This is a genomic window from Yersinia sp. IP36721 (assembly GCF_003634395.1).
In the GTDB taxonomy this organism is placed as follows: Bacteria; Pseudomonadota; Gammaproteobacteria; order Enterobacterales; family Enterobacteriaceae; genus Yersinia; species Yersinia entomophaga.
Genome location: NZ_QCZL01000022.1, coordinates 1 through 57,671 on the forward strand (window position 1 = coordinate 1; position 57,671 = coordinate 57,671).

Below are 57,671 nucleotides of genomic sequence, written 5' to 3' on the forward strand. Positions count from 1 at the left end.
TTCAGCCGCCTCAGTCAGCCTCTGGATCACCGGTTCATCACGTCGTGTATTCGGTTGATAACGAAACACCGTCCTGCTCAGCGATAACGTCCTGCATGCCTGGCGTATGCTCATCGTAAACTGCGTGGTCAGATAGTTGACGAGCTCACGCTTTATCGCTGGTTTTAAAGCTTTTTTTCGATGACGTCTTTCAGCGCACGGCATTCCAGACTCAGGTCGGCAAACATCTGCTTCAGACGGCGATAGCAGAATCACAACGGGGGCAATGAAGGTTAACGCAAGCCATGAGAAAACCTCAAAAGATCGCAATGTACATCAAATTCACACAACTGGAGTCATTATCTTTTAGAATAAAGATTCACCGTCTTCTAACGGTAATGTTTTCGGAAAGAAGCACTTTATGTTCTATCGCTGCGGCTAAAAGGAGAGTTAGCCACTTGTTTTGTTCATGATCGAAACCATCAACCCGATGCGTTTGCGGCAATTTTTCGTTGGCCGGTTGCATTTTTACACGACAGCTACTAGGCCATGCTGAAAGCATGAGGACAGTACGGCCTGATAATGTCTAAAGCGTGGGCAAGGTTGACGGAACCGTCTCAGCGTTACTCAGGGGCTTCATAGATATTGACGGTCATAGAACTGAAGATGGAGTAATGTTTATTAAATACCGAGCTCATCCAGTTTTCAAACTCAACTGTGGAGGTGAAGGATAACTCGCCGAAATTTGGATCCATAAAGCGGATATGGTCTTGCTCATCTTTTATACAGGCGACGGCATGTCCTGGTCCATCGTCTGGGGTGAGTAGATAACACATGTTGTAGCACCCCTTTTCGTCATTGCGTGCTAGGCTCATCGCTTGGGCAGCGAATTGGGGGGTAAAGTCTTCGTTGTTCACTATATAAGTACCAACGTGATTGAAGTGATCCTTCAGTTCATACTGGATTCTGGTTTGTGCTTCAGGGGGCGGTAGGGGGTGATAGTCATCGTTAAGATATTGAGATAATACCTGCCATTTGGCAGATGAATCGGCAAGCCAAGCGTAAAAACCCTCCCCCTGTGAATTCTTGACAAGATACTTTGCCGACATGGCCATGCAGACGCCGTTATCGGTCACATTGGTTTTAACACCAAACGCCTCATTGACGCTCTTGGTAATCTCCGATTGATTGTAGCTGGTTTCTATATGACCAAAGATCGTATTCTGATTGGTGACATTGTTTATCATGGCTGAATCTCTACGTCCTTAATGTGCTTTATTTCCCTGAGTTCTCTATAACAAGTGAAGGGGCTCAGGTTGGTTTTACTTAATAATATTAGAATAATGAGAGTTCCACTTTCATATTTCGTCCGGTCTTGTTGCAAGAATCGGTAATGACTCCAATTGTGTGAATTTGATGTACATTGCGATCTTTTGAGGTTTTCTCATGGCTTGCGTTAACCTTCATTGCCCCCGTTGTGATTCTGCTTTGGTTTAATTACGAACTCGCATAAAGTGTTTGGCCTGTAAGACAATCCGCTTTTCACGCTCAATTAGAACGGGAAGTGGATGAATCTGGTGTTATCACCATCCGCACTTATCACCGCGAACACCCCAACTCACCGCCATTTGCCCAGAATAAACGGGACGGCTACAGCGATGGCCAGTCGGTGGATATTCCCCATGGGCGGTGGGTAGATTTGCGGTTGGAGATGGATGAGGTTAAACTTTCGCCCGTTGGATAAAAACTGGTTAAAGCGAACGACTACGTTTATCTAACATAGATACTTATTTTTAAAAGGAATTAAACATATGGATGATGTCGAGCTAAAAAACAAACTAATTAAACTTGGTATGCTACCAATCGATGCCGATACATTAATTAGCATAGCAAAAAAAAACAACACCAGTGTAAGTAGAGTTTTCTTCATGAGTTTACGAGGGTTGTATTTTTCAAATTTATTATTAGTTGTTACTTACTTCTTTTTTACATACAAAACGGACGTTAAAAGTTTAATTTCATTCTCAGTTGCGTATATATCAATAGTTCTTATTCTTTACTTCGTTACCCCATCATTAAAAACTTTATTTTGGAGTTTGAAGGTTCTGATTAACTTAAAGGGAAGGTGAATGAGCAACTATTCAAAAAATACACTAGAAAAAAAGAAGACATTTACTGTGCAGCTATGGATGTTGCCTTTTTATACATAAATGATATACGCCTTCGCAGTGGTTTTATTTACAGTGAAAATGAAATCTAGGTATACATTAGTCATTTTCATCGACTTGTGACCGAGTAATTTTTGTGCAAACTCCTTACCGTATTCCGCTTCATACAACCGCGATGCCAGGCTGTGGATTTCATGAAAACTTGGTGGCGATGTTTCATAAACCAGATCGGTCGCCTTCAATGCTTTAACAAATGCTTTGGTGAGTGAGTCAGCATTAAGTGCACCAGGCACCCGACCGGATTTTCTACTGGTGGAGCTAATAAGCCGTTCTCGTTTAACTTGTTATGGATTTAAACACGCCCAAGCACAGATCCAATATTACTTATCCTAAATTAATTATAAAAATGGATGCTTAGGACTTTTTAAAAGTGTTTCATATCAATAGCTCAACTCAAATTAATCACATTTGGTTATTATGTTTTAGGTTAGAGTAACGCAATGCAATTGATTATTTTGTTATTTCAATCATGAACGATTAATATTTCATTACATTGGTTGATCAGGTATGGCTTGAGCTGTAAATTATGTGCAAATAAAATCTTTATAAGATAATCATGAGCAACAAACCAGCCGAGCAACAATTTTTTTGGGTTAATCACAAACAAACATTCAAAATTGCGCGTAAAGAAGGATTTATTTGGGCACCTTGTCGGGCTAAAGATGGAAAATCAAAACCAGCGTACGATACGCTCCAATTAGTCAATCCTGGTGACGTAATATTTTCCTATGCATTTACTAAAATAGGTGCTGTAGGTGTGGCTAAGTCCAATTGCTATGACGCTATGCAACCTCCTGCCTTTGATAGCTTTTGGGACGATCAAGGGTGGAAGGTTGATGTTGAATTTACAACGTTAAAGACTCCTATCTTTCCAAAGGAACATCTCGCGGAAATCGCACCGTTATTACCTGATACTCGTTCGCCAATAAAGCCGCAGAATGGCAATGGTAATGAGATGTACCTATCAAAAATCAGCCATGAACTAGGTCATTTACTGTTAAAGATTTGCAAATCAGCCAGTTTAATACAACAAAATAATGCTTCTGATTATCAAGAAATTGAAAAGGACATTACTGAAATTAAAGCTAGGAGGATTAGCGACTCTACAACCACTGAAAAATTAATCCAGGCAAGGGTGGGGCAGGGTTTATTTCGCCAAGATGTACTTAAGCACTATCCTGAATGTCCAGTGACAGGAGTGTCTATGCTCGAATTACTGCGAGCAAGTCATATTAAGCCCTGGAGACATTGTACTGATGAAGAACGTTTAGACCCATATAATGGCTTGATGCTGGCTGCGCATGTAGATGTGTTGTTCGATAAAGGATTTATCAGTTTTTCGGGTCAGGGAGAGATGCTTATCGGAGATAAACCGTTAATTAATGAGATGATAGAAAAACTCAATATAAAAACAGATGTAAAAATAAAGGTGAGCGATAAATCAATAAAGTATCTTAAGTGGCATAGGGATGTTCTATTCAATAAGAATCAATGATTATTTATTATAACAAGTGAATTTTTTTATGCTTATTATAGATAGTTAGATATTGTTGGCTTTTTGAAAAAAAAAGAGCAATGGATGGACATTGACTGCTCAAAGTGGCTCTAGTAATTGTTGCGATTCATAGTATGAACTATAAGATCAGTCTTGTGAGCTATAAAATATAGGACTGACCAATGATCACAGCAATTGAACTTATTAAAATGCAAGTTCCGCGCTGCGTCAGCATTGAATCGCTAAGTATTGGCTGAGATCGTGCAGTTCTGACCTAAGACTAGATATTTGAGGCTTCATTTCCCTGCCAACGCTATTTGTAGGCTGCCTAATCGGTAACGCAACTTTTGCCAACTTCATGTCACTAATGCGACAGAGCCCTATAAAAAGCCATTTTGCTGAAAAGTGTCTCAATAAAGTTTAGATGTGGAAAACGTAACGTCGGGATGAGACAAAACAAACTCAGTGAGACAAAAATACAGTCTCACTGAGTTGTCTATTTTAGGTTTACTCAAACAGGATAACAGCTACTCCTTCTCTGGAGTGGAGTATTTTATCTTACTAAAAATGAAACTCTCAGGGGCGGAAACATAATCCTGGTAAGCTCAATATCACTATCCTGTTATTATGACCGGGGTAACATTCTGGCTTTGATGATATATCGGTGAGATGTTCCATATTGTTCTGGGTTGTCCATATAAGACCTTCCTTCAGGAAGGTATTGTAAAGATGTTATCTTCATCCTGTTGTATAATGGAAACGTCACTTCACCCTCGGAGGCATACAATCCTTCAGAAACACCGGCGTGTCCTGGCTCAAGATCAAAGTGCCACATAATTGTTTTACCTGACACATAACCCATTTTAGGATCCTTAGCTGTAGACATTATGAGGGGAGATTTTATTTCTAAATCCATTGATTTTTGTACAGTATCGCTCTTACCTTCAGATTCATTTATAAACTCAGCAAGCCAAGAATAACTATTAGATATTACTGGCGTGTCTCCACGGAAGGTTTCGTTCACATCTGCTGAATGATACCCAGACCATTCAGCATCAATTTTGCCCAGAGTTTTCTGAACCTCTATAAACTTGTCGTGACTAATATCTCTTGCTGCCGGCTTCATGTTTCTACCAATTTCAGCCCACTTGCTTATAAAGTTGTCCATATCGATAATTGAATCATAATGACTGATATTAAGCTTCTGTAAGGCTATTGTGAATGAAGAATAGTATGGATATTCCCCCCCTTGCTGTTTATATAAAGCGGGGTCTTCCTTAATAACCCAGTTTTTCTTTGCTACATTTTGCTGCCCGGGCATCGATGGTGGCGGCGGAGGGTTTCCTCCCGCCATCGGTGGCGGCGGCGGAGGGTTTCCTCCCATCATCGGTGGTGGTGGCGGTGGATTTCCCCCCATCATCGGTGGCGGCGGTGGAATCATAGTATTGATAGGGATTCTTCCATCATTGTCCTTCCACGCCACCGGATTATTCCGCACCATCCTGTACAGATTCAGCCCGTCCACCGAGCCCGCCGGGTCTGCACTTAGCCATCTGCCCGCCCACGGTTGGTAGTACCGGTAACCGTAGTAGTACAGCCCCGTTGCGTCCCGCTCCTTGCCTGAATACCTCACGGTCTTGTAGTTTGCCTCCACCGCGCTGCGAACCGTCCATACCGCTGTCCCGCCGTACGGATAGTATTCCTCCATGCTGATAAGTTTGCCGTCGCTGTCCAGCTCCAGCACGCTACTGCCGGTCAGGTTATCGTAACTGTAACGTACCTTGTCGTCAGTGATTCCATCCGGCCTGCCGCTCTCCCAGTGCAGCATCCGCACCTGCGCACGGCTCGCCTCACCCACAGTGATAACCTGCAGGCTTTCCGTTTCCGTATCGCCATTTTTCGCGCTGCGCAGTTCCAAGCCCGGAAGGTACAGCGCCCGCTGCGTCTGCGCGCTGTTACCGGTTTTCTGTACACTGACCTTCAGAATGCGCTGACTACCGCCGTCATAGCGGTAATTCTCGCTGTCATCCGCACTGCCATCTCGCATCACCGGCGTTACCTTCAACAGCTCATTACGTGCCGTCCAGACCAGGCCCAGCCCCGGCTGTAGCTGCGTCTGCTGGCCGCCCGCAGTGAACAGTGCGTCCACGTCTGCGGCGTTTTCGGTCAAGTTGCTAAGCACAGCCCGGTTGCTGCGGTTGCTTACGGTGATGTTGGTTGTGTAACCGCTGCGTGTTGCCGGGGAATGGCGTATCTGCGTCAGGTTGCTGGCTTCGTCGTAGGTGTAGGTGCGGGTGTAACTGGTATATGCGGAGCTGTCTGTAGGAAAGGGGACGGTAGCTGACGGTAAACGGCTGCCCTGCTGTCCGACGTTTGCCATCTCGCGCCCGGTGGCACTGACCAGTTGGTACAGGCTGTCGTAGGTGTAGGTATTTTCCGGCACCACTTTCTGATTACTCCAGAAGCGGGTTGCTTCAGCATCATTGGTGATTTTCAGCACGTTGCCCACCGGGTCATACTCATAGCGCAGGTCCTGCAGCACCTTGGCACCCGAAGCGTGGCCGGCAGGTCGCTCCGTCCGGATGCCGGTCAGGCGCTGCGTCTCTGCCTCGTACGTGTACGTGATCACCACGCCGTTGCCGTGATCCTCGCGTTGCTTCTGCCCGGCGGCCGAGTACGTCAGGGACTTCACGATAACCTGTTCCGTACGGTCCCTCACCGTCAGCCAACTGCCTGACAACAGTCCCGCCACGTCGTACCTCACGCGCTGAATATTACCTTTCGCATCGGTGGTGGTCAGCACCGTCCCGGTGGCGTCAGCAGTGGTCAGGGTGACATACTCCTCGCCACTGAGCAGATCATTCCATGCAGAGGCACCTTCTCCTTGCCAGTCAGCCACGGTGTCCGGGTTATCCGCGTCCTTCAGCAGACGGCGGGTGACGGAGAGCGAGACGCCTGTCAGCGCTATGCTGTCTGTCTGCACCAGTCCTGCCGTATCGTAATGACGGACGCACAATCCCGCCAGGTTCAGAGTCTTCTCTGCGCCAGTATTGCCGGCATACACGAAGCGCTCCGTGATGCGGGCGACTTCAGTGCTGATCTGCTCCGTCACGTTTAGTGGTCGACCCGGAAGCGCCGCATCCTCATACTGCCAGGTGCGGGTCACCGCCAGGCTTCTGTCCTCAGTGCCCTCATCGGTGGCGCTGATATGACTGACCGCGATAAACGGTCGTCCGGCGACGTCGTTCAGACTGACGCTAGTACCGTTATCCGCCCCCTGTGTACGCAGAACGCCTCCGGCCAGGTCCGTCAGGTAGCTGAAATTTACGCGACCGGCGTCGTGCAGCCGCGGGTCGGCGCTCTGCGTCAGAAAGCCGCGTGCGTCGTACTGGTGGGGTGTGATGCGTTCATTTGTCACCTCAGGGGCATCAGGGTGGCGATGGTACGCGATGTCGCGCGCGGTCAGGCCGCGGTTATCAAAGACCGTGACCTTCGGGGTTCTGCTGAACAACGATGTGCTCATGGTATTCTCCTGTTTATGATATGTAGCCGGTCAGGCTGCACAAGAAATAGCTTTGTCGCAGATTTATTAATGGTCAACGACAATACCGCGCTCTGCCATCATCTCTGTTGGGTTGCGTAAACTCAGTGAGTAAGCCAGATATCCGCGGCCACACTGAACAATAATATCGATGGGATAATGCAGGCGACGGAAGACGTTTCGGATCAGAGAAATGGGCAGGTAATATTACAAAAAAAAAACAGCATGTTATATAACAATGCCTTAATGCGACAGAGTCTCCGCGAGTGCATAAAATTATAACTAAAATAGAATCTGCACCTGATATTCAACCACAGGTGCAGATGTTATTAATTAAAAATTAAAAATTAAAAATTAAAAATTAAAAATTAAAAATTAAAAATTAAGCTAGCTGTTCAAGTCGTAAATTATTAATGACCTTATACTCCTCGGCCTCGCCCGGATAAATCATGAGAATATCCATCGGTAGATCGATGCCCGGCGCTATAACATTGCCCTTTGTACTATCAAGGAAACACCAACCATTGACCGACTTATCTGTATTCAGCTCAATCCAACTGCTGTTTGCATTAAGCCAATCAACATCAACCATCGCGCCTTCTGGCAATAAGAAGGAGAGCTGCCAGCTGCGAACCTGCACCGAAGATGAAGTCAGGAGGAAATGATAGCTATACAAAAACTCTGGTTTATCCCATTGCTTACGCCAGTGAGATTTATACTCTTGTGAAACATCCAAATCGCGCTGCTCCGTCACCTGAATCACCGAGCTAGCCTGACTGTCACCGTTATTTGTGTAGCCGTTTGGCATGGTGAGTTTTGCTGTCATCGTTGCCGTCCCTGGGTTTTCGCCCATCAACGGAATATTGATATTGACAGACTTGCCGGCGGAAATATCAACGGACGGAGGGAAATATCCTACTGAGACAATCGCAGAATCGGATACCGTTACGCCAACAGAAACCCCTTTAATATCAGATGATTCAGAGTTAGAAATGTTAAGTACATTGTAATAGGTTTCGTCACTGGTCAGCACCAAATTGGATGCCACAGACATCGTCAACTCAACGTTAATGGCAGTCACGCTAACTTTCAAACTTGATAGTTGGCTAAGAGCGAAGAGCAGGTCTTAACTCTTCGCATCCGCAACATAGATTGTCATCGACTTAATCACTTTAACAGTAACCGTACCCCCAGAAATGCCATGAATCCTCCGCTTAATTTATCTATAAACTTGCGGTATCTAATGTAAGCCTGACGTGGTCGGTCGGTTGATAATAAGCATGAAACAAGTGCATACCAGAGCACATCAATAATGAACGCCATTAAAGGCAGGATAATATACATGGCAGGCTGAATATTAGTGGTAAGCGCTGCGGAAAAAATACTGGCAAATACCAGAGCGGTATGGGGGTTGCTGATTTGGGTAAATACGCCAGTAGTAAAAGCTTTTGATATGCTGACATCCTCTGTGCCTACTGAATGGGTAATTCTGCCGGAAGGACGACGAAACATTTTCAGCGCCAGCCACAAAAGATAACAACCACCGGCAATCTTCAGGCTCGTATAAAGTGACGGAACCAGAGTCAGCAGGGTATGAAGGCCCGCTAACGCAATGACCGCAAAGACAAGCGCACCAAAGCCCATCCCCACGGCCACCGCTAATGCCGCACGTCTCGAACTGGACATGGCTGTTCGCGCAACGAGCAGAAAACTGGCTCCCGGGCTCATTGCACCCAGAAGGATAGCCAAGCCAATTGCAGAAAGTGCAATCAAATCATATGTCATAATTTTACTCCAGCCATTTAATTTACCCTTCAGTTCTCTCATTGCGTGATCCGCGCACCTCATGAACCGAGCTCAATTTCAACATAACACGATGTCACCCACTTCCGCTTTCACTCAAGCGGACATCCTGGCCTATTAGCTTGAGTGATGGGCATTCCACTCATCACGAGTCATTTCCCACAACTCTGAGTCCAGAAGGCCGCTGACGAACTGTTTCTTTTCCGTTTTGATTAGGCGCATACCGCTGCTGACTGAAATGCTCTGAGAACGGAGATTTTTAGTTGCTTTTGGAGCACGCAATACTGCCCTGTTCAAAGTGTTAAACCAGTAATCTGTCGCCGCAAGACTGGCTTCGCGCATTAATCCGCGCCCCTGATATTCAGGAACCAGCCAAAAGCCACGATTATTATCTTCTTCATCATCTAGGCAGATAACACCTATTAAATTGTCAGGATTATCCCGGTGCCGTATGGTCCAAACCCAGGCGACTCCTTTTGCCATAGCTGGCAGCGCGACGTTATTAACATAGTGCGCTGCACCATCGTCAGGATAGGGCCAGGGAACCGATGCCACCATATAACGGACAATTTCCCAGCGTGGAAAGCGTTCTTGAATTTGTGATGCATCCTCAGCAACTATTGGCTTTAACAGTAAACGCTCTGTTTCCAGCGTGGGTACTTGCATGGCTCTTTTCCTTACTGGTTAATATATCCGTGACCATTTTTTACTGATTCAATATTTACTGTGATTTATAGGGATGTACAGAAGATATTCAGGTAATCGGGTGGAAGACCAGAACCCGCTACGACGAAGCGAAGTTTTTGCTGGCACTTGAAGCGCGACGCTCGCCTTTACTTAGGCCATAAAAAGCTTGTTGGATGTCTCAGGGCGTGAAGCGGACTTTTAGTCCAAGGGTATAAATGTATTTCTGACTGCTAAAAGACATTTATAAAAATTTAATGTCTTACCCTAGAGGGATAAAATTACTTGATCAAGGCATCGCGCATGTGGCCTGCCTCCTCCAAGTAAGATGGGAAAGCGCGTAATAATCATTTGGTCGATCAGATCTTCATTGAGGAAATTTTGAATTGTTCGCGCCCCGTTTCAGGGAATAACAGAAAGCGGAGCGGCCGCGACGAAGGGCACTTTATGGCTTTCCCGCAGCGTGGCTCACATTCAATGCTCAACGGTGACCGGCCTCACTATTAATTAACATACTGTGGATTTTGTCATGACCGCTTCTGGCACTTAGCAGGTGGTCAAATCTAATTAACCCAGAGTAGAAAAGGGGGCAGACTAAATACTAATCAGTAAAAATAAATGCCCTGATTCATTGCCAAAATATTTTCTGATAAGAACCAATGCCTTTCCTAGAAACCGTCCAAAAGCCATGACTCAGCCCTTCACAAGCGATAACTCATAAATTATGCTGTATGCATATACAGTTTGCTGGGCTTTCATCATGCGTTTTCACTCCCTCTCGCCGCTGCGCGAAATTGTTCCTATCCCGTTGTTTAATGCAACGATCCCGGCTGGCTTTCCCAGTCCGGCGGCGGATTACGTTGATAGGCCAATCGATCTGAATGAGCTTTGTATTGCTCATCCGGCAGCGACTTATTTTGTCCGGGTGACCGGTAATTCAATGATTGGGGCGGGGATTTTTGACGGTTCGCTGCTGGTGGTGGATCGCAGCATTTCCCCGAGCCACGGCGATATTATCATTGCCTCTGTTGCCGGTGAATTCACGGTCAAGCGGCTGTGCCTGAGGCCTGTCGTACAGTTAGAAGCGATGAATCCTGATTATCCGCCGATAGTTCTGCACGATGGCGGGGATGATTTGGAAACTTTTGGCGTTGTCCGTTTCGTTATCAATGAGGCATCCGGTGTTTGCCCTGGCTGATGTAAATTCGTTCTATGCGTCCTGCGAAGCCGTATTCCGGCCAGATTTGCGCGGGCGGCCTGTGGTGGTGCTCAGCAATAATGATGGCTGCATTATCGCCAGAAATCAGGAAGCGAAGGCTCTCGATATCAAAATGGGTGGGCCATATTTTAAGCATCGACAGCTTTTCGAGCGGCACAATGTGGCGGTATTCAGCAGTAATTACGAGCTTTACGCGGATATGTCCAACCGGGTGATGACTGTGCTGGAAGATATGGCTCCATCGGTTGAGATTTACAGTATTGATGAGGCCTTTCTGGATGTCAGCGGCGTAAGCAACTGCATGAGTCTGGAGCAGTTTGGTCGTAACGTGCGGGCACGGGTATTGTTATGGACCGGACTGACCGTGGGGGTCGGCATTGCCCAGACCAAAACGCTGGCCAAACTGGCGAACCATGCGGCCAAACAATGGAGCAAAACCGGCGGCGTGGTGGATTTATCCGATCCGCTCAGGCAACGCAAATTGCTGGCGATAACACCGGTGGAAGATGTCTGGGGAATAGGGCGGCGGATCGGTAAGAAACTCAATCTGTTAGGTATCAAAACGGCGCTGCAACTGGCCGATACCAGCCCACAGATAGCCCGCAAACATTTCAGCGTGGTACTTGAGCGAACGGTGCGCGAGCTGCGCGGCGAATCCTGCTTGGCGCTGGAAGAATTTGCACCGACCAAACAGCAAATTGTCTGTTCCCGTTCATTTGGCGAACGAATAACTGACTATCAGGATATGCGTGAGGCAATATGTGGCTACGCCGTGCGCGCAGCTGAAAAGCTACGGGGAGAACATCAGTATTGCCGAGGTATCTCCGCTTTCATCAAAACCAGCCCCTTTGCGGTGAATGAAGCCTACTATGGCAACGTGGCCAGCACCCAACTCTATACGCCCACGCAGGATAGCCGAGATATTATAACCGCCGCCACGCGTTGTCTGGACAGTATTTGGCAGGATGGTCATCGCTACCAAAAGGGGGGCGTGATGCTGGGCGATTTCTACGGTCAGGGCGTGGCACAACTCGGGTTATTCGATGAAAACTCGCCGAAAGCCAATAGTGAACAGCTCATGGCAACGCTGGACAGAATAAACCAGTCAGGCAAAGGGAAAATCTGGTTTGCTGGGCAGGGCATACAGCGCGCATGGCAGATGAAGCGAGACATGCTGTCACCGGCGTACACTACTAGGTTGCGGGATTTATTGAAGGTGAGGGCTTGATGTTGTTTGGATTCATAGGCTGTTTTTTTCTGCATATCCTGTGCCCAGTTTCCGGCTAGGTATTCCCGCTCCGAGTAATCCCACCGAGATCACGGCGATTAATCAGTCAGCCGATTACGGCGAGGATGACCCAACCGACGACGATACGCGTTTTTATGTGGAAACCTACGTCACTTTATGGTTAAGAAGGGCCGCTGGGGCCGGTATCGCAAGAGGTCACGATCACCTATCCTGGCAGTAGTGTGGGTCCGTACCCCCTGAACATCTCAGTTCCCCCATTTACTCAGAATAAAAGGGCTGGCTACAGTGATGTCCAGCCGGTGGATATTCCCCATGGGCGCTGGGTGGATTTGCGGTTGGAGAGGAGGGAGGTTAAGCTTTCGTCCGTTGGATAAAAACTGATTAAAGCGAGCGACTACGGTTATCTAACATAGATACTTATTTTTAAAAGGAATTAAATGTATGGATGAGCAAGAGCTAAAGAACACATTATTGAGTTTGGGGATGGATAATGTCGATGCCACTCTATTGATCAAGATAGCAAAAAATAAAAAAACCAGTGTAAGTCGAGTTTTCATTATGAGCCTGCTAGGTTTATATATGGGGACTGCAACTCTTATTGCCATATATTTTTTATTTACATATAAAATGGAGAAGAACGAGGTGTTGATATTTTCAGTATCTTACATACCAGTTGTGTTAATAATTTATTTCTTCACTCCATCTTTAAAAAAATTATTTTGGAGTTTGAAAGTTTTAGTTGCGTTAAAGTGGAATTAACATGAGTGGTTTTGCGATTAATACTCAAGAAAGAAAAAGAGGATACAACTCGTATTTTTCATAGGTCTGTAGCTCATGCATATTATTGACATACCCCCCAGAAGTGGTTTTATTAATAGTGAAACGGAGTTAGTTACTGATTATATAAATGAATTTAAATTAGGACACTTATCACTTGGTGAGGCTACGTCTAAGCAGCATGAACAGTACAAAATATTGGAAGAAAGATATTTTTATTTAATAGCGAAAAATGCAAAGTTACTTGCTGTAATAAAAAGAAAAAGATAAAAACTCAGTTAGCAATATTGTCTTGGCGCAGGTTGGTTTCGTTAGTGGCGAGTTACAAGTAATAGGTGGACATGGTCTCTGTGCAGCAAGTATGGGTGCCGTGTGTGCTTCATTTGGGGCACCTCTAATGGTTCATGAAGCAGAAAATCCATGGGGAAATACACATTATTTAGTCGTGTGGGAAGAGGTTATTATTACACCATTAGAAAACGCGTATATCTATGCGGTAGAAAAACCAGGTCAGACAAAAATAGCGGAAAATTGCAACTCTATCGGAGATAGAGTTCTTTCTATGGGGGCTGGATTCAGACATGTACTCAAGCCAGATGCGTGGAAATTATTTAGGTATATTAAGAATGATTCTATTATAGGATAGGAATACTATGGTTGCTCCTGTTAGCCCACAAAAATATTGCAATTCCTCCGTATCTACGGACATATTCTATCCCGACGTCAATCGAAATATTTTTTAGACAATAACTCTTTTCCTTTTTAGGTTGAACTCCATTTGTACCATCGAGATAATGTGCTAATACTCTTGTTTATTTAAAATAATACAAGCTATTTGGTGTCTTTATCGCAAGGTAAAAACCTAAAAATAGGTCAATTAAAATAGCAAAAACAACAAAACTACCGGTAGGCTCATTGGCCAGGTTAAACCAATAAGAAGCGCAGTAAAAATCCGGATTTTCCATGAGGGATCAACGCTGGTCACCAGGGTGATAACCGTGGAGAGGGCCATTCCAACCCAGTAGATCATTTTTAAAGCGATCCATGCAGATGACATTGTAATTCCAAAGCCTTGTTAACGTACGGTGACACAGCAAATAATTAACAAAGATTTTACGCCCACCGATTTTAGATCGCCAGCCTTAATCAGGACGAAAACGTACATTCGTATTTTTTTCTGTTCAAAATATGCACAATACAGATTTCCATTTCTGCACGCGTCGAAAAGTCCGTTGGGAGTCAGTCTAAGTTTTGTGATAGGAATTATTGCAATGATCGGAACAGCGTCTAAGGTGAATAGGTTATGTAAGCCGTATTCCCGATGACTTCTGACCATGGATAATCCTGTGATTACACTTTATTCTGACGCTGATTTTTTTAGTCCGTATGTAATGTCCGTTTTTGTTGCCTTAACCGAAAAACAACTTCCTTTTGAGCTGAAAAAAATCAATCTTTCGGATAATGAAAATATGCAGCAGAGTTACGCCCAACTCTCTTTCACTCGCCGTGTACCAACTTTGATTATTGATGACTTCCGAATTTCAGAATCGTCGGCTATTACTGAATATTTGGATGAAGCTTTTCCTGCCCCTGCTTATCAATCCCTATACCCGAACATGATGCAGCAAAGAGCTAAAACCAGAGAGATTCAGGCGTGGTTACGCAGTGATTTATTATCCATACGATTAGAAAGGCCCACAGAAGTGCTGTTTGGTGGGATGAAGTGCCCGCCGTTATCGACTATTGCCAGTAACGCGGCGGATAAACTATTCGCAGCCGCCAATTGGCTACTGGCTGATGGACAGGATAATTTGAACGGAGAATGGTCTATTGCCGATACTGATTTAGCTTTGATGCTTAATCGTTTAGTGATGAATGGGGATGATGTACCGGCTAATTTACAGCGTTATGTGTCCTATCAATGGCAACGCCCTTCAGTTCAGCAGTGGTTAACGCTGTCCAAATAAGCCACTACCTATTCGTGAGATCACTACCTATTCGTGAAATAGTGAAGGATGTATTTCGTGGCTGTCAGCTGCAATTATCTGATGACGAATATTGAAACTGTAGCAGCCTGCATTTAGATCTAAGGCTGTATTTCCCTGTTAATTATTCAGGATACCTGAACCCTGTAGGTTGGGTTGCCGTCTTGGGTAACTTGGTAGGCAGTGACATGCAGACATTCTTTAATGATCACACTGTTGTTTTTTAATCCGGTTCGAGAGATAAACGCCTCACCTCCAATACCGGATAAGATCAGTCTAGCCGACGGGCCGAAAAGGTTGATTTTTGCTCGATCATTTTTTGTCTGCGTCAGACAAGCTACTTTATTTTTGTTCATTTTAACTTCGATCAATGAAAGGGTGTCGTCCGAATTTACTAAAAAGAAGTCGGGCACTATCCGCTGACCCTCTGGGTTTTCAAAACGAACCTCTCGTCCCCAGCTTATAATATGTTCGTTGCGACATAAGAATAATGCTATTTCTATTTGTAACCAGTTTTCCCAACCGGTGATATCCATATCGCTAATTAGTCGTAGTTTGTGTTTAAAATCGGGATGATCAAAGAAAGTCTTAAGGGCTAGTGCGTAACTCATTGAAGCTCCATGGCGAATCGGTTAATTATTAAGTCAGAAAAAGGGCCGGGAAGCGTAGTGTAAATCGAATTTATCTGGCGTTATGCGATAATTAACGCACTGTTTATCGGTATTTTTATCTCTTACAATCGGTGATTTGCTCTTTGAGAGTGTATCTGCAATTTTATGGCGATGAGAATCAAGGCTGAAAAGTGAGAGAACAGGTCGCTAGAGCGGCTTGGAAGTACTGCGAGAGAATTCTGAACAATTAGCGCTGCCGGAGATTGTATCTTTTACCGCGTTAATTAATTTACGTTCTCAAACCGTGATGGAACGTTTAGGGTTGGAGCGGCAGAAACCCGATTTTGATCACCCCGGCGTTGCTGTAGGTTATCCATTACGTAAACATTGTTGGTATCGTGTGACGTGAGAACAGTGGATAACACGCTAAACGACTTTTCTGTCATGGTGAAAAAAGTAGTATATTGATAGATAAAGCAGGCTAGCGTGTCAGGCGGAAATTAAAATGTTCAATCGCATTAAAACGGCACGTTTTGTTAGCGTAATCTTAGCGATCGTTTTCCTGGGCGCCTGTAGCCAATTACCACGTAACCCTTTGCCGGTCGAATTAATGGACGAAGCTGAAATTCCCGGTATGCCAAATATTCGCGCGGCTGCTGGTCATATCAGCCCGATCTTCGAAGCAGATTTGTTGCAATCTTATAAAGATGAACGACCGGATCAATTCCTCCGTCCTGACGGTCAGCGAGTCTATCCGCATTTAGCGCTATCCGGCGGTGGGCCTAACGGCGCATTTGGCGCAGGTTTTTTAAATGGCTGGAGTAAGACCGGTAAGCGGCCAGTGTTTAAAGTGGTAACTGGCGTATCGACTGGCGCGTTAATTGCGCCTTTTGCATTTTTAGGCAGCGATCACGATCAGGCGTTACACGATTTTTATACCACGACGACGACGCGAGATATATTTCATCTCGATAACTTATTATTCCGTCTTTTCTTCCGTGAGGCCCTAGCGGATACCAGCCCACTGTCACAGCTAATTGATGGCCATATTACTGCGCAATTATTGCGTGAAATAGCGGTGGAATATCGTCATGGTCGTCGTTTGTATATCGGAACGGTGGATCTCGATTCTCAACGCTTTTTTGTCTGGAATATGGGGCTGCTCGCCACAAAAGGCACGCCGGAATCATTAATACTATTTCGCAAGATAATGCTGGCATCGTCCTCCGTGCCGGTGGCGTTTGCTCCGGTCTTTTTCGACGTGGTGGCCAAGGGTAAACATTATGACGAAATGCATGTTGATGGCGGCGTCGGAGCCAGAGTGTTTTATAACGGCGGCGTATTCAGCGGCAAAATTGTGCGCGCCAGAGCCGGTATTACGAATAGCAAAGAAGATATTTATATAATCCACAACGGCCAGCTCGGGCCACGTCCTGAACCTACGCCTCGATTGGTTCGGAATATTGCCATGCGTACTTTGGATTCTTCGAGTAAAGCTACGGTGGTCGGGGATTTATACCGTATTTATGCGTTCTCCCTAGCCGAGGGAGCCGATTTTCATTGGATCACTATTCCATCAAATCTTGATATCAATGGAGCCGAAATCTTTGATCCAGTGAAGATGGAGAAACTTTATCAGGCAGGCTACGCCGAGGCGCTGCGTGGCCCTGTATGGTCATTGCGACCGCCGGGAACGATCGAAATGGATGTGCTGCTCAGCGAGGCCGCGGCACAGCAGGCTAGCGAGACAAAATGACTTCACTGACCGACTGTGGCTGGATAACGGCTGAACGGGCAGATTTATTGTTGCTGAAAGGGGCTGTTAATGTACCAGAATTTCAACGGTGAACTGACTTGGGCTGAACGCCATATGCCACGTACGCTGGCCGCAGTGGCGGCATTACCGGATCTCAGCCAGGTGCGTCTGGCCTGTAACATGCACCTGGATTTGAAAATGGCACCGCTGGTGGCCGGTTTATTGAGAAAGGGGGCGCGGGTTTATCTGACAACCTGTAACCCGACGACGGTACAAAATGATGTGGTGGAATATCTGGTATCTCAAGGCGCAGAAGCTCACGCCTGGCGAGACATGAGCGCTGAAGAATGGTCCGCTTCGTTCGATCGGGCGCTGGCATGGCAACCGACACACTTATGCGAAATGGGCGCTGATTTAACAACTCGGCTGCATCAGTCTCCTGATGGGCCTAAAATTAAAGCCGGCCTGGAAGCCACGGGCTCTGGTATTAGCCGTTTACAAGGTCTGGCTCCGCGTTATCCGATTTATAACTGGGATGATTTGCCGGTGAAAGAGGGGCTGCATAACCGCCATATGGTGGGGCTGACGGCTTGGCATACATTCTTCCAAACTACGCATCTAACCTTGCATGAGAAAAAAGTTGTGGTGATCGGCTATGGTCTGGTTGGGCAGGGCGTGGCGGCATCGGCTAAAGCGTATGGTGGTCAAGTATCTGTGGCAGAAATAGATCCTGCCAGAGCCTTACAGGCGCGTTATGACGGCTGGCAGGTTGTTGATTTGGCTGACGCTGTCAAAGAAGCGGACGTGATTGCTACCGCGACCGGTGCGAAAAATGTACTTTCCGGCGCTCGTCTGGCTGATGCCAAAGATGGGGTGTTTATTCTCAACGTGGGTCACGTTGCAGAAGAGATTGATACCGCTTTCTTAAAACAGTACCCGAGCAGTGAGCCGATGCAGCACGTTTTCGCCTATTCGGTTGGAGAGAAAACTGTGTATCTGCTGGCCGATGGTTCCATGTTTAATTTGACCGCGGGTTATGGCGATAGCCTGAATGCTTTTGATGTCACACTGGCTGTGATGGCCGCGGGGATTGGGCATATTGTTGGTGCAGGGGAGTCTGCGGAGGCGGCGGTGTATTTATTACCGCAGTCAGCTTGGAAGTCGGTGCTCTAACGCACCTTGCTGATATCAACGGGGGTCGATGGATTTCGGTCGGCCGCCGGATTTATTGCAAAAAGAAAACGGTTGAGTTATCGATTGCCGCTGCCGCCACATAGACGATGAACAGCAGGTATAAAAAGAGATTATTGGTCATGTTGCACCTCCATTATCCTGAACGGATAACGTCTCTGAATACTGACTGTGACATCATATGAGCGATAAGTGAACAAAAAATGAACAGTCAGTGAAAGATTAATGACAGTGAGGCGAGTATTAGCAATATTTCTAATGAAGAAATTGCTTTGATGGAGAATTGTTTAGATTGAATTGGACTATTTATCAGACACTTGGTGTAATTTAAAAACAATTTAACCAGCATGTGATCAAGAGGGCAGTGATTGTGCTACACTATGCGGCCGATAATCAAGGATAAATCATGAAAAAAGTCTCAATTATTGCTCAGTGCTTAGTAAATGCTAAGAGTTTCAGTGAGATGTCAGAAGCTGAATCCTCGATCAAAAAAGTATTCAATGATAGCTATAGCGATCACTCATTTGACGAATGGAATACCGAAGTTTCCGCGTTGAGTGCCAAGCGAGTTATCAGCCTGGTTGCTGGGTCATCCAAGGTTCGCGTCAGAGGTTTAATTCAGGAACTGTGGAATCACTGATCCTGCTCTGATACTTAACTCCTCTCTGATTTTTCACTGCGTAGAGCATGCCTGTCATGCCACGTGGTGAAAAGTAGACCTTCCTGTTGCAGCGGTAACTCACCGCCGTTCTCTCTTCTCGGGCTGGCACGATCTCTAAACTGCTTTATAAAGCACAAATTTTAACCAATGACGGCGTTGGCACAGTTTCTTTGGCGCGGTTCACGTAACTTCATGACATAGACAACCACGAGGTAAGATTATGTCATTGATCGATAGCTTCAGAAGACTGATCAGCAAGGCTCAAACTAAAGTCACTTGCCCTGAATGCGGTAAGGCATCTCAGCAGGATACAGAAAAAGTGCAGAAAAATAAGGCGTTGGTTTGTCTAAAGTGCGGCAGCCTATTTTTGCCCAGCGATCAAAAACGTTAACCAAATACCATCGCTGCCCAGCGTAATAGCAGCAGAGCCAGGCAAATGCATAACAGTACCAGGAACATTTTCCAGTGCTTTTTATGTAATCTTTTGGTTACCATCATTTTCCTCTTATCTATCTGGTTCATTTACGTCAGTATAGTAACGAAAAACTATGCTGATGAGCAGATATACTCTGTGCGCATTGCTTGAGATAAAGTGTAATATGCGTTGTATCAATAATGTAAGAAATAGAATTCGAAATAAGGAAAATCATGGCCACTAGCCTTCCTCAAAAATATGAAAATGCTGAGCGTTGGGCATTTGGTGATACTGAAAGCGTCGCAGATGAGCTATTGGCGCTGGTATTGCAAGGCGTAAAAACGGCCACTTGTGCCTCTTTAGATGGAGATGGCGTACCGCAGGTGGGCGATGTATTTGTGGTAGTGAATGGAAAAAATGTGCCGGCCTGTGCCGTTGAACTGACGGAAGTGGATCTCAAAACCTACGATCAGGTCGATGAAGCACATGCTTTTGCCGAAGGTGAAGGAGATCGTACTCTGGCCTATTGGCGTAAAGAACATCAGCGCTTCTTTGAGGCTTATGATATGTTCTCACCTGATATGACATTGATCTGCATGAAATTTAAAGTGATTGAGACGTTTTGATTTTAGTCTGAAAACACGACTTGTTCGGCAGGAATGAATAATCTAACGATTCGATACGAATACTGCCCGATAAGGGTTAAAAATATTGAGGGAAAACCCGCCGTCTGTCACCTCGTGTTATTCGACGGACGGGTTTTCTTGCTAACCAACTATGTCATCCTCATTACCCAGGCATCCTGATGCCGATCATAATGTTTCTTATACAACAACGTTTGTTTCCCATCCAAGAGCGCCGGAACGCTGGTGTGCTCATCCCAACCGTCTAATTGCGTGCAAAGATCTGGATCTGATTTGCAGGGAATACTAAGCGTATTTTCCCCTTTGGTCTGCTGAGGGGATATTTGCGCATCATCAATCTCAAAACTGCCTATTTTTAATACTGACTTTCTCATTGAAACTCCTGGAGATTATGGTGGTAGGAGGTGTGACCAGATAAGGCCGCATTATTGAGAATAGCCGAGGTTATTAAAAGCGCCAAATGCAGACGTAGAAAAATACGGGTTTTTATTCGGCCAGTTTCTGGATGTTATATTGGTTACGCCCATTATTTTTCGAGAAATACAGTGCCTTATCCGCCGCTAACAGCAGATGAGATTGATCGATGTCGGGTGAGTGCACTAATGGATGATAAAAACTGGCACCAATGCTGATTGTCACTTTCTGGAATTCGCTGTCCGCATGTTTAATACCCATGATACGAATGGATTCCAAAATATGTTTAGCGACCAACGCTGCGCCAGCTTCGTCGGTATCGGGGAGAATTGCGGAAAACTCTTCTCCTCCATAGCGAGCGACAATATCCGTACTGCGTTTTAGTGATTTTCTTAAGGCGCGGGCAACCAATCTCAGGCAGGCATCACCAGAAACGTGGCCGTAGTGGTCATTAAAGTTTTTGAAATAATCAATATCGATCATCAATAATGCCAGTGGCGTATCTGTACGCTTGGCACGTAGAAATTCGTGAGATAAAACCTTCTTGAATTCCCGTCTATTCGGTAATTTGGTTAATGAGTCAGTGCGTGCCTGAATCTCCAGACGTCGATTGGCTTTAACCAGCTTTAGCTCCAGCAGCTTACGCTCATGAACATCTTCCGCCGTGCCATACCAGCAAATAACGTTACCGTCAGTATCCAGGCTTGGCGTGGCGCGAATTCGCATCCAGTTCCAGCCCTTTTCAACGTGGCAAAAACGGATTTCAATATCGAGAGATTCGCCGGTGCGCAGCGAATGCTCCCAACTGACCAGCGCGATATGCCGATCCTCTGTATGAATGGTTCTAACCCATTCATCTTCCAAGGCCTGTTTGCGAGTAAAACCGGTTATTTTTTCAAATCGGCTGCTGATATCGGTAATTCGGCCGTCGGGTGCCGCGGTCCAGGGAATTTGTGGGTTCAGCTCCACCATATTACGGTAATGTTCTTTGCTACTGCGCAGCGCGGCTTCCATTTGTTTCAGGCAACTGATATCTATCATGGCGACGGATAATCCGGTTACCCGGCCTTGGGTATCTCGAGCCGCTTTCATGCGAATAAAAAAAATGTGTTTCTCGCCGGGCATCTGAAATTCAGCGTCCAGAATATTTTCGTTATTATAAGCCCGCAGTAGAGCCTGACGTAGAATAGGAACAATGCTCGGCATGATCTCAACCACTTTTCGACCGTTAATTTCATTGGCGTGTTTACCTAATAAATTCGCCAAATAATCGTTAATGGTGACGTAGCTCAGAGTGGTATCAACAAAACATAATCCGGCGGGAGCGTTGGAATAGATAGATTCTAATTCAAATAAGCGCTGTGGGGCGTTGATAGGAAAATTTGTCAAGTCGCGATCTATACCTCTATAACCTTTGAATTCGCCGTGCTCATCAAATAACGGAACTCCGCTGGTTTCGAGTAAGATTTCAGAACCATCAATGCGGAGATTACGATTTTTTAAACCAGAAAAAGGGCGACGCTCGGCGCTGATTTTGCTGAAAACATCCATGAATCGCTGTGCTTCATCCTTGGGCATAAAATCATATAATGATTTACCGATAATTTCATGGGGCGCTCGGCCAAAGAACTCTAGGCATTTAGAGGATGAAAAGGTGTAGTGGGCATTAGCGTCAATTTCCCAAATCCAGTCTGAGTTATTCTCGATAATATCGCGCAACTTATTTATTTGTTGGCGTAGAGTCGTCGTCAAAGACTCATTTTTATTTTCATCATCTGGCATGATGTCACTCCTGTTTGAGCACGACTTCCTTGAGTAAGAAAAACTGTCACCATATTCTGGCTTGCTGATTGTATATCAGCCATAAAATGAATACAGCTTATTAGGAGTAATCTGAGCGGCTGGTGTTGAATTAATCCACTATTTTATAATGACAAAACATTAACCAAAGTAGAAACATAAGTAAATTTTCAGAATAATGTTTTGTCAGCTTTAAATTTATCAGCACACTCGGTAGGGAAACTAAATATTTAGGCGTTAATGGGTTAATTCATTATTACAGAATAGGCTAAATCTGTATTAATTACTGCGAACTCATCTCTGCGTTTGGACCTCGGTGGTTCATTGATTTTTATTCATTTTTTATGATGCCAGGTAAAACACCAGACTGTCCATGCTACGAATAATAGGTGACGTTATCATTTTTTGTTATATACAAAGTTAATTCTTTTGATGTGTTATCGGAAATATTGAGCGGTTTTAGGCTAAAGCTATTCATCTAATTTAAGTGTTCGTCAGGTTTTAATATGAATAATTGGTAATGGATTCTTCTATAAAAAACGAGTTTGACCGAATGTCTATGCTGACAGGGTTAGGATTTTATGCCAAAAAGAGATTGATTGTTGCAGCGTTCAGACAAGAAAATAATACTCGGTCAATATGCAGAGAAATATGGCTAGACCATAATTAGAATGCGTAATGACACCCTAGGGCTTTCATATAATCATCAAGGAGTCTGACTCGAATCTTGTTTACCTCAGGTTTCCTCTTCTTCTTTTTTAGCATATCGGATTCTTTAAAAAAACGCCGGATGGCCATAAACGACCTATCCGGCGAGCTTATTTAGAGAGGCTAGAAGCGAGGAATCGCTGTACCCCAATTGCGCCAATCTTTAGGTTCTTCAGTATTCAGCAAGAAATGCTGATTGACCGAAGCCTTCGGTGCCAATGGCGTTGTCGGTGGCGTTGCAAAGGCGATACCGCCGCGAATAAATTGCTGGAAGGTGCCGCTTTTCACTACGCCGCCGGTTAGACCAAACTGTAGGTTATAGCCGGAAGCCAGCCAGAACACGCTGTTTTGCCGAACGAGCTGTTGGTATTTCTTACTGATTCGCAGCGAAACCTGTACTCGATCTGACATCGCGCCAAGATTGAATCCGGTGACCGTACCGACCTCCATTCCGCGGAACAAGACCGGCGTGCCGATCTGTAATGAACCGGCTTCGGCAGTATCCAGCACGATGCTCAGACCGTCTAGATAGCGCGAATCAGTAATGGTAGCGGTTTGTAGTTCGAAATTACGCAATGCCTGCCCACGCCCCGGTTCCACGTTAATATACGGCTGGAGTAGGGTGTCCAGGTTATTGACGCCGGCGGCGGAAATTTCCGGTGAAACGATAGAGAAGCGGGTGCCGAAGCGAGCAAAGCTCTCCACGTATTCTGGATAAAGTACCGCTTTGGCCAGAACTTCGTTGCGCTCGGCGGACAATTTCAGCGATTCGACCTGACCAATATCGATTCCCAGATAACGAATAGGCATACCTGCCGCCAGTTTGCTGGCATCGTAAGTGCGTAGCGTAATTTGGCTCCCCACGGCGCGGGCGGCGGTTTCTGTGGCATACAGGGTGCGTTTAACGCCTTTGCCCAAGGTTACGCCGTCGAGATTATCGAAGCTAATGGCGCCTTTGAGTGCCCGGTTCAAAGGCGAAGCTTGCACGGTGAGTCCGCTGCCGTTTAACTGTACTTTTGCTCCGCCCTCAGCCCAGAAGATACTTTTACTGCTCAACAGGTTACGGTATTCCGGCTGAATATAAACATCCACCTCAAACTCATTGGCTTTTGGGCGAACATTGACTATTTCGCCGACCTGAAACTTGCGGTACAGAACTACCGAGCCAGTTTGCACGTCGGGCAAGCTGCTGGCCGTTAGAGTGAGGGTCGTCGCAGGCAGGTTACCCAGAATACCGTCTTCAGCCTTTTCGCGACTGCTGTAGAGCGGATATTGGCTTTTCGGTTCACCTTTACCCCCGGCCAGCAGCTGAATACCGCCGTCAAACCATTCTTGTGCGCTGGCACCCTGAACATTGATGCCATCAATACCGATTTTGACGTCGATACGGCTGTTAACCACGAACTTGCTATCGTTATGCACCAAATGACGATATTTGGCCTCAATGGCAGCGGTAAAGGTGATACCGGAATCATCCAGCGTGCGGGTAATAACCTGCCCGATTTTAATGCCGTGCAGCACAATAGGTTGCCCGACATCAATACCGTAGCTTTGCGGCGCGGTGAGGGTTAACTTCAGTACATCCGGCTGCTGTAACAGGCTTTTGTTGCTATCTAGTACGATAAAGTGCTGTTGCGGCTCTCCGTCTCCGGGAACCAGCTCTAGCGTATTACCGGTCAATAATTCACTCAGCTTGGTATCATTGAGGCTGATACGTGGACTGTTCATTTCGATACGGCTGCCGGTACGCATAAGATCGACAACCGAAGGATCGATGGTCAGTTCGCCGGTGACCTTACTGTCTGGTTGCAATACCAGTTTGGTCAATGTACCAACCTGTAATCCCTGATAAATCAGCGGGGTACGGCCTTCAGCCAGATTATTGCCATTGGGTAAATCCAAGGTTATGGCTACGCCGCGGTTACTGTGGGCCAAATCGGGGTACAACTGGAACTGTTGATCGGTTTTGGCATCCTGGCTTTGCTGCGGTGAATCAAAGGCAATTGCGCCGTTAACCAAGGCCGCCAGACTCTCCATCTGGACTGACGCGCCGCTCAGGCTAAAATCGCCTTTAAAACCTGAGACATTCCAGAATCGGCTGTCATTTTTCACCAGATGAGCGAAGCGGCGATCAATCAGCACGTCAATGATTACACCATTGTTATCCGGCGCAATGTTGTAATCATAAACTTTGCCTACCGGAATTTTGCGGTAGTACACCAGAGAACCGGTATTGAGAGAGCCGAGATCTTTGGCGTTCAAATGAATCATCAGCTCGCCGGTATTCAGGCGGAATTTGGGTTGAGTATCTAACGCGGTGAAATGGGTTTGCGGTTTACCGTGGCCCGGCATCATACCGATATAGTTACCACCGACCAGTGCGTCTAACCCGGAAACCCCGGCCAGAGAGGCTTTGGGGGTAACCAGCCAGAATTGGGTCCCTTCTCGCAACGAGTCTTCCAAATCGTTTTTAATACTGGCAGTCACGACAATGCTGCGTAAGTCTTTGCTCAGACTGATGGATTGCACCGTGCCGACTTCAACCCCTTGATATCGAATAGGGGTACGACCGGCGACAATACCGGCGGCAGATTGAAAATCGATTGTGACTTCAGCTCCGCGATCTTGCCAGTTGGTATAAACCAGCCAGCCCGCAATCAGCAGAGCAATGAAAGGCAGCAGCCAGAAGGGTGAAATTCGGCGTTTGTGCCTAACCTGAGCCTCAGTCGGCGTATTCGGCGTTTCCTGTTGCATGTGCATCCCAAATCAATCGGCTATCCAGCCATTCAACGGCAAGAATAGTCAAAATTACCGCAGACCCAAAGTAAAAGGCAGCCGGTCCCATAGTGAACGAAAGTAGCTGATCTCTGTTGATCAGCGACATCATTAACGCAATAACGAACAAATCCAGCATTGACCAGCGGCCAATCCAGGTAATGACACGCATCAAACGCATACGGGTCTTCAAACTGTGCTGAGTTTTCAAATGAATACTCAGCAGCAAGGTAATCAGTACGATAACTTTAGTAAAAGGAACTAATACGCTGGCAATAAATACCACGGCGGCGATCGGCATATTGCCGGAGGAGGCCAGAGAAATCACGCCAGAGAAAATGGTATCTTCCATACGCACGCCGTTGGCGTAAACAATCGAGATTGGCAGCAGGTTGGCGGGCAATAGCAGCACCATAGAGGCAATCAACGCAGCCCAGGTTTTTTGCAGGCTGTGGCGGCGGCGATGGCGCAGCGGCGTGTGGCAGCGCGGACAGCGACCCTTGGCGTCAGGATGGCCGGTATAGTGGCAGGAGAGGCAAACCCGCAGCGTTTCCCTTGGCCCCGGCGGCTGTTCCTGCGGGTAAAAGCGTTCCCACAGTTGCTCCAGATTCAGGTGAATTAGCGTCAAAATGCTTAATAAGGTTAGCGCCAGATAGGCCGTAAGCCCAAGCCCTGGGGAAATGTCGGCATATTCTTTGACTTTGATACAGGCAACAGCCATACCGATCAGATAGATGTCCAGCATCACCCATTCTTTTAATCTCTCCAGCATCAGTAACACCGGCCGCAAATTCATGCCGATACGGCTACCAATGCGCAGATAAAGGAGAGAAAGCGTCAGTGTGAGCGGCGCGCCAAAAATACAGAAAGCCACCATGCTGGCGGTTAAGGGGTCGCCTTGTTTGGTCATCTGCCAGATGCCTTCCAACAGACTGGCATCGATATGGGTGCCGAGCAGACGAATGCTGATTAAGGGTTCGCTAAAGGCAAAGGGCATCAACAGTAGCATTGCTACGGCCATTGCGGTTAGGCGAGTCAGGGACCAATCACGGCCGCTGACGACCTTGGCGCAACAGCGTGGGCAATAGGCGGCCTGATTACCTTGCATTGGTGGCAGGGTAAATAGGGCGTCACATTCGCAGCAGCGCTGTTCTCGCGCGGTGGAAAGAGGGCGGTAAATCGCTTCTATCTTCATAAATATCTAATCGATGGCTCCGCCGGTGATGAAAAGCCCAATAGCAATATGGGTAAATGCCGAACCAGGGTACAGAAAGTCGAGGTATATAATTTGGAGCACATTAAATTCGCAGCGCATCAAATTACGCTATAAATCAAATATAGTGTGCGACGGGGCTGAGCCGCGGTTTTTATTCTCGAACGTGACAGCATAACCCGTTGTGTGAACCCTGAAAATCAGTCAATTCCCTATTGTAGGGAACTCTTTTACTCAGTTAAAGATGATTAGCCTTGTGGCAATGTACATTTAATGCTTACTTTAGAGAGGCTAAGCACCGGTTGCCTCTGGCTATTCTTAGGTTTGTTAATGGTTACGACATGAAAAAAGAAGAATTCTACGCGGAATTAAAACGCGATATGAGTGCATTAATTGCTGGTGAGCATAATTTTATCGCTACACTTTCCAATGTCAGCGCGCTGTTGTATGAGCGCCTCGACGGGTTGAACTGGGCCGGTTTCTACCTGATGGATGGCAATCAACTGGTATTGGGACCGTTCCAAGGGAAAATCGCCTGTGTACGTATTCCCGTGGGTAAAGGCGTGTGCGGTACGGCAGTGTCAGAAAATCGCGTGCAGCGGGTTGCGGATGTCCACGCTTTCCCCGGGCATATTGCCTGTGACGCCGCCAGTAATGCCGAAATTGTCCTGCCAATCGCGGTAAACGGCGTTGTCATCGGGGTTTTGGATATTGACAGCACAGTTTATGATCGTTTCGATGAAGAAGACGAAAAAGGGCTGACGTCAGTCGTGGCGGGGCTTTGCGCCCATCTTGAACACTGTGACGTTGCGAAATATGTCACACAGACTGCAAGTTGATACACGGATAACGTGGCAATTGCTGGAGGCGTCATTATAATGACGCCTGTTCATGCCTGCGCTGGTTGGCAAACCCGTTGTAATCAGGAAATTTCATGGAAAATCAACCTAAGTTGAACAGTAGCAAAGAAGTCATAGCCTTTTTGGCCGAGCGATTCCCGCTTTGTTTCACCGCCGAAGGCGAAGCACGCCCATTAAAGATCGGCATTTTTCAGGATCTGGTGGAGCGAGTTCAGGGGGAAGAGAATTTAAGCAAAACGCAATTGCGTTCAGCCTTGCGTCTATACACCTCAAGCTGGCGTTATCTTTATGGGGTCAAAGTCGGAGCAGAGCGTGTTGATCTGGATGGCAACCCTTGCGGTGTGCTGGAAGAGCAACATGTCGAACATGCCCGCAAACAGCTGGAAGAGGCGAAAGCCCGTGTTCAGGCACAACGTGCTGAGCAACAAGCTAAAAAACGCGAAGCTGCCATTGCTGCGGGTGAAACCCCAGAGCCACGTCGCCCACGTCCGGCAGGTAAAAAACCTGCACCACGTCGTGAAGCAGGCGCTGCTCCGGAAGCTCGTAAGCCTCGTCAGCCAAATCGCCCACAGCAGGCCCGTGCTCCTCGCCCAGCGGCAGAAGAGAACCAGCCACGCCCTGTGCCGGTCACAGATATCTCGAAACTGCAAATTGGTCAAGAAATCAAAGTCAGAGCAGGCAAGAGTGCGATGGACGCAACCGTATTAGAAATCGCTAAAGATGGCGTACGGGTGCAGCTATCTTCAGGTCTGGCGATGATCGTGCGCGCAGAACACTTGCAGTTCTGATACGGAGGCCAACCTAGGCATGAACAAATTTGTCAGATTAACAGCATTAGCAGGCTTGTTACTGGCGGGGGCGAGTTACGCTGGCGATACGACTACTTATCGTATCGATCAGTTACCTCAACTGCGTCAAGAGCCTCAGCACTCGACGGTGAGTGAGCGCGTCGCTTCGCGCTTCACTCGCTCTCATTATCGTCAGTTCGCGCTGGACGATCAGTTTTCCGCCAAGATATTTGATCGCTATCTCAATATGTTGGACTACAGTCACAACCTGTTGCTGGCATCAGATGTGGCACAGTTCGCCAATAAAAAGAATTCACTGGATGATGAATTAAAATCCGGTCAGTTGGATACGCCTTATGCGCTATTCAACCTGGCGCAGAAACGTCGTTTCGAGCGCTATCAATACGCATTGTCAGTGTTGGAAAGACCAATGGACTTTACCGGCAATGACACCATCGATTTGGATCGCGCCAAGGCGCCGTGGCCCACTAGCGAAGCCGAGCTAAATAAGCTGTGGGACGCCAAGGTCAAATATGATCAACTTAATCTCAAATTAGCCGGTAAAACGGATAAAGAGATCAAAGAAACGTTGACCAAACGCTACCAGTCAGCCATTAAACGCCTGACGCAGAGCAACAGCGAAGACGTTTTCCAGCTGATCATGAATGCTTTTGCTCATGAAATCGATCCGCATACCAATTATTTGTCTCCGCGTAACACCGAGCAATTCAATACTGAGATGAGTTTGTCTCTGGAAGGCATTGGCGCGGTATTGCAAATGGATGATGATTACACCCTGATTAACTCCATGGTGCCCGGTGGCCCAGCGGCCAAGAGTAAGGCGATTACCGTCGGCGATCGTGTGGTTGGCGTCGGTCAGACCGGTAAACCTATGGTCGATGTGATTGGCTGGCGTCTGGATGATGTGGTTGCGCTGATTAAAGGGCCGAAAGGCTCCAAAGTGCGTTTGGAAATCCTGCCTGCGGGCAAAGGAACCAAAGTGAAAACCGTCACCCTGACCCGCGAACGCATCCGACTGGAAGACCGAGCGGTTAAAATGTCGGTTAAAACCATTGGCAAAGAGAAAGTGGGAGTGTTGGATATTCCTGGTTTCTATGTCGGTTTAACCGAAGACGTGAAGGTTCAGCTGCAAAAACTGGCCAAGCAGAATGTGAGCAGTATTATTATCGATCTGCGCAGCAACGGCGGTGGCGCTTTGACCGAAGCGGTCTCTTTGTCTGGCTTATTCATCCCAAGCGGCCCGGTCGTGCAGGTGCGGGATAATAACGGCAAAGTGCGTGAAGACAGCGATGCCGACGGCATTGTGTATTACAAAGGCCCGTTAGTCGTGCTGGTGGATCGTTATAGCGCCTCGGCGTCTGAAATCTTTGCGGCAGCTATGCAGGATTATGGTCGTGCGCTGATTGTCGGTGAACCGACTTTCGGTAAAGGTACGGTGCAGCAATACCGTTCTCTGAATCGGATTTACGATCAAATGCTGCGTCCAGAGTGGCCTGCATTAGGTTCGGTACAGTACACCATTCAGAAATTCTATCGCGTGGACGGTGGCAGTACCCAGCGTAAAGGCGTGGTGCCAGACATTGTGATGCCAACCGGTGTCGATCCGGCGGAAACCGGTGAAAGCTTTGAAGATAACGCGTTGCCGTGGGATAGCATCAACGCCGCAACCTACACCAAGGTTGATGATTTGAAACCTTTCGAGCCAGCGTTATTGAAAGATCATGCGGCCCGTATCGCTGTCGATCCTGAATTTAAGAGCATTCAGGAAGATATCGTGCGCTTTAAGGCGTTAAAAGCGAAACGCAACAATGTTTCCCTTAACTATGCGCAGCGTGAGAAAGAGAATCAGGAAGACGACGCCACCCGTTTGGCGCGCTTGAATGAACGTTTCAAACGCGAAGGTAAAAAGCCGCTGAAGTCTTTGGATGATTTACCTAAAGATTATCAAGAGCCGGATCCTTATCTGGATGAAAGCGTCCATATTGCTTTGGATCTCGCCCAGTTGGAAAAAGCGCAGCAACCAGCCGCTAAATAAGCCGCCAGTGATGCAAAAATCATCCGGGGTCTCTTATGAGGCCCCGGATTTTTTTATGGTACGAGTGGGCCGTGATCGTAAAAAACGCGCTAAAGGATCGCCGGAGTGGCTGGGGCGGCGGAGGGAATCACGGGGAAAACGGCGCAGGAAGACGACTGAATGTGATAAAATATGTTCAAATTTGTAAAGTTATGTTGATTTAATCAGTTACGGCTTAACAAGCCTTGAAAATTTATTAGATGCCCATAGGATCAGGATATCTCAATAGGAATTTCGGTAAACGGCTAAACAAATAAGGAAGTAAAAATTTATGATGCGTATAGCTCTGTTCCTTCTCACTAACCTGGCGGTGATGTTGGTCTTCGGGCTGGTGCTAAGCCTGACTGGAATTCAGTCAAGTAGTATACAGGGGCTGATGATTATGGCGCTTCTGTTCGGTTTTGGTGGTTCATTCGTTTCACTGCTGCTGTCTAAATGGATGGCGCTGCGTTCCGTTGGTGGGGAAGTGATCGAACAGCCACGTAATGAAACCGAACGCTGGTTGCTGGATACCGTACGTCGTCAGTCTCAACAGGTTGGCATCGCTATGCCACAGGTTGCCATTTATCAGGCTCCGGATATTAACGCCTTTGCGACCGGCGCTCGCCGTGATGCTTCGCTGGTGGCAGTGAGTACCGGTTTACTGCAAAACATGAGCCGCGATGAAGCGGAAGCAGTTATCGCCCATGAAATCAGTCACGTAGCTAATGGTGACATGGTCACAATGACGCTGGTTCAGGGCGTGGTGAACACCTTTGTTATCTTTATTTCTCGTTTAATTGCGCAGGTTGTCGCTGGTTTTGTGTCTGGCGATCGGGAAAACGAAGGCAGTTCTTCTGGCAACCCAATGGTGTATTTCGCCGTGTCTATGGTGCTGGAACTGGTATTCGGTATTTTGGCGAGCATTATCACCATGTGGTTCTCTCGTCACCGGGAGTTCCATGCGGACGCTGGCTCAGCCAAATTGGTGGGTCGTGAGAAGATGATTGCGGCGTTGCAACGCCTGAAAACCAGCTATGAGCCGCAGGAAGAAAGCAGCATGATGGCGTTTTGCATCAACGGTAAATCTAAGACTTTCAGCGAATTGCTGATGTCTCACCCACCGTTGGACAAGCGCATTGAAGCACTGCGTACTGGCGAATACCTGAAATAAGCCACAACCGCTTGTGGTGAAGCAGTTAGAAAGCCCCGTGAATAGCGGGGCTTTTTTGTGCCTTTTTATTGTCGAATTTTCAGCGCGCTAGCTGGTTTTAGATGAAATGCGCAGCAGGCTAACCACCGCCGCCAGCGTGGCAAAACCGCCGGCAAGTAGCAAAGAAGCATAAGTAGCATTGTCCGCAAACTGATGGAACATTAAGGCCACTAACGCCGCGCCAGAGGTCTGCCCTAGCAGACGCGAGGTGCCTAACATACCGCTGGCACCGCCGCTGCGGTTGGGCGGCGCGGCAGAAATGATCGTGTGATTGTTCGGCGACTGGAATAAACCGAAGCCGACGCCGCAGAGCATCATGCGCCAGATAATATTCAAATCGCTCGGATTGGCCGGAAGAGTTGCTAGCAGGAAGAGTCCGCTGGCGAAAACTGCCAGTCCGATGCCGCCCAACAGACCCGCCTGATAGCGTTCCACTAACCGACCGGCAATCGGTGCGGCCACAACCGTTGCCAGCGGCCATGGGGTGAGCAACAGCCCGGTCGCCACTTCATCCCGCCCTAACACGTTTTGCAGGAAGAACGGCAGCGACACCATCGCCAGCATTTGTGCAATAAAAGAACAAATCGAGGTGCCGACGGAGAGGGCAAAAATCGGGATACGTAGCAGATCGACGGGTAATAACGGGAAAGGTTGCTTGAGCTGGCGACGCACGAAGAAAAAACCAATCAGTAATAGCGCTATGATTTCACCGGCAATTAGCGTCGGGCTTTGTCCTTGGGCAAAGCCGCTAATGGCGATAATCAGCAGGCCAAAGGTTATGGCATTCATCAGACAACTGACAATATCGAATTTATTACCGTTACTCTTGGCTACGTTAGCGGGTAAGTATTTCATGCCCAAACACCAGGCGAGCAGGCCAATTGGAACATTGATGGCAAAAAGCCATTGCCAGGATGCTATCGATAGTACGGCGGCGGCGATGGTAGGGCCAGCGGCGGCAGAAAAGGCCACGATCAGGGAATTAATGCCAATACCGCGTCCAAGTTGGGCTCGCGGATAAATGATTCGAATTAGCGCCGTATTGACGCTCATCAGCGCTGCAGCCCCAAACCCCTGTAATACCCGTGCAAAAGTCAACGTCCAAAGGGAATCGGACAGGGCGCAGAATAATGATGTCAGGCTGAAAATAAGCAATCCAGCCTGATAAACCCGCCGGTAGCCGATGATATCCCCGAGGGATGCCAGTGAGAGCAGCGAAATGGTGATGGCTAACTGATAGGCATTGACGATCCAAATAGAATCGGCCGGGCTGGCATTCAAATCGCGGGCGATGGTGGGTAACGCTACATTTGCAATAGTGCCATCCAGTACCGCAATAGTAATACCCAAAGCTATCACCAAAATGGCGGCGTAGCGCTGGGGAACCGGCAACCCATCAGTCTGAGAAGGTGTCATATGGAATTTTATCTGTAAAAGTAATGAAATGGCTAAGTATTATAATGCTAACGGCAAAGGTGGCAGATTGCATCTTTGCCACTCGGATAATTGTCATAGCTAATTGTCATAACTGATTGTCAACGAATGTGTGCAGGATGCAGGAGTGGCCAAATCATCATGATAAGACAGATAAAAGCCAGAAAATATCAATGCTATTGGCTAAAACGAAACTGCGATCACGGAAAAATGAAACATCGTTCCTATAATGGATTGTCACATGTTAACCAGCTGATGCTGCCAACATTTTTCATTCTCTGACGTTTTAAGGATTCCTCGGATGGCCAAAGGTAAACTCATTCCACTGACATTTCACACCTATCAGGATGCCTCTACCGGTGCCCAAATTACTCGTTTAACGCCTCAGGACGTGACCTGTCATCGTAACTATTTCTATCAAAAGTGCTTCACTCAGGATGGCCGTAAACTGTTATTTGGCGGCGCTTTTGAAGGGGCGTGGAACTATTATCTGCTGGATTTGACTACTCGGATAGCCACTCAATTAACCGAGGGTATCGGCGATAATACTTTTGGCGGTTTTCTGTCGCCAAACGATGACGCGCTATATTACGTAAAAAATGGCCGTAATCTCATGCGGGTAGATTTGGATTCACTGGAAGAATTCTTGGTTTATCAGGTGCCTGACGGGTGGATGGGGTATGGCACTTGGGTAGCGAATTCAGATTGTACTAAGTTGGTTGGTATTGAAATCAAGCAGGAGGACTGGCAGCCGTTAACCGATTGGAAGAAATTCCACGATTTCTATTTCACTCATCCTTGCTGCCGTTTAATGAAAGTCGATCTGCGCACCGGGCAATCAACGGTGATTCTTCAGGAAAACCAATGGCTAGGCCATCCTATTTATCGTCCTTTCGATGATGCTACCGTCGCTTTCTGTCATGAAGGCCCGCACGATTTGGTGGATGCACGTATGTGGCTGATCAATGAAGACGGCACGAATATGCGCAAAGTGAAAACCCATGCGCCGGGAGAGAGTTGCACCCATGAATTCTGGGTGCCGGACGGCTCGGCTTTGGTTTATGTTTCTTATATGAAGGGTAGCCCAGACCGTTTTATTTGCAGCGCCGATCCGCTCACGTTGGAAAATCGTCAGTTGACCAAAATGCCAGCCTGTTCCCATTTAATGAGCAATTATGACGGTTCTTTGATGGTGGGCGACGGCTCTGATGCGCCGGTAGATGTGCAGGACGATAGCGGCTACAAGATTGAAAACGATCCTTTCCTGTACGTATTCAACATGAAAACCGGCAAACAGCATCAGATAGCGCGCCACGACACCTCATGGAAGGTATTTGAAGGCGATCGTCAGGTAACCCACCCGCATCCTTCTTTTACACCAGATAATAAACAAGTGCTGTTTACTTCAGATGTTGACGGCAAGCCCGCACTGTATTTAGCGACTTTGCCTGAAACTGTGTGGTTATAGCATCTTTGCTCTGGCCTCCGGGGTAAAAAGAGGCCAAATCCCTATTTCTCAGTGTGATATCAGATTAATTATATTGCATCATTGCGCAATCTCACCGCTTCCTCTTATAATAAAACCATTGTTCTATTTTTTTTAAAACAAAAAAACGAGTAGGGTAACGACACAATGGCTACGAATGATTTTGATAAACAGCCCGACTCAGTTTCGTCGGTTCTGAAAGTTTTCGGTATCTTACAAGCGTTGGGTGAAGAGCGAGAAATCGGTATTACCGAACTCTCGCAGCGTGTGATGATGTCCAAAAGTACGGTTTACCGGTTTCTGCAAACTCTAAAGTCTTTAGGCTATGTGGCGCAGGAAGGGGAATCTGAAAAGTATTCGCTGACGCTTAAGCTGTTTGAATTAGGCGCAAAAGCGCTGCAAAACGTCGATTTGATCCGCAGCTCGGATATTCAGATGCGCGAATTGTCGAATCTGACCCGTGAGACCATTCACCTGGGCGCTTTGGATGAAGACAGCATTGTCTATATCCATAAAATTGATTCGATGTATAACCTGCGAATGTATTCCCGAATTGGCCGTCGTAACCCGCTGCACAGTACCGCTATTGGTAAGGTGCTGCTGGCCTGGCGCGATCGCGGCGAAGTGGAAGAAATTCTGTCTCATATCGAGTTTACCCGTAGTACCAAACACACGCTGGACAGCGCTGCGGTGCTATTGCCAGTGCTGGATCAGGTGCGTGAACAAGGTTTTGGCGAAGATATCGAAGAACAGGAAGAAGGGCTGCGTTGTATCGCCGTTCCGGTTTTCGACCGTTTTGGCGTTGCCATCGCGGGGCTGAGTATTTCATTCCCGACGCTGCGTTTCTCAGAGGAACATAAGAGCGATTATGTAAAGTCATTGCATCAGGCGGCGCGTAATATCTCGGAACAAATGGGTTATCGCGACTACCCGTTTTAATGGGCGGCGTTTAATGCATTATTAGCTAGGTAAATCCAGCGGCTCCTGATTCAGGGGCCGTTTTTTTTGCTGGTTTCCCCCATGATGGTAAATTCTTAAGGTGCAAATGATACTTATGCAGAATGTATCGTTTACATACCATTTAGTTTACATCAGTTACTGTGAATCGAGTTTATCAAACGACAGGGAGTGTGAATGATGAAAAAATTATTGCCGGCGGCGCTGTTGCTGCTTTTGGCTGGGTGTAGCAGTAGCCCGCATAAATTGATCGATCGCGGTGATTATCAGGTAGATACCACCCATCCTGCGGTGGGGCAGAACGATCGGGTGCGCTTTCTAGTGTTCCACTATACGGCGGTTGACGATGCGGAATCCCTGCGATTGCTGACTCAAGAGCAGGTTAGCGCGCATTATTTGGTGACGGAACATCCGCGTAAAGAAGGTGGCAAACCGGTGGTACTGCAACTGGTTCCCGAAGATAAACGCGCCTGGCATGCTGGGGTCAGCGAATGGCAAGGACGTACCAGCCTGAATGATACCTCGATAGGCGTGGAAATCGTCAATCTGGGCTATACAGAGGAGCTGCTAGGGCGTAAGTGGTATCCGTTTAACGAAAACCAGATTGAATTGATTGAGCGGCTGGGGAAGGACATTGTTGCCCGTTATCATATTGCTCCGACAGATGTTGTAGCGCATAGTGATATTGCTCCGCAGAGAAAGTCCGATCCCGGCCCGTATTTCCCGTGGAAACGTTTATATGAAGCTGGCATTGGCGCTTGGCCAGACGAAGGGCGGGTTCAGGAACTGATTGATGGCCGTGATAAACACGAGCTGGTGCCGGTTGAGTCTATTCAGAAAGCGTTAGCGACTTACGGGTATAAAATCCCGCTAACCGGTGAACTGGATGAGGAAACCCTGAAGGTGATAGCTGCCTTCCAGATGCACTTCCGCGCCAGCGATTTCAGCGGCGTACCGGATGTGGAAACCCTGGCTATCGCACAGGCTCTGGTGGAAAAGTACCGTAGTTAATCCAGTTTGAAGAACCCAGGTGAAACAAAATTGAAAAAGCCGGACAGTTTACGCTGCCCGGCTTTTTACTGATTACGATAAGTGAGACATTTAGCGATGCGCTAATTCCACCTCGTCATCACTGTTTAGAATCTCTTTGTCGGTTTGTTTCATCAATTGGCTGGTGATGGTACCGGCAGTCATAGAACCGCTTACGTTCAAGGCGGTACGGCCCATATCAATCAAAGGTTCAACGGAGATTAACAGAGCAACCAGCGTGACCGGCAGACCCATGGCTGGCAGTACAATCAAGGCTGCAAAGGTTGCGCCGCCACCTACACCGGCTACGCCAGCTGAACTGACGGTGACCATACCGACCAATGTTGCAATCCAAATCGGGTCCAGTGGGTTGATACCTACGGTTGGAGCCACCATCACCGCCAGCATAGCCGGATACAAACCGGCACAGCCGTTTTGACCAATCGTTGCGCCGAAGGACGCAGAAAAGCTGGCAATGGATTCAGGGATACCCAGACGGCGAGTTTGCGCTTCCACACTCAGTGGGATGCTGGCAGCACTGGAACGGCTCGTGAAGGCAAATGTCAGCACCGGCCAAACTTTCTTGAAAAATTTCAGCGGGTTGATACCGGTAAAGGCAATCAACAGACCGTGAACCACGAACATGATCGCCAGACCCAGATACGAGGCCACAACGAAGCTACCCAGTTTGATAATGTCCTGAACGTTAGAGCCAGCGACGACCTTGGTCATCAATGCCAGCACGCCGTATGGGGTCAGTTTCATAACCAGACGAACCAGTTTCATCACCCAGGATTGCAGGGTATCGATAGCAACCAGTACGCGTTTACCTTTTTCAACGTCGTCTTTCAGCAATTGCAGTGAAGCAATTCCCAGCAGAGTCGCAAAGATAACTACGCTGATAATCGAAGTTGGGTTTGCACCGGTTAAATCGGCAAACGGATTTTTCGGGATAAAGGACAAAATCAGCTGAGGCACGCTCAGATCCGAAACCTTGCTCAGATAATTGCTTTCAATCGCGCTTAGGCGAGCCGCTTCCTGAGTGCCCTGAACCAGACCTTCAGCGGTCAGGCCGAACAGATTGGTGACAAATACACCGACTAACGCCGCAATCATGGTAGTAAACAGCAGGGTGCCGATAGACAGGAAACTGATTTTCCCCAGCGACGCCGCATTATGCAGCTTGGCGACGGCACTTAAAATGGACGCAAATACCAACGGCATCACGATCATTTGCAGTAATTGTACATAACCGTTACCGACGATATTGAACCAGGTAATAGATTCTTTCATTACCGGGTCGTCAGAGCCATACACCAAATGCAGGCCGAGGCCGAACACCACGCCTAATGCCAGACCAGCCAGAACTTTTTTGGCCAGGCTCCACTGTTTGTGACGGGTTTGTGCCAATAGCAACAGCAATGCGACAAAAATCGCCACATTAATTACGAGCGGTAGGTTCATCCCCAAATCTCCAAAATTCTATTATGAATACTTTTTGCGTATTCTATTTATATTGCTGACCTTGATAGGTCGCGAAGCCAACTATCCTAACAGTTACTGAGTTGGCTCACTTATATCCAAAAAGAATTTGATATAATTTTTTACGCAAATTTGTATAAAGTATATGCTTTTGGTGATGATTTCGGCAGTTAATTGTGATCAGAGTTTGAAACTCTTCAATTGCTCAACATAGGATTGGACGGGAAATGAGCGGTCGCTCTGCCAGTAAACGGCGTAGCATACTAAAAGTACGCAAAACACGCGTTCCAGCTGATTCCCTTTTTGCGAATTGAGCAGAGGCAGGCGAAACCGCCAACGGCACGGCCACAGCAGTGGTACGCCAGCAGGCGTCAGCATATCCGCCAATAAATGGCTGAAATAGCCGACGATCATCGCATGCATGACGTCAGGTGGGATAAACCAACTGCGGGGAATTTCAAGCTGAAATAACGCTATTCCACCGAGGATCGCTAATAAACTGTGGGTAAAACCGCGATGGCCAAAAATCCGTGCAATAGGCGCGGAAATCCACTTCAAGCGTTGCCCCAGAACAGAGCGGGGATGGTCAATATCAGGTAGTAGAGACGTCAAAAGGGCGCCCGGTATAATGTGCCACCAGTCCCCCTGTGTAAGCTCGGGAGTCAACCCGGCTTTTTTGGCAAAAATTGCGCAGGCGACAGAAAAAATCAAATGCCCTTCCGCGGTCATACAAACGTCCCAAACTATAACTGTTAATTTATCCAGTATATGGGATTTCTCTGGGTGAAGATAGCCGTTACGCTGTAACTAAATGTCACATTAGGAGTGATTTTAGGGTGAATGTTGTTTTTTCAGACAATCCACAGCTGGCGCGTGGCTGGGCGGCGGATATTATAGGAAATGGAAGGTGAAAAAAACGGGGAAAAGCGACTGGGAGTCAGATTTTTCCCCAAACACGGGTAACAGGTTTGCAGCGGCAGTTACTGCAATACTAATGATGAGTATTCAATCAAATCGGACATACTGAGGTTATAACGGTGACCAGGTTATAACGACGATCAGAAGGTGTACTGCACCCCCACGCGGAAACGGGTCTGGCGTTCGTCGGTCAGGCTGCTGCCAGAAACATTGCCGATAGCCACATAAGGTTTCCAGTTTTTATCCCATTTGTAGGCCAATTTGACATCATGACTCCAGTCATACTTTTCGTTATTTGCCAGAATTTTGTCCTCAGATTTTTTGTAATCCAACTCATATTCGACGGAGTAATCTTTCAGGAAGTTATAGGCAAATAGCAGGGTGAATTGATGGCCTTTCTCAGTATCTTTGGTGGAAGGCTGGTTACGTTTGTAATAAGGGCGATAGCGTAGAGACGTAGAGAAATCGTCAGTAAAGGCAACTTTGCCGCGTAAATATGGCCGGTAGTTATTGCTGTCTGATGAGGATTCCAGAGAGAAGCCCGGTTCCAACTGGAAGGTCTTGTTAAATTTATACACATAGCTGGCTACCACTTCGGTACCATTACTGACCTGTTCGTGAAAAGGTTTGTTTGCGGTGTTGTCCGAGCTGTGTTGCCGCCATTTGCCTTCCAAAGAAAGGCCAAAGCCGTTAGCGAAACGGTTAGAGAACAGCAGACGATCTTTATGATCGTTCGAACCGCTATCCAGCATTTCATGACGATAATCGATAGTTGTTGCCACAGAGCTGAAACTGATAACTGATGCCATTGCCAGAGTAAGTAATTTAAATTTCATTTTTATAATCCCTGAGTGATGTATTTTCGCATCAATAAAGAATACATTCTTAAAAAAGAAACATCGTTTCATTTATTGTGGTTTTATATTCTATTTATTATTTTAATAATTTTTGTGATCGATGTCGTCATTGTTCCCTAATAAAATAAAAGCATTTTAAAGTTGTGATGACGATCTAATTGATTGTTTTTATTGTAATTTAATCAAGCAGAAAAACCCCGCCAAATAAATGGCAGGGTGAGTTTAGTGCCTTATTCTTCGATTTATCGCATGGCGCGTTTTAAAATTCGGTCACCCTGACGATTAAAATATTCTGCAGTTTCCTCTACGGTTTTCTGACCATAATCGATGTATTGAATGGCGTCACCAAATAAAGAAACAATTTGTGGATCATCGAAATAAGGCGAGGTTTTCATTTCGTGCGGCAAGGCTAATGCCATATTTAGGCCAGATACGGACGGATCGGTATCTTGAATAGTGCCGCTGGTGCGTAATTGTTCAACCGCCGTCGCGCTAAGCGGCACGCCGCGTTCCAACCCAAGCGCTTCCACACCTTCTTTGCTGTTTAGCAGGAAGTTAATCAGAATGGCGCTTTCTTTCGGATGTTGGGTAGATTTGCCAATAGACAGCATTTGCGCAGGTTTAAAGAATAAACCGGCATCTTTGGCACCTGGCAGCATTGGGTAGGGGCCTAACACCAATTTAGCCGGTTTTTTCAGGTTGTCGGAGTATTTATTAATGGTGGAGTTCCACATATATGTACCGGCCCACTCACCGTTAATCCAGGGTTTCATTTCGTACATATTACTTTTGCCGAAGGATGCATAGTATTTGGTCGAAGGCATTACATGGCTATCTACCATTTTCTTATACAGAGTAAAAAACTCCACCCATTGATCTTTGCTATAGGCAAATTTTTTGTTGGCTTCGTCAATCGTTGGAATATTGTATTTTTGCGTCATATAAGAGCGAATTAACGCCAATGTGTCCTGATGCTCTAAAACGACGGGATAATATTGGTTGCCCAGTTTTTCTTTAAATACGGCGCCTGCGGCTAGCAGCTCGTCCCAATTTTTTGGATATTCTAGACCCGCATTTTTCCAGGTTTCATCGTTAAAATAGAAAATACGGGCGGTAACCGAAATCGGAATACCGTTCAGTTTACCGTTAACCGTAGTTTGCTGTAATTCTTTGGGATCGAACTGATCCAAATCCAACGTGTCTTTGACTTTAAATAAATCGTAGAAGCCTGCGCCATCTTTAGAGAAAATCGGCAGCCAGTTCCAGTTGGTTTGCATCACATCCGGTTCAGTACTACCGGCAATTTGCGTAGTTAAACGAGAAAGATGGCCGTCCCAACCGGTATATTCGGCTTTAACGTTAATATTCGGATGCTGCTTATGGAATTCCTCCAAAGCTTTTAGCGTGACCTGATGGCGGCCATTACCGCCCCACCAGGACATACGAAGATTAACCTCATCCTGAGCAAAAGACTGGTGTGATAATAGTGCCAGAGTAGAAGCTATCAGCGTGTGTAGGATCGCTTTTTTCATTGGGTACTGCTCCTGTTAAAGAGAGATGTTTTTTTCTGTTTTTGCGTCAAAGATATGGCATTTATCCATATCAAACTGGAAATAAACGGTACGGTGCAGTCCGTTCTCAATAATGGGACGAGCTTCATCAGAAGGCAGACGGCAGGTCAACTCGAAGTCATCGACTTTGACGTACATAAAGAACTCATGCCCCATATTTTCTACCCGCACTAATTCACCCTGAGAGTGATGGGTGGTGAAAGGCGCTTGTGACATACGAATAAATTCCGGACGCACGCCGAAGAAAACTTTTTCTCCGCTGTGTGCCGCTACTTTTCTTTGTTGGGAAGGATTTAATACCAGCGTATATTGACCCACCGTCAGGCCAATTTGCCCCTCGGTTTCTACCAGTTTACTCGGCTTAATATTCATCTCCGGCGCGCCAATAAAACCGGCGACAAACATATTGACCGGATAGTGATACAAATTGTCTGGCGTATCGACCTGCATAATATGACCCAGTTTCATCACGCAGATTCTGTCACCCATGGTCATAGCCTCGGTTTGGTCGTGTGTGACATAAACCGTGGTAGCAGCTTTACCGCTTTTCTTTAATTGCTTATGTAAATCGGAAATACGGATGCGCATTGATGCGCGCAATTTAGCATCGAGGTTCGATAACGGTTCATCAAATAAGAACACGTCCGGTTTTTTTACAATGGCGCGCCCCACGGCAACGCGCTGAGCTTGCCCACCAGAAAGTTGACGCGGCAGCCGATCCAATAAATCTTCTAATTCCAGAATTTTGGCTGCTTCGCTGACCTGAGTTTCAATTTGTTCTTTTGGTAATTTGCTGAGCTTCAGGCCAAAGGCCAGATTTTCTTTCACTGTCATATGTGGATACAGCGCGTAGTTCTGAAACACCATGGCAATACCGCGAGATTTTGGTGCCAGATTATTAACCACCCGATCGCCAATACGCACTTCCCCATCGCTGATGGTTTCCAGACCGGCCAACATGCGTAGAGTGGTGGATTTCGCGCAGCCGGACGGCCCGACGATAACCATAAATTCGCCGTCGTGGATGGTCAGATCGATACCGTGTACCGCTCTGAAACCGTTGGAATACACTTTGCCTAATTTGTTGAAAATGACTTCAGCCATGATAAATCCTCTTTTAACCTTTAATTCCGCTGCTGGTGACGCCCTGCACGAAATAGCGCTGAGCCAGGAAGAAAACAATGATGGATGGCAGAATGGAAATACTTGCCATTGCCAAAATCTCGTTCCACGGAGCGCCTTCCGTTACATCGATAGACATTTTCAGAGCCAGCGCAATCGGGTATTTATCGACGCTGTAGACATAAATCAGCGGGCCGATAAAATCATTCATTGACCACATAAACTGGAATAGGGCGACGGAGATAATGGCCGGTTTAAGAATAGGCACGACTACGTACCACAGCACTTGGAAGGAATTACAGCCGTCAATTTGCGCCGCTTCTTCCATATCACGCGGTACGCCGCGCAAGAATTGAATGAGCATAAAGACGAAGAATCCCTGAGTAGCAAAAGCTAAGGGTAAATACAGAGGTAAATAACTGTTCAGCATGCCCATTTCGCGAAACATTATGTATTGCGGGATCAACAGCACGGTACTTGGCAGCAACATGGTGGTAATCAACGTAGCGAACCAGAACTTTTTCCATGGAATATCGAAGCGGGCAAAACCGTAGGCGACGATAGTAGAGGAAATAATGGTCAGAATAACTTTCGGGATGACGTATTTGAATGTGTTCAGCATATAATGGCCGAAATTATATTCAGTACCGGTTTTCCAACCATTAACAAAACCGTCTTTCGTTGCGTGCTCTGGCCATAGTCCTAAAGTCGTGAAGATCTCGTTATTCGGTTTAAATGCGGCGGAGAACATCCATAATAATGGATACAACATTAATAACCCGACGATAATTAACACCACATAACGGAGGGCCGCACTTATTTTTTCTTTTCGCAATGTCCGGCTGATTTCTTCAGCGGCGCTTTGCTGTGTAGCTGACAGATTTTCTGATTGAGATCGCGGGTTTTGTTGGATATCAGTCATTTTTTCCTCCTTTATCGGCGGAGTAGAACACCCAATATTTCGAAGATTTAAAGGCAATCGAAGCGAATAAAGCAACAACCAAGAATAATATCCAGGCCAATGCGGCACCGTAGCCCATGTCGAAATATTTAAATGCGGTGTCATAAATATAAAGGGAGAATAAATAAGTGTAGTGCGTTGGCCCGCCACCGGTAATAACGTAAGGGGCAGTAAATTCCTGGAAGGCCTGAGTGGTTTGCATAATAAAGTTAAAGAAAATAACCGGTGTAATTAATGGCACCGTGACTTTCATAAACATTTGCCATTTAGAGGCACCGTCTATCATGGCGGCCTCATACTGAGACTGAGGAACGTTTTGCAATGCTGCGAGGAAGATAACCATGGCGGAACCAAACTGCCAGACGCGCAGCAGTGTTACCGAGGTTAACGCCAAAGAAGGTTCGCCGAGCCAGTTAACCGGATCAAAGCCAAGCACGCCAATAAAGCCGTTCAATAAGCCGTCGATGGCAAATAGCGCACGCCACAGTACCGCAATGGCCACACTGCTACCGAGGATTGACGGAATATAAAAAGCGGTGCGAAAGAAGCCAATGCCTCTTAACTTAAAATTTAGGACAAATGCAATGCCTAAAGCGAAGGCCAGCTTTAATGGAATCGTCAAAAATACATAGGCAAATGTAACGCCCATGGATTTCCAAAATAAATCGTCCTCAGTTAGCATATGACGATAATTCTCTATCCCATTAAATACGGGCGGATTCATAAGGTCATATTCAGTAAAACTGAGAAAGAAAGATGAAACAAAGGGGAATGCCGTGAAAACTATCAATCCTATTATATAGGGAGAGATATAGGCTAACCCCAGCATTCTGTTTTCATTCATAATGCTTACCTATTTTATTAAAAGAAAAAGCTAAATTGTCTGACTCAAAAGAGTCGGGTAAATGAAATCGATATCGTAAATTACGTTATTGCTGCCATTCCTTTGATAGTCCCCGTGGATGTACCCACCATTAGTCAACAATACCGGCACTTCGGCTAATTTATTTTCTTTGGCAGCAATTAAGGTTAATAACGTTAAAGCAATAGGATCATCGATGCGGACATAGCGATGTTGTGCAGACTCAACAAATAATCCCCGATGGTAGTGCTGTTTAAATAATGTTTTCCCTACGCGCCAGGCGAGATTAAACAATTGTTGATCCTGGCAATGCTGCGCCAGCTCTATGAATGCTAAAAGTAAATAAGGGGAGGCTGCCGGTGGCTCAATCGCTAATAGGGTAGTGTGAAAAGGTCTCTGTTTTAATTCGACCAAATTTAAGCGTTTCAAAATAACGCTGATTAGGTCGAACAACTCATCGTCGTTGCTTAAACGCCAGGCGCGTACCAGTGGCAATAAATAATCAGGATTTAAAGGACAGGGTTTGATTTCGCAGCCTTTTGAACCGTAATAACCGTCTCTGGGAAGAATATAGCCAGTCATATCCTGACCGTCGATCCACAAGGGGCGCAGAGTATTACTTTTTAGATCATAGGCAAAGCGATAGTAATTTTTGAGTCCTTCAATGACCCATTTTTCCATTTCTGCGTCGGGATGTTGACGCAGAATATCCAACATTGCCAGTGGGTTATCCACTAGTAGCGGGCGCATATCGCGGAATAATACATTGGCTTCTCGCGCTAGATAGCCAAATTCTGCGCCAAACTGACGCGCCGCCCGATCGCCATACCAAGACTGAGTTTGGTTATCATCTGCGGGGATCGGCTGGCGTTGCAACGGTGAGCTGAATTGATAGGCAGGTAAACCGGTTTCAGGGTGACGTGCCAGAACGTATTGACGATATAAATGTTTTCCCCAGGCCGCAGCCTGATCATCGCCAGTGAAGGCGGCATATTTAAAGGCGGCATAGATCAGATCGGTGCCGGCGTTGACAAAGGTTAATCCTTTGGTTTCAGGCAATTGTGGCCAGAGCGCGGGATCGACAACATCGTGGCGCGGATGTGCAAAAACCTGTGGGTCTCGTATTTTGCTGTATTCACCGTGGCGACCTAAATCCAGCGTTTTCCAATCGTCAACGTGTGCATGCCAAAATCCTTGTATGAAATTCAGCGTGGATTCACGATCGATTTCTGCTAAAAAATCATAATAAGGAAGGTGGTGCTTAAGCTCATGCACCAATGATTTTGATGCTGGCCCTTCGGAACTCAGGGTATCCAAGTGAAAGAAGTGGTGCCCACCCCAGGCAAACAGGCCGCTGGCGGTATGAACGCCATGCTGTAAGAAATAGCGCGTTTGGATTTCTGCTCGTTGCCGGTACTGTGGGTCATGAGTTACCTGGCTGAGCGCTGTCAGGGTTCGCAGCCAATTTTGCTGGCTGGCAAAATTCGAAATAGGCACCCGACGACCATCAGCGAATTGCCAGCACACCGGCTGATGGGTTACCACATCGAAACCGTCGGCTAGCAGCGGGGTGGGATGAATCTGGCTTTGACCAAGAGTTTGCACTGAATCTGCATGCTGGCGAATCGCCGTCAGCCACTGTTTGATGTCTGCTTCGCTGCCTTTAATGTCGCCTGCAAAATGCATCGCCGTCACCTCTTGGTGGAACCAAATTACAGTTCCTTATAAATAGAAACATCGTTTCAATACATTATATTTGGATTTATTGGCGAGTCATTGAGCGAATGATAAAAGTGTGATCTAAGTTGGAACGTTGTTTTGATTTTTTTAAGCGATGAGTTTTAGGCTGCAAGTGATTCAAGAGTTTTACTTTTAAATTAATGATATATAATAAGAAATATACGGTGTTAGGAGTGGCGGTATTATTTCGCGCAGGCGAGAAGCTTTACAATAACTTTAGTGTATTGATTGTAATCATAATCATGCTTTCGTTGTGAGACAGATCGTGTCCATTGAATTTAGGCAACACAAAAGCACAGCGTTGCGCGCCGTGCCTATGAAGTTTATTCGTCAGAATTAGCGAGCTAACCAACCACCATCCACGGCGATAGTGTAGCCACTAATATAATCGGAGGCATTGGACGCTAGGAATACCACCGGCCCCATCAAATCACTCGGTAAACCCCAGCGAGCGGCAGGGATTCGATCCAAAATCTCTTTGCTACGTTCTTCATCTTTACGTAATTGCTGAGTATTGTTGGTCGCCATATAACCAGGGGCTATAGCATTGACGTTAATATTGTATTTGGCCCATTCATTTGCCAGCAAGCGGGTCACGCCCATTACGGCACTTTTTGAGGCGGTATAAGAAGGAACGCGCACGCCTCCCTGGAAAGACAACATTGAAGCTACGTTGATGATTTTGCCGCCGGTTTCCTGCTTGATAAATTGGCGGGCGACCGCCTGTGACATAAAGAACACCGTTTTGATATTTACATTCATCACATCATCCCAGTCTTTCTCACTGAAATTGATGGCGTCTTCCCGGCGAATAATTCCGGCATTATTGACTAAGATATCGATTTTGCCGAATTCAGCGACCGCTTGTTCCAGTATCCCCGGAATACAATCAATATTGCTAAGATCGGCGGTCAGGCTATAAAAACGGCGGCCTAATACAGTTATTTTCTGAATGGTTTCCTGAGGTTCAACAATATTAACGCCGACAATATCGCAGCCCGCTTCCGCCAGACCAATAGCCATACCTTGGCCCAAACCAGTATCACAGCCGGTTACCAGTGCAACTTTACCTTTCAAATCAAAGGAATCTAAAATCATAGCTGAAGTCTCTTTTCATGCGGTTTATTGATGGCCGCGATAGCAAGATCATGAAGAGAACCGGTATTTCCCAGCTCTCCAATCGGTCAATATTCCATTTGGACAATTTTTAACGTAGGTCACTCACCGCGATGTGGTCCATATCGCCAAAGACCTGATTTTCGCCCACCATGCCCCATATGAAGGTGTAGCGCTTAGTACCCACACCTGAGTGAATAGACCAGCTTGGCGAGATAACGGCTTGTTCGTTGTGAACGAGCAGATGGCGAGTTTCCTGCGGTTGGCCCATCATGTGGAAAACGGCCGTTTCTTCATCCATATCGAAATAGAAATACACTTCCATACGGCGATCGTGGGTATGGCACGGCATGGTGTTCCACAGGTTGCCCGGAGCCAGTTTGGTCAGACCCATTGTCAGTTGGCAGGTTGGCAATACGTCCGGCACGATATATTTGTTGATGGTACGGCGGTTACTGGTGGCATCGTCACCCAGTGTTTGCGGTGCGGCTTCTGCCAGCGTGATTTTTTTGTTGGGGTAAGTGGTGTGAGCCGGTGCGCTGTTATAGTAAAACTTTGCCGGTTGAGTGCTATCTATGCTACTGAACTCAACGTTTTTCGCACCTTTCCCGACATATAAAGCTTCTTCGTTAGCAATTTCGTAAGTCTGATCGTCAACCACAATCAGGCCTGGCCCACCGATGTTAATCACGCCCAGTTCACGCCGTTCCAGGAAGTAGCTCACGCCGAGCTGTTTCCCCACGTCATCCCCAATGCTGACGGTTTGGGTCGCCGGCAGAACTCCCCCGACGATGATGCGGTCAATGTGGCTATAGGTCATGGTGTAATCATCTGCGACAAAAATCTTTTCAATTAAGAATTCGCGGCGCAGGCCAGCGGTATCGAGTTGTTTGGCGTGGTCGCTATGAATGCTTTGACGAACTTGCATGTCAGTGCCTCTCTTTCAGAACAGTATCTTAGATGGGTAAGCCCGCAGGAGAAACGCAGTGTGCCGTTGAGAAAGGGCTTCTAGTACGAAGCTTTTTTCTTTCTTTAGCCAGCTACGTTTCTGGTGATGTTGAGGATAATAGTTCGTGTGGGATGACAATTCAATAAAAATGGAACTATGTTTTATTATTTTTTTGAGTGATGTCATGAATTTTGGTTTTTCCCCGCGATTTACACCTTTGGTGCCAGTAGAATGCAAAAGAATTCGCGAGCTGGCCGTGGTTTAACTGCGATAGGCCGATTTAACTTCATGAGGGTGCAATGATGCATATGTTCTTTATCAATGATGAAACTCCGTGGGAAGTACTAGGAAATGGGATCAAGCGAAAGGTGATGACCTGGAGCGACGAATTAATGATGGTTTGCGTTCATTTCGATAAAGGCGCAATTGGTGTGGCGCATCAGCATGATATTCATGATCAAATCGCCTATGTGGCGGCGGGAAGTTTTGAGGTAGAAATTGACGGACAAAAACGCATCTTAAAGGCTGGAGACGCCTATCGGGCGGTAAAATATGAAATGCACGGTGCGGTGTCTCTGGAAGCTAATAGCATGCTAATCGATACTTTTTCACCGAAACGTGCCGATTTCCTGTGACACAAAGGATCGCTTAGGAATGCTTTCCGAAGAGATAAATGAAGTGATGGGGAATGAAGGGGGAACTTTCCCCCTTAATCTGCCACATTATCAACCAGAGTTAGCAGTTAAATCGGGCGGCGTAACGAGAATATTTATCTGTACGATGATTTAATGCGAGAAGCGTATTGTCCAGAATTCTGCCATCTTCCTAAGCCTATAAGCCTATAAGCCTATAAGCCTATAAGCCTAATAAAGCGTTAAGCTGGGTTAAGAAATGTCTTCAACCCGAAGTTCCTCTAACGAATCCAGCTGGATATCTGCCAGCGCCCAGCGAGGATCTTCACGTAGCTCTGCCGCAGGAATGACGATAGAACGCATTCGCGCAGCTTTGGTCGCTATCATGCCGTTAAACGAATCTTCCAAGGTCACGCATTCCAATGGGTCAACGCCCAGCTCAGCGGCGGCGTTCAGATAAACTTCAGGGTGCGGCTTGCTGTAAGGCAGATGTTCTGCGGACATCAAACAGTCAAAGTATTTCTCCAATTCGAACATGGCTAATACTTTTTGCTGCATCACCAGTGGGGACGCTGACGCCAGACCGATTTTCAACCCCTGACGGCGACACAATTGCAGCGCGTATTCAACGCCGGGAAGTAGAGGGCGGGTTTGCTCCACCAGTTCAATAGAGCGGGCAATAATTCGACGGCAGACTTCCGCTTCGTCGGGGCCTTGCCAAGGTTGGGTTTTGTACCACAGCTTAACCACCAAATCGATGCGTAGCCCCAGAGTGTTGGGCAATTTGTCTCTGGACGTGGTATCCAGCCCCAGTTCACTGAATATATCTAACTCGGCTTGGAGCCAAAGCGGTTCGGAATCAATCAGTAAACCGTCCATATCAAAAATAGCGGCTTTTATCGGATGCAGATTAGCCATCAATCATCGCTCCTGTCGGTTGGAGATATAAGAGAAACACACTGTAGCATTGTGCTGCCGTTACGCTAAAACTATTGCTGCGCGTTGTTTCGCAAAACCGCCTGAAACTGGGTTTGCAGCACGCAATTTGCCTGTAATGATAAATAAATTGAGTTTTTCCCATAAGAACATCCATTCGCTGGGGATTAATAAGCTAGGCTTGGATGACGCAGATCGATGATTATTACGGTGAAATCATTGCACACCTGACAGAAAGTACGGGTAAACTGTACCAATAAAGTGTGGCACTCATAAGGGGAACTCATGACGTATCAACAGGCTGGTCAGGTCGCTGTGGTCAAAAGGATTGCCGGCTGGCTGGTATTTATTCCGGCACTACTATCGACGCTGATCTCAGTGATTAATTTTGTCTATCATTACAGCGAAAAAACTGCGGGTGTAAATGCAGTAATGTTGGATTTTATCCATGTTATGACCGATATGATCCGTTTTAACACCGGTTTTTTGAACATATTTTGGTTTAACTCGCCGGTGCCTAGTCTGGATGCGGGGTTCTCTGGTGCCAATATCATGTTCTTTATCATCTACATGCTGATTTTTGTTGGTTTGGCACTACAGGCTTCCGGCGCTCGGATGAGTCGGCAGGTCAAACATATTCGCGAGGGGATTGAGGATCAGCTGATTCTGGAGCAGGCCCGTGGCAGCGAGGGGCGGACTAGAGCGCAATTAGAAGAAAAAATCGTTGTGCCGCGACACACTATTTTCTTGCAAGTGTTTACCCTCTACATTCTGCCAATCATTATCGCTGCGGTGGCTTATTTTGTTATTCAGCTACTCGGCGCGATGGCCGCGGGCTAACTATCTTGCCTGAAATAAACACTGTGTCTGAAATAAAAAAGCCTGTATCCGCGAGGAACAGGCTTTTTTAACGGCTAATAGCGATTTATTCAGGGTGTAACAGTTGTTCTACCGCTTTTTGCGCGGCAACCAAATGTTGACCACCAAATAGGTTACTGCGGTTTAATAAATAGTAGAGCTGATACAGCGGTTGCCGTTCAATAAAACCGCTTGGCAGTGGCCAAACGCTTTGATAACCATCATAAATTTGAGCCGGAAGGTCGGGGTAGAGCGGTAGCATGGCGAGATCGCATTCTCTGTCACCCCAATAGCAGGCGGGATCAAAGATAACGGGGCCATTGGCGCTGGCGGCGCAGTTAGCAGGCCAAAGATCGCCGTGTAAAAGGGAAGGCTGCGGCTGGTGGTTTTGTAATTTCGCCTGAACTAAGGCAATGATTTCGTCAATATCCCCGAAAATCATGCCTTTCTCTGCCGCTAGCTGTAATTGCCAGCCAATACGTTGCTCGGCAAAAAATTGTGCCCAGCGCCGTTGCCATCCGTTCGGCTGGGGTGTGGTAGACAGATCGTTATCGAAATCAAGGCCGAACTGTAGCTGTTCACTCCATTGATGCAAATGTGCCAACTGCTGCCCCAGACAATAGGCTGAGTGCACATCCAGAGATTTGAGTGGCAAATACTCCAGTAATAGGAAGCTGCTGTCGTCGCGATCGCTACCAACGCCGTAAACCTGCGGAACACGGACTGTTTTACTGCGAGCGAGCAGGGAGAGCTGATCGGCCTCGGCGGTAAAAATAGGCAACATATCCCGACGATCGCATTTGACGAATACATCTGTATGACCATAACTAAGTCGCCAAGCTTGATGAATATCACCGCCGGGCAGTTCGGTACGCTCACGCACCTCGGCATCGCCGAGTTGTTCGCTTAGTAGACGATTCACTGCTTGCCACATGATTCACCTCCTCAGAGCTGCCAGTTATATCATTAGGTTAACGTCTTTACCGTGTAAAAAACAGGAGCTGGCGCACAGGGATACACTCGCCGAAAACCTCAGATCAGTTTCAGGGGTGAATCTATCGAGCGTCGAAAGGAGGAATCCCGCGCCGCTCAAGAGCAACGCGGGATAAAGTACGCGTGGAACAATTATAGCAGCTTAGTTTTAGGCTCACCGTCAGTGCTATTTTGTCCTACTTTACCCAGAGGACGGGGGCGTTTAACCGGTTTAAAATGGCTGTATATTAGCGCCGCAACAAAGAATAAAGCTTGAACGATAACGATGCAGGGGCCGGTGGCTCCATCAATATGGAAACTGATCAAGGTACCCAACACGCAGGCGATAACCGACACTAACGTTGCCACAATCAGCATTTTATCGAAGCTGCGGCATAGCATAAATGCAATGATGCCTGGCGCAATCAGCATGGCGATCACCAGAATGACCCCGACGGCTTGCAAAGAAGCGACGATAGTCATGGCTAACAGGCACAACAAACCGTAATGCAGCAATTTAACTGGCAAACCTATTACTCTGGCGTGATTAGGATCGAAGCAATACAGCATGAAATCTTTGCGTTTCAGCAACACGACCAGCAGCGTTATCGACGCAATCCATAGGGCCTGTTTCAGTTCATCCTGCGTAATGCCTAACATATTACCGAATAGTATGTGGCTAAGATGTTGATCGGTATCCATACGGGAAAATAGTACGATACCAAAAGCAAACATGCCTGAAAAAACGATGCCCATCACGGTATCTTCTTTCACCCGGCTGTTATCTTTCAAATAACCGGTGGCTACCGCGCAAAAAATACCGGAAACAAAGGCGCCTATGGCTAAAGGAATGCCTAGCCAGAATGCCAGCACGATGCCGGGTAATACCGCATGAGAAATCGCGTCTCCCATAAGCGACCAGCCCTTCAGTACCAGATAGCAGGACAATACGGCGCACACTACGCCGGTAACGACCGCTGCCAGAATGGCGCGCTGCATAAAGGGATAGGCAAAAGGCTCGCTGAGCAGGGTAAATAGAGTATTCATAGGCTATCTCCCTGCGGTTTTACCGTGCTGTTGCGCTTTCTGCGAATGCGAAAACGCGTTGCCAACAGGCCGTGTTTGGGAGCAAAGACAAACGCCACCAGGAAAACTAACGTTTGTAGCGTTACAATTACGCCGCCGGTTGCCCCATCCAGATAGAAACTGAGATAAGCCCCGAAAGCGCTGGTTAACGCGCCGATAGCGATGGCAAGGATTAGCAAGCGACCAAAGCGGTCTGTCAGGAGATAAGCGGTGGCGCCGGGGGTGACGACCATGGCTATCACCAGAATAGCGCCGACAGTTTGTAATGCCGCTACGGTACAGGCGCTTAGCAAGGTGAAGAACAGAATTTTCAATCGTAGAGGAGAAATCCCGATCGACATCGCATGGTTTTCATCGAAAAACACTGCCAGCAGATCTTTCCAAATCACGCACAGAATAACGAAAGAAACCAGAATGATAATTTCGACCTGCAATACATCTTCATCGGCGATACCGAGGATATTACCGAAAATAATGGATTGAACGTTCACCGAAGTTGGGTTGAGGGAAACAATCAACAGCCCGACGGCAAAGAAGGTCGAAAATATAAAACCAATAATGGCATCTTCCCGCAGCCGTGTGATGTGGCGCACTAGCGTCATGGCAAGCGCGGCCAGCATACCGGTAAAGAATGCGCCAGCGGCGTAAGGCAGGCCGAGAGCATAGGCTCCAGCCACGCCCGGCACCACCGAGTGGGAAAGAGCGTCGCCCATCAGCGACCAGCCTTTGAGCATCAGATAGGCGGAAAGAAAGGCGCAAACCGCTCCCACGATGGCGCTGACCCAAATAGCCTTTACCATGTAGTTGTAATTAAAGGGTTGTAACAGAATTTCCAGCATTAGGTTTTCTTCTCCTTTTGCTGACGCTGCGCCGGCGGGCTGTCTTTGGTCTGACCATAGAATACTGCCGGACGTTCATCATCGGTAATCACCGTCACGGTACGCGGATCGTTATCATCGTGCAGATCGGGACCGGATAGGTTGATATGGCGCAGGACGCCGCCGAAAGTGATCTCCAGATTCTTTTGGGTGAAGGTGGTTTCAGTCGGACCCGCGGCGAGTACGGTCTGGTTGATCAAAATAACGTGATCGCAAAATTCCGGCACGCTACCCAGATTATGCGTCGATACTAAAATCAGATGCCCTTCGTCACGCAGCGCCCGCAATAGATCGATAATGGCATTTTCGGTCTTTACGTCGACGCCGGTAAAAGGTTCATCCAGCAGTAAAACCGAACCTTGTTGTGCCAGCGCCCGGGCAAGGAACACGCGTTTCTTTTGCCCGCCGGAGAGTTCGCCAATTTGCCGCGAGCGCAGCGCGGTTAGTCCCACGCGCTCAATGGCTTTATTTACAATAACCCGATCCTGACGGTTGGGAATTCGCAAAAAATTCATTTTCCCGTAACGGCCCATCATTACAACGTCTTCCACTAATACCGGGAAATTCCAGTCAACTTCCTCGGTCTGCGGCACGTAGGCAATGATATTTTGTTTGAGTGCATGAATAACCGGTTTCCCGCTTAGTTGAACGCTGCCTTCAGTGGGTTTGACCAGCCCCATAATACTTTTGAATAAGGTTGATTTACCGCTGCCGTTCACGCCCACTAATGCGCAGATAGTTCCCCCGTCCAGGGTAAAACTGGCATTGTGGATGGCCGTATGGCCGTTGTTATAAGTCACAGAAACATCATCGACTATCAGTTCAGGACGAACAAAATCCGCATTAATCATTGGCCAAATCCTTCCGCAATCGTGTTCACGGTGGTATTGATCAAGTCGATATAAGTCGGCACCGGGCCTGTCGCATTCGACAATGAGTCAACATAAAGCATTCCGCCGTATTTGGCGTCGGTTTCTTTAGCGACTTGTCTGGCGGGTTTATCCGAAATGGTACTTTCGCTAAACACGACCGGAATTTTATTGGCGCGAACGATATCGATAACCCGGCGAACCTGCTGTGGAGAGCCTTGCTCCTCGGCGTTGATTGGCCACAGATACACTTCTTTGAAGCCATAATCTTTAGCCAGATAGCTGAATGCACCTTCACTGGTGGCCAGCCAACGCTGACCCGCTGGGATTTTGTCTAAACGTTCGCGTAGTGGGGTATCCAGCGCGCTAATTTTCTCTGCATAAGCTTTGGCGTTACGGTTATAAGTTTCCGCATTAGCCGGATCGTGTTTTTCCAGAGCTTTACGGATATTATCGATATAAATCAGAGCATTGGTAGGAGACATCCATGCATGAGGATTAGGAATGCCTTTATAAGGCCCTTCGCGAATAGGCAGCGGTGTAATGCCTGCGGTGACAACGACGGATGGAACGTCTTTCACATTCTCAAAAAAGCGGTTAAACCAGCGCTCAAGATTCATCCCGTTCCAGAGCACTAGATCGGCCGACTGAGTTTTGACGATATCTTTTGGCGTTGGCTGGTAATCATGAATTTCAGCGCCCGGTTTGGTAATGGATTCGACGATAGCGGCGTCACCGGCAACGTTTTGCGCAATATCCTGAATGATCGTGAATGTCGTTACGACCTTAAACTTCTTTTGGGAGGTCGGATTATTTGTGGCGAACGCGGTAGTACTGACAAATGAGAATAATGCCAATAGCGCAAACAGGGTAAAACGGCGTAAAAACATGTTCCCGGTGTAAGTCAAAGCAGGCAGAGAGGTTTTTTTATACTGATATAACATTGCGATGCTCCCTTTTATAAATGAAAATGATTATCAATATCATTTGGTTTTAAGTCAAGTATCACCATACAATAAAGCTAAGTTTACTGATAGTTACGTTATATCACCTGATTATTATGTTTATAATCGGCAAAATGTACCAAAAATATATTTTGGCGTGATGACAAGTTGTATATGCTACAAAACGGCCTACCAAAGTGGGGAATACTGTGAATCCAAAACTAGGTTGCCTTATGGCAATATTATTGTTGGCTGGGTGTGCTAAACAGACCCCTCCAACACAGTCGAAAAATGGTTGGTTGAAGCCCCCGCAACAGGGGAAGTTCAACCCGAGTTCCAGAACTGATAGTGGAACCGTAGCTTATAACGAATACATAAAGCAGGCCGCCAGCCATTACGGCGTTGATGAAACCTTGATCAAAGCCATTATTCAGGTTGAGTCCGGCTATAACCCTGAGGTCGTTAGCACCTCCAATGCGATAGGGCTGATGCAGATTAAAGCCTCTACCGCGGGGCGCGATGCCTACCGTATGAAAGGGCGCAACGGGCAACCCAGTTCCCGCGAGCTGAAAGACCCGGCGGTCAATATCGATATTGGCACCGCCTATATTAATATTCTGCAAAACCAGCAGTTGGTCGGCATCAGCGATCCGCAGACATTACGTTATGCCACCATTGTTTCTTACGCTAACGGTGCAGGCGCGATGCTGAGAACCTTCTCCTCAGACAAAAAGCTGGCGCTCAATAAAATAAACCGCCTCAGCCCAAACGAATTCTATCAACATATTCAAACTAAGCACCCAGCACCGCAGGCCCCGCGTTATTTATGGAAGGTGGACACGGCTTACCGAGCGATGACGGAATAACAGATTAAATCGCTAACCGATGCATCTTGCAGGCAGTATTTCATCGGTTAGCGTTTATCTTCATTGGTCAAATGTTTCTGTCTCATCCCGCGCCTTAATTTCTGATATTTACACTCCTTTGCACTTTATCCCTTATTGCATTCATTAATTTATTGCTAATGCGTCACGTTATCATTTAGTGTTTTCCTCACTGAAATAATAAATTTGCTGTGTTTTGCCAAGGAGCCATAACGTGCGATTAACGCTTTCCCTGACGGCACTGGTATGTGCCTCGCTGTTTTCTACTTCATCCCTGGCAACAACTTATCCGGTGACGATTACTGATACTGATGGGCAGAGGCTCACTTTCAAGCAAGAGCCTAAGCGTATTGTGATGCAAGACGGAAGGGACATTCTGACATTGGCTTTGCTGGATCGCAGCGATCCTTTTGAGCGGCTGGTGGCCTGGAATAATTTGCTGAGAAAAAGCGATGGCACGACCTGGAATCTGCTTAGTAGCAAATGGCCTAAGGCCGAAAAAATAATGGATATGGGATTTAGCGATAAAGGCGAAGTTAATCTGGAGGCCGTTATTGCGCAAAAACCAGACTTAATGGTGGCTCAGCTTCGTTCTAAGAGTTCATTAATTAACCTTGGGGTGTTAGATAAACTCAAACAGCTAAACATCCCTGTGCTTTTTATTGATACCAACCTCAAGCCACTGGAAAATACACCTAAAAGTATCACGCTGTTAGGTGAAGTTATTAATCGCGAAGCTGAGGCTCAGCAGTATACTGATTTCTATCAACAGCATTACCAAAACATTATCAACAAAACTCGCAGCTTTGAGCCAAAACCCTTGGTGTTTGTGGAAGCTAAGGCGGGTTTGGGCGGGGTCGAATCATGCTGCTTTACTCACGGACATGTAGGCTGGGGAGCGCTGATTGAAGCTGTCGGGGCACATAATATCGGTTCAGATTTATTACCGGGAGCCACAGGGGATGTCTCGCTAGAAAAGGTCATCGCGCTGAAACCTGCGGCCTATATTGTCTCCGGTTCGCAGTGGGCAAGTAAGAATAATGCG

The 57,671-nt window shown here is 46.9% G+C and carries 54 protein-coding genes and 3 pseudogenes (1 of these 57 running past the window's edge); 24 read left to right on the forward strand and 33 right to left on the reverse strand.

Annotated elements, in window-relative coordinates; all coding sequences use genetic code 11:
* From DBA33_RS15755 to DBA33_RS15770, 3 genes and pseudogenes are all read right to left on the reverse strand, one after another.
* A pseudogene (locus DBA33_RS15755) lies at positions 1-242 on the reverse strand (IS3 family transposase); the annotation flags it as partial.
* 360 nt (positions 243-602) lie between these two features.
* The gene (locus DBA33_RS15760) at positions 603-1,226 is read right to left on the reverse strand and encodes a YopT-type cysteine protease domain-containing protein (RefSeq protein ID WP_064518007.1); all 624 of its coding nucleotides are present in this window, start codon (positions 1,224-1,226) and stop codon (positions 603-605) included.
* Positions 1,227-2,179: 953 nt separating this feature from the next.
* Complete coding sequence (locus DBA33_RS15770) at positions 2,180-2,440, reverse strand: tyrosine-type recombinase/integrase (RefSeq protein WP_240442714.1); 261 nt, start codon at positions 2,438-2,440, stop codon at positions 2,180-2,182.
* A 323-nt stretch (positions 2,441-2,763) separates the two neighbouring features.
* Between DBA33_RS15770 and DBA33_RS15775 the strand changes: the two genes are divergently transcribed.
* Positions 2,764-3,702, forward strand: coding sequence for an HNH endonuclease (locus DBA33_RS15775; RefSeq protein WP_120806794.1), 939 nt, complete (start codon positions 2,764-2,766; stop codon positions 3,700-3,702).
* A gap of 625 nt (positions 3,703-4,327) precedes the next feature.
* Here DBA33_RS15775 and DBA33_RS15785 read toward each other — a convergent pair.
* The 6 genes and pseudogenes from DBA33_RS15785 to DBA33_RS15810 all read right to left on the reverse strand — a co-directional run bounded on the left by DBA33_RS15785 (position 4,328) and on the right by DBA33_RS15810 (position 10,117).
* Positions 4,328-7,225, reverse strand: a complete 2,898-nt coding sequence (locus DBA33_RS15785) for an RHS repeat domain-containing protein (protein WP_346341326.1) — start codon at positions 7,223-7,225, stop codon at positions 4,328-4,330.
* Positions 7,226-7,294: 69 nt separating this feature from the next.
* A pseudogene (locus tag DBA33_RS15790) lies at positions 7,295-7,438 on the reverse strand (IS6 family transposase); the annotation flags it as partial.
* A 187-nt stretch (positions 7,439-7,625) separates the two neighbouring features.
* A complete protein-coding gene (locus DBA33_RS15795; RefSeq protein ID WP_162975225.1) occupies positions 7,626-8,324 on the reverse strand; it encodes a hypothetical protein in 699 nt (232 codons plus the stop codon).
* 86 nt (positions 8,325-8,410) lie between these two features.
* A complete protein-coding gene (locus DBA33_RS15800) occupies positions 8,411-9,028 on the reverse strand; it encodes a LysE family transporter (RefSeq protein WP_120806814.1) in 618 nt (205 codons plus the stop codon).
* Between the two features lie 135 nt (positions 9,029-9,163).
* On the reverse strand, positions 9,164-9,712 hold the full coding sequence (locus DBA33_RS15805; RefSeq protein ID WP_064518018.1) for a GNAT family N-acetyltransferase: 549 nt from the start codon (positions 9,710-9,712) through the stop codon (positions 9,164-9,166).
* 285 nt (positions 9,713-9,997) lie between these two features.
* On the reverse strand, positions 9,998-10,117 hold the full coding sequence (locus DBA33_RS15810) for a hypothetical protein (protein WP_256966719.1): 120 nt from the start codon (positions 10,115-10,117) through the stop codon (positions 9,998-10,000).
* A 373-nt stretch (positions 10,118-10,490) separates the two neighbouring features.
* On the opposite strand from DBA33_RS15810, the gene umuD reads away from it, so the two are divergent.
* The 5 genes from umuD (at position 10,491) to DBA33_RS15840 (ending at position 13,621) form a co-directional block, all read left to right on the forward strand.
* Positions 10,491-10,928 (forward strand): translesion error-prone DNA polymerase V autoproteolytic subunit, encoded by a 438-nt coding sequence (gene umuD / locus DBA33_RS15815; RefSeq protein WP_064518020.1) that lies wholly within the window; start codon positions 10,491-10,493, stop codon positions 10,926-10,928.
* Positions 10,912-12,177 (forward strand): Y-family DNA polymerase, encoded by a 1,266-nt coding sequence (locus tag DBA33_RS15820; RefSeq protein ID WP_120806796.1) that lies wholly within the window; start codon positions 10,912-10,914, stop codon positions 12,175-12,177. The genes umuD and DBA33_RS15820 overlap by 17 nt, the downstream gene beginning before the upstream one ends.
* Before the next feature lie 462 nt (positions 12,178-12,639).
* The gene (locus tag DBA33_RS15830) at positions 12,640-12,957 is read left to right on the forward strand and encodes a hypothetical protein (protein ID WP_064518024.1); all 318 of its coding nucleotides are present in this window, start codon (positions 12,640-12,642) and stop codon (positions 12,955-12,957) included.
* Between the two features lie 75 nt (positions 12,958-13,032).
* Entirely contained in the window at positions 13,033-13,245 is a 213-nt protein-coding gene (locus DBA33_RS15835; RefSeq protein ID WP_120806797.1) for a hypothetical protein, read from the forward strand.
* A gap of 22 nt (positions 13,246-13,267) precedes the next feature.
* On the forward strand, positions 13,268-13,621 hold the full coding sequence (locus DBA33_RS15840; protein ID WP_162975226.1) for a DUF4225 domain-containing protein: 354 nt from the start codon (positions 13,268-13,270) through the stop codon (positions 13,619-13,621).
* A 231-nt stretch (positions 13,622-13,852) separates the two neighbouring features.
* On the opposite strand, the gene DBA33_RS15845 is transcribed toward DBA33_RS15840, so the two are convergent.
* A complete protein-coding gene (locus DBA33_RS15845; RefSeq protein WP_064518027.1) occupies positions 13,853-14,032 on the reverse strand; it encodes a GhoT/OrtT family toxin in 180 nt (59 codons plus the stop codon).
* Positions 14,033-14,309: 277 nt separating this feature from the next.
* On the opposite strand from DBA33_RS15845, the gene yfcF reads away from it, so the two are divergent.
* On the forward strand, positions 14,310-14,942 hold the full coding sequence (yfcF, locus tag DBA33_RS15855) for a glutathione transferase (RefSeq protein WP_064518031.1): 633 nt from the start codon (positions 14,310-14,312) through the stop codon (positions 14,940-14,942).
* A 146-nt stretch (positions 14,943-15,088) separates the two neighbouring features.
* Here the strand turns inward: yfcF and DBA33_RS15860 are convergent, their stop codons facing one another.
* Positions 15,089-15,571, reverse strand: coding sequence for a hypothetical protein (locus DBA33_RS15860; protein WP_120806799.1), 483 nt, complete (start codon positions 15,569-15,571; stop codon positions 15,089-15,091).
* Positions 15,572-15,788: 217 nt separating this feature from the next.
* Between DBA33_RS15860 and DBA33_RS15865 the strand changes: the two genes are divergently transcribed.
* From DBA33_RS15865 to DBA33_RS20985, 5 genes are all read left to right on the forward strand, one after another.
* Complete coding sequence (locus DBA33_RS15865) at positions 15,789-15,980, forward strand: hypothetical protein (RefSeq protein ID WP_064518036.1); 192 nt, start codon at positions 15,789-15,791, stop codon at positions 15,978-15,980.
* A gap of 96 nt (positions 15,981-16,076) precedes the next feature.
* Entirely contained in the window at positions 16,077-17,327 is a 1,251-nt protein-coding gene (locus DBA33_RS15870; RefSeq protein ID WP_120806800.1) for a patatin-like phospholipase family protein, read from the forward strand.
* Positions 17,328-17,396: 69 nt separating this feature from the next.
* Positions 17,397-18,500, forward strand: coding sequence for an adenosylhomocysteinase (locus DBA33_RS15875; protein ID WP_120806801.1), 1,104 nt, complete (start codon positions 17,397-17,399; stop codon positions 18,498-18,500).
* Positions 18,501-18,924: 424 nt separating this feature from the next.
* Complete coding sequence (locus DBA33_RS15880) at positions 18,925-19,158, forward strand: hypothetical protein (protein ID WP_049600573.1); 234 nt, start codon at positions 18,925-18,927, stop codon at positions 19,156-19,158.
* Positions 19,159-19,399: 241 nt separating this feature from the next.
* Positions 19,400-19,570 carry a YnfU family zinc-binding protein gene (locus DBA33_RS20985; RefSeq protein ID WP_167349943.1) on the forward strand — a complete coding sequence of 57 codons (171 nt, stop codon included), beginning with the start codon at positions 19,400-19,402 and terminating at the stop codon, positions 19,568-19,570.
* On the opposite strand, the gene yniD is transcribed toward DBA33_RS20985, so the two are convergent.
* Positions 19,567-19,674: a small membrane protein YniD gene (gene yniD, locus DBA33_RS20990; protein ID WP_235601050.1), complete on the reverse strand. Its 108-nt coding sequence runs from the start codon at positions 19,672-19,674 to the stop codon at positions 19,567-19,569. The two genes, DBA33_RS20985 and yniD, sit on opposite strands and share 4 nt — an antisense overlap.
* 104 nt (positions 19,675-19,778) lie before the next feature.
* Here yniD and DBA33_RS15885 point away from each other — a divergent pair.
* Positions 19,779-20,220: pseudogene (locus DBA33_RS15885) on the forward strand (ASCH domain-containing protein).
* Between the two features lie 149 nt (positions 20,221-20,369).
* Here the strand turns inward: DBA33_RS15885 and DBA33_RS15890 are convergent.
* The 4 genes from DBA33_RS15890 to yebS form a co-directional block, all read right to left on the reverse strand.
* Positions 20,370-20,612 (reverse strand): DUF1480 family protein, encoded by a 243-nt coding sequence (locus tag DBA33_RS15890; RefSeq protein ID WP_120806802.1) that lies wholly within the window; start codon positions 20,610-20,612, stop codon positions 20,370-20,372.
* Positions 20,613-20,724: 112 nt separating this feature from the next.
* Entirely contained in the window at positions 20,725-22,434 is a 1,710-nt protein-coding gene (locus DBA33_RS15895; protein ID WP_064518044.1) for a diguanylate cyclase, read from the reverse strand.
* A gap of 849 nt (positions 22,435-23,283) precedes the next feature.
* Positions 23,284-25,914, reverse strand: coding sequence for a PqiB family protein (locus DBA33_RS15900; protein ID WP_064518046.1), 2,631 nt, complete (start codon positions 25,912-25,914; stop codon positions 23,284-23,286).
* Positions 25,883-27,130, reverse strand: a complete 1,248-nt coding sequence (yebS, locus tag DBA33_RS15905) for a membrane integrity lipid transport subunit YebS (protein ID WP_120806803.1) — start codon at positions 27,128-27,130, stop codon at positions 25,883-25,885. The genes DBA33_RS15900 and yebS overlap by 32 nt, the downstream gene beginning before the upstream one ends.
* Before the next feature lie 359 nt (positions 27,131-27,489).
* On the opposite strand from yebS, the gene DBA33_RS15910 reads away from it, so the two are divergent.
* The 4 genes from DBA33_RS15910 (at position 27,490) to htpX (ending at position 32,044) form a co-directional block, all read left to right on the forward strand.
* Positions 27,490-27,987, forward strand: a complete 498-nt coding sequence (locus DBA33_RS15910) for a GAF domain-containing protein (protein WP_120806804.1) — start codon at positions 27,490-27,492, stop codon at positions 27,985-27,987.
* Positions 27,988-28,082: 95 nt separating this feature from the next.
* Positions 28,083-28,796 (forward strand): RNA chaperone ProQ, encoded by a 714-nt coding sequence (gene proQ, locus DBA33_RS15915; protein ID WP_064518052.1) that lies wholly within the window; start codon positions 28,083-28,085, stop codon positions 28,794-28,796.
* A 19-nt stretch (positions 28,797-28,815) separates the two neighbouring features.
* Positions 28,816-30,852 (forward strand): carboxy terminal-processing peptidase, encoded by a 2,037-nt coding sequence (prc, locus tag DBA33_RS15920; protein WP_120806805.1) that lies wholly within the window; start codon positions 28,816-28,818, stop codon positions 30,850-30,852.
* A gap of 310 nt (positions 30,853-31,162) precedes the next feature.
* Positions 31,163-32,044, forward strand: coding sequence for a protease HtpX (gene htpX / locus DBA33_RS15925; protein WP_064518056.1), 882 nt, complete (start codon positions 31,163-31,165; stop codon positions 32,042-32,044).
* Positions 32,045-32,131: 87 nt separating this feature from the next.
* On the opposite strand, the gene DBA33_RS15930 is transcribed toward htpX, so the two are convergent.
* Complete coding sequence (locus DBA33_RS15930) at positions 32,132-33,499, reverse strand: MFS transporter (RefSeq protein WP_064518058.1); 1,368 nt, start codon at positions 33,497-33,499, stop codon at positions 32,132-32,134.
* A 319-nt stretch (positions 33,500-33,818) separates the two neighbouring features.
* Here DBA33_RS15930 and DBA33_RS15935 point away from each other — a divergent pair, with 319 nt between their 5' ends.
* The 3 genes from DBA33_RS15935 to DBA33_RS15945 all read left to right on the forward strand — a co-directional run bounded on the left by DBA33_RS15935 (position 33,819) and on the right by DBA33_RS15945 (position 36,971).
* On the forward strand, positions 33,819-34,985 hold the full coding sequence (locus tag DBA33_RS15935; RefSeq protein ID WP_120806806.1) for an oligogalacturonate lyase family protein: 1,167 nt from the start codon (positions 33,819-33,821) through the stop codon (positions 34,983-34,985).
* 165 nt (positions 34,986-35,150) lie between these two features.
* Entirely contained in the window at positions 35,151-35,942 is a 792-nt protein-coding gene (gene kdgR, locus DBA33_RS15940) for a DNA-binding transcriptional regulator KdgR (protein WP_064518062.1), read from the forward strand.
* Positions 35,943-36,140: 198 nt separating this feature from the next.
* Positions 36,141-36,971 (forward strand): N-acetylmuramoyl-L-alanine amidase, encoded by an 831-nt coding sequence (locus tag DBA33_RS15945; RefSeq protein ID WP_064518572.1) that lies wholly within the window; start codon positions 36,141-36,143, stop codon positions 36,969-36,971.
* 90 nt (positions 36,972-37,061) lie between these two features.
* Here DBA33_RS15945 and DBA33_RS15950 read toward each other — a convergent pair whose 3' ends face one another.
* From DBA33_RS15950 to kduI, 10 genes are all read right to left on the reverse strand, one after another.
* Entirely contained in the window at positions 37,062-38,453 is a 1,392-nt protein-coding gene (locus DBA33_RS15950) for an L-cystine transporter (RefSeq protein ID WP_064518064.1), read from the reverse strand.
* Positions 38,454-38,651: 198 nt separating this feature from the next.
* Entirely contained in the window at positions 38,652-39,200 is a 549-nt protein-coding gene (locus DBA33_RS15955) for a metal-dependent hydrolase (protein WP_064518066.1), read from the reverse strand.
* 329 nt (positions 39,201-39,529) lie between these two features.
* Positions 39,530-40,225: an oligogalacturonate-specific porin KdgM family protein gene (locus tag DBA33_RS15960; protein ID WP_064518068.1), complete on the reverse strand. Its 696-nt coding sequence runs from the start codon at positions 40,223-40,225 to the stop codon at positions 39,530-39,532.
* 263 nt (positions 40,226-40,488) lie between these two features.
* A complete protein-coding gene (locus DBA33_RS15965; protein ID WP_120806808.1) occupies positions 40,489-41,778 on the reverse strand; it encodes an ABC transporter substrate-binding protein in 1,290 nt (429 codons plus the stop codon).
* A gap of 15 nt (positions 41,779-41,793) precedes the next feature.
* A complete protein-coding gene (locus DBA33_RS15970; RefSeq protein WP_064518072.1) occupies positions 41,794-42,921 on the reverse strand; it encodes an ABC transporter ATP-binding protein in 1,128 nt (375 codons plus the stop codon).
* Positions 42,922-42,934: 13 nt separating this feature from the next.
* A complete protein-coding gene (locus DBA33_RS15975) occupies positions 42,935-43,861 on the reverse strand; it encodes a carbohydrate ABC transporter permease (RefSeq protein ID WP_064518074.1) in 927 nt (308 codons plus the stop codon).
* The gene (locus tag DBA33_RS15980; RefSeq protein ID WP_049600619.1) at positions 43,854-44,744 is read right to left on the reverse strand and encodes a sugar ABC transporter permease; all 891 of its coding nucleotides are present in this window, start codon (positions 44,742-44,744) and stop codon (positions 43,854-43,856) included. The genes DBA33_RS15975 and DBA33_RS15980 overlap by 8 nt, the downstream gene beginning before the upstream one ends.
* A 30-nt stretch (positions 44,745-44,774) precedes the next feature.
* Complete coding sequence (locus tag DBA33_RS15985) at positions 44,775-46,448, reverse strand: pectate lyase (protein ID WP_064518076.1); 1,674 nt, start codon at positions 46,446-46,448, stop codon at positions 44,775-44,777.
* 390 nt (positions 46,449-46,838) lie between these two features.
* Positions 46,839-47,600: a 2-dehydro-3-deoxy-D-gluconate 5-dehydrogenase KduD gene (kduD, locus tag DBA33_RS15990; RefSeq protein WP_064518078.1), complete on the reverse strand. Its 762-nt coding sequence runs from the start codon at positions 47,598-47,600 to the stop codon at positions 46,839-46,841.
* Positions 47,601-47,709: 109 nt separating this feature from the next.
* On the reverse strand, positions 47,710-48,546 hold the full coding sequence (kduI, locus tag DBA33_RS15995) for a 5-dehydro-4-deoxy-D-glucuronate isomerase (RefSeq protein ID WP_120806809.1): 837 nt from the start codon (positions 48,544-48,546) through the stop codon (positions 47,710-47,712).
* A 323-nt stretch (positions 48,547-48,869) separates the two neighbouring features.
* On the opposite strand from kduI, the gene DBA33_RS16000 reads away from it, so the two are divergent.
* Positions 48,870-49,202, forward strand: coding sequence for a cupin domain-containing protein (locus DBA33_RS16000; RefSeq protein ID WP_064518574.1), 333 nt, complete (start codon positions 48,870-48,872; stop codon positions 49,200-49,202).
* A 249-nt stretch (positions 49,203-49,451) separates the two neighbouring features.
* Here the strand turns inward: DBA33_RS16000 and hxpB are convergent, their stop codons facing one another.
* Complete coding sequence (gene hxpB, locus DBA33_RS16005) at positions 49,452-50,117, reverse strand: hexitol phosphatase HxpB (protein ID WP_064518082.1); 666 nt, start codon at positions 50,115-50,117, stop codon at positions 49,452-49,454.
* A gap of 303 nt (positions 50,118-50,420) precedes the next feature.
* Between hxpB and DBA33_RS16010 the strand changes: the two genes are divergently transcribed.
* Positions 50,421-50,975 carry a YniB family protein gene (locus DBA33_RS16010; protein WP_064518083.1) on the forward strand — a complete coding sequence of 185 codons (555 nt, stop codon included), beginning with the start codon at positions 50,421-50,423 and terminating at the stop codon, positions 50,973-50,975.
* A gap of 85 nt (positions 50,976-51,060) precedes the next feature.
* On the opposite strand, the gene DBA33_RS16015 is transcribed toward DBA33_RS16010, so the two are convergent.
* The 5 genes from DBA33_RS16015 to DBA33_RS16035 all read right to left on the reverse strand — a co-directional run bounded on the left by DBA33_RS16015 (position 51,061) and on the right by DBA33_RS16035 (position 55,688).
* Positions 51,061-51,927 carry a fructosamine kinase family protein gene (locus DBA33_RS16015; protein ID WP_064518088.1) on the reverse strand — a complete coding sequence of 289 codons (867 nt, stop codon included), beginning with the start codon at positions 51,925-51,927 and terminating at the stop codon, positions 51,061-51,063.
* A gap of 191 nt (positions 51,928-52,118) precedes the next feature.
* Positions 52,119-53,012: an iron/manganese ABC transporter permease subunit YfeD gene (gene yfeD / locus DBA33_RS16020; RefSeq protein WP_064518091.1), complete on the reverse strand. Its 894-nt coding sequence runs from the start codon at positions 53,010-53,012 to the stop codon at positions 52,119-52,121.
* Positions 53,009-53,890 (reverse strand): iron/manganese ABC transporter permease subunit YfeC, encoded by an 882-nt coding sequence (gene yfeC, locus DBA33_RS16025; RefSeq protein WP_120806810.1) that lies wholly within the window; start codon positions 53,888-53,890, stop codon positions 53,009-53,011. Before yfeC ends, yfeD begins: the two co-directional genes overlap by 4 nt.
* Positions 53,890-54,780 (reverse strand): iron/manganese ABC transporter ATP-binding protein YfeB, encoded by an 891-nt coding sequence (gene yfeB, locus DBA33_RS16030; RefSeq protein WP_064518095.1) that lies wholly within the window; start codon positions 54,778-54,780, stop codon positions 53,890-53,892. The genes yfeC and yfeB overlap by 1 nt, the downstream gene beginning before the upstream one ends.
* Entirely contained in the window at positions 54,777-55,688 is a 912-nt protein-coding gene (locus tag DBA33_RS16035; protein ID WP_276148129.1) for a metal ABC transporter substrate-binding protein, read from the reverse strand. Before DBA33_RS16035 ends, yfeB begins: the two co-directional genes overlap by 4 nt.
* Positions 55,689-55,951: 263 nt before the next feature.
* Here DBA33_RS16035 and DBA33_RS16040 point away from each other — a divergent pair, with 263 nt between their 5' ends.
* Positions 55,952-56,608 carry a transglycosylase SLT domain-containing protein gene (locus DBA33_RS16040; RefSeq protein WP_071925622.1) on the forward strand — a complete coding sequence of 219 codons (657 nt, stop codon included), beginning with the start codon at positions 55,952-55,954 and terminating at the stop codon, positions 56,606-56,608.
* 232 nt (positions 56,609-56,840) lie between these two features.
* A protein-coding gene (locus DBA33_RS16045) for an ABC transporter substrate-binding protein (protein WP_120806812.1) crosses the window boundary here: on the forward strand, positions 56,841-57,671 show its 5' portion. It continues 306 nt past the right edge of the window; only the first 831 of its 1,137 coding nucleotides appear in the window; it begins with the start codon at positions 56,841-56,843; its stop codon lies beyond the right edge, outside the window.

Bases quoted from the DNA above. Each gene is read 5' to 3' on its own strand.
- yfeB (WP_064518095.1), bottom strand. From the start codon at position 54,780: ATGATTAATGCGGATTTTGTTCGTCCTGAACTGATAGTCGATGATGTT.
- umuD (WP_064518020.1), top strand. From the start codon at position 10,491: ATGCGTTTTCACTCCCTCTCGCCGCTGCGCGAAATTGTTCCTATCCCG.
- yfeC (WP_120806810.1), bottom strand. From the start codon at position 53,890: ATGCTGGAAATTCTGTTACAACCCTTTAATTACAACTACATGGTAAAG.
- DBA33_RS15945 (WP_064518572.1), top strand. From the start codon at position 36,141: ATGAAAAAATTATTGCCGGCGGCGCTGTTGCTGCTTTTGGCTGGGTGT.
- DBA33_RS15895 (WP_064518044.1), bottom strand. From the start codon at position 22,434: ATGCCAGATGATGAAAATAAAAATGAGTCTTTGACGACGACTCTACGC.
- DBA33_RS15800 (WP_120806814.1), bottom strand. From the start codon at position 9,028: ATGACATATGATTTGATTGCACTTTCTGCAATTGGCTTGGCTATCCTT.
- DBA33_RS15890 (WP_120806802.1), bottom strand. From the start codon at position 20,612: ATGAGAAAGTCAGTATTAAAAATAGGCAGTTTTGAGATTGATGATGCG.
- kdgR (WP_064518062.1), top strand. From the start codon at position 35,151: ATGGCTACGAATGATTTTGATAAACAGCCCGACTCAGTTTCGTCGGTT.
- DBA33_RS15950 (WP_064518064.1), bottom strand. From the start codon at position 38,453: ATGAACCTACCGCTCGTAATTAATGTGGCGATTTTTGTCGCATTGCTG.
- proQ (WP_064518052.1), top strand. From the start codon at position 28,083: ATGGAAAATCAACCTAAGTTGAACAGTAGCAAAGAAGTCATAGCCTTT.
- yniD (WP_235601050.1), bottom strand. From the start codon at position 19,674: ATGGTAACCAAAAGATTACATAAAAAGCACTGGAAAATGTTCCTGGTA.
- DBA33_RS15870 (WP_120806800.1), top strand. From the start codon at position 16,077: ATGTTCAATCGCATTAAAACGGCACGTTTTGTTAGCGTAATCTTAGCG.
- htpX (WP_064518056.1), top strand. From the start codon at position 31,163: ATGATGCGTATAGCTCTGTTCCTTCTCACTAACCTGGCGGTGATGTTG.
- DBA33_RS15970 (WP_064518072.1), bottom strand. From the start codon at position 42,921: ATGGCTGAAGTCATTTTCAACAAATTAGGCAAAGTGTATTCCAACGGT.
- DBA33_RS15805 (WP_064518018.1), bottom strand. From the start codon at position 9,712: ATGCAAGTACCCACGCTGGAAACAGAGCGTTTACTGTTAAAGCCAATA.
- DBA33_RS15760 (WP_064518007.1), bottom strand. From the start codon at position 1,226: ATGATAAACAATGTCACCAATCAGAATACGATCTTTGGTCATATAGAA.
- DBA33_RS15955 (WP_064518066.1), bottom strand. From the start codon at position 39,200: ATGACCGCGGAAGGGCATTTGATTTTTTCTGTCGCCTGCGCAATTTTT.
- yfeD (WP_064518091.1), bottom strand. From the start codon at position 53,012: ATGAATACTCTATTTACCCTGCTCAGCGAGCCTTTTGCCTATCCCTTT.
- DBA33_RS15985 (WP_064518076.1), bottom strand. From the start codon at position 46,448: ATGCATTTTGCAGGCGACATTAAAGGCAGCGAAGCAGACATCAAACAG.
- DBA33_RS15835 (WP_120806797.1), top strand. From the start codon at position 13,033: ATGCATATTATTGACATACCCCCCAGAAGTGGTTTTATTAATAGTGAA.
- DBA33_RS15880 (WP_049600573.1), top strand. From the start codon at position 18,925: ATGAAAAAAGTCTCAATTATTGCTCAGTGCTTAGTAAATGCTAAGAGT.
- DBA33_RS15935 (WP_120806806.1), top strand. From the start codon at position 33,819: ATGGCCAAAGGTAAACTCATTCCACTGACATTTCACACCTATCAGGAT.
- DBA33_RS15965 (WP_120806808.1), bottom strand. From the start codon at position 41,778: ATGAAAAAAGCGATCCTACACACGCTGATAGCTTCTACTCTGGCACTA.
- prc (WP_120806805.1), top strand. From the start codon at position 28,816: ATGAACAAATTTGTCAGATTAACAGCATTAGCAGGCTTGTTACTGGCG.
- DBA33_RS15980 (WP_049600619.1), bottom strand. From the start codon at position 44,744: ATGAATGAAAACAGAATGCTGGGGTTAGCCTATATCTCTCCCTATATA.
- kduI (WP_120806809.1), bottom strand. From the start codon at position 48,546: ATGCAAGTTCGTCAAAGCATTCATAGCGACCACGCCAAACAACTCGAT.
- DBA33_RS15785 (WP_346341326.1), bottom strand. From the start codon at position 7,225: ATGAGCACATCGTTGTTCAGCAGAACCCCGAAGGTCACGGTCTTTGAT.
- DBA33_RS15900 (WP_064518046.1), bottom strand. From the start codon at position 25,914: ATGCAACAGGAAACGCCGAATACGCCGACTGAGGCTCAGGTTAGGCAC.
- hxpB (WP_064518082.1), bottom strand. From the start codon at position 50,117: ATGGCTAATCTGCATCCGATAAAAGCCGCTATTTTTGATATGGACGGT.
- DBA33_RS15845 (WP_064518027.1), bottom strand. From the start codon at position 14,032: ATGTCATCTGCATGGATCGCTTTAAAAATGATCTACTGGGTTGGAATG.
- DBA33_RS15875 (WP_120806801.1), top strand. From the start codon at position 17,397: ATGTACCAGAATTTCAACGGTGAACTGACTTGGGCTGAACGCCATATG.
- DBA33_RS15930 (WP_064518058.1), bottom strand. From the start codon at position 33,499: ATGACACCTTCTCAGACTGATGGGTTGCCGGTTCCCCAGCGCTACGCC.
- DBA33_RS16015 (WP_064518088.1), bottom strand. From the start codon at position 51,927: ATGTGGCAAGCAGTGAATCGTCTACTAAGCGAACAACTCGGCGATGCC.
- DBA33_RS20985 (WP_167349943.1), top strand. From the start codon at position 19,400: ATGTCATTGATCGATAGCTTCAGAAGACTGATCAGCAAGGCTCAAACT.
- DBA33_RS15910 (WP_120806804.1), top strand. From the start codon at position 27,490: ATGAAAAAAGAAGAATTCTACGCGGAATTAAAACGCGATATGAGTGCA.
- yebS (WP_120806803.1), bottom strand. From the start codon at position 27,130: ATGAAGATAGAAGCGATTTACCGCCCTCTTTCCACCGCGCGAGAACAG.
- DBA33_RS15775 (WP_120806794.1), top strand. From the start codon at position 2,764: ATGAGCAACAAACCAGCCGAGCAACAATTTTTTTGGGTTAATCACAAA.
- DBA33_RS15830 (WP_064518024.1), top strand. From the start codon at position 12,640: ATGGATGAGCAAGAGCTAAAGAACACATTATTGAGTTTGGGGATGGAT.
- DBA33_RS15860 (WP_120806799.1), bottom strand. From the start codon at position 15,571: ATGAGTTACGCACTAGCCCTTAAGACTTTCTTTGATCATCCCGATTTT.
- DBA33_RS15960 (WP_064518068.1), bottom strand. From the start codon at position 40,225: ATGAAATTTAAATTACTTACTCTGGCAATGGCATCAGTTATCAGTTTC.
- yfcF (WP_064518031.1), top strand. From the start codon at position 14,310: ATGGATAATCCTGTGATTACACTTTATTCTGACGCTGATTTTTTTAGT.
- DBA33_RS16035 (WP_276148129.1), bottom strand. From the start codon at position 55,688: ATGTTTTTACGCCGTTTTACCCTGTTTGCGCTATTGGCATTATTCTCA.
- DBA33_RS16010 (WP_064518083.1), top strand. From the start codon at position 50,421: ATGACGTATCAACAGGCTGGTCAGGTCGCTGTGGTCAAAAGGATTGCC.
- DBA33_RS16000 (WP_064518574.1), top strand. From the start codon at position 48,870: ATGCATATGTTCTTTATCAATGATGAAACTCCGTGGGAAGTACTAGGA.
- DBA33_RS15975 (WP_064518074.1), bottom strand. From the start codon at position 43,861: ATGACTGATATCCAACAAAACCCGCGATCTCAATCAGAAAATCTGTCA.
- kduD (WP_064518078.1), bottom strand. From the start codon at position 47,600: ATGATTTTAGATTCCTTTGATTTGAAAGGTAAAGTTGCACTGGTAACC.